Raw genomic sequence first — 57671 nt, 5'->3', positions numbered from 1 at the left:
CGACGCAGCGCCCTCGGGACGCTCGCCGCCGCCGAGTGGAGCCGCGCGAACGCCCGGTCCATCGAGTCGCCGGCCCGGCGCAGCAGCCCGTCGGTGTACAGCAGAACCGTCTCGCCGGGCGCGGGGGTGATGTCCACACTGGGCGCCTCCCAGCAGGACAGCATGCCCAGCGGGGCGGACAGGGCGGTCTCGACGTACGAGGTGCGGCGCTCGCCGACGATCAGCGGCGGCGTGTGCCCGGCCCCGGCCAGCAGGATCTTGCGGCGGGCCGGTTCGCAGTACGCGAAGAGCGCGGTCGCCGAACGGGCGGGCTCGGTCATCCGCAGCAGCAGTTCGAGGTCGGAGAGCACGGCGACGGGGTCCTCGCCCTCCATCACCGCGTAGGCGCGCAGTCCGGCGCGCAGCCGCCCCATGGCGGCCAGCGCGCTGGGCCCGGAGCCCCCCACCGAGCCGACGGCGAGACCGAGCGCGTCCTCCGGCAGGGCCAGCGCGTCGTACCAGTCGTTGCCGCCCTGCGGGGCGACCTGGTGGCGTACGGCCAGCTGGACGCCGGGAATCCGGGGCAGCCGGGTGGGCAGGAGTTCCTCGGTCACGGTGGCGACGTCCGTCCTGGCCCGTTCCAGTTCCAGCAGGCGGGCCAGGTGCTCGGAGGCGTATCCGGCGTACAGGCCGGCGAGGTGGCGCTGGCGCTCCAGCGGTTCGGCGGGTTCGTCGTAGAGCCAGACGGCGGCGCCGAGCCGTCCGGCCGTCCCGGTGGCCAGGGGCAGCACGTAGCTGGCGGCGTAGCCGAGCCGGGCGGCGACCTCGCGCCTGCGGGGGTCCAGGCCGGGGTCGCCGAGCAGATCGGGGGTGGTCAGCGGGCCTTCGGGGTTCGGCAGGCCCTCCAGGATGCGGCCGTAGGAGGTGGCGCTGCGCGGCACGGTCTCGATCTGGCCGAGTTCTGCGTGGGCCAGTCCGAGCCCGATGGTGCTGACGGGGCCGCGGCGGTCGGACGGTTCGAAGGCGATGAGTCCCCGGCGGGCGCCGACCAGGGCGGCTCCGGCTTCGAGGAACTCGTGCAGTGCGTCGTCGAGGGTGTTGGTTCTGGCCAGTCGCTCGGTGAGTTCGTGGAGAGTGGTGAGGTCGGAGACCCAGCCGGCCAGGCGGTCCTGGATGAAGGCGCCGGGGGCTGCGGAGACCTCGTCGATTGGCCCGGCAGTGTGCGCCGAAACCGGAACTGTGGGGCCGATTCCAGCCACTTTTGGCAGGTGCGGAGCGCTCATGGTCGTCGGCTTTCCGAGCGGTGTGTTCCGTCGAATAGCATCGCAAACCCCCATGTCATTCTGCGCCGCTACCAGTGCATCCACATGTACACGCACAAGTAAGGCGATGTCCAGCATTGTCCCCCTGGGAAACGCGGTGTTCCCGCGTTAACCAACTTGGCCAAAAACCGCACCCCGCAGTGGCTATTCGGGGTCGACTGGGTCTGCCCGACGGGGGTGTACCTCTGGATGAAGTCCCAGGGGGGGCGTCATTCCGGGCATGCTGGGTACGTAAGTCTTTGGATGGCCAGGGGTGGTCCCACCCGCCCTCGGAACCTGGCAGCAGGCCCGGACGTCCTCCCTTGTGACGGCCGCGCCCCACCCCCGAGTGGTGAGGCCGTACGCACGGACGGCAGGCGCGCCACGCGCCCTGCACCTCGCCACGATGTCGACTGCAAGCAGCTCGATCCGGCTCAGCACAGCTCACGCTCGGTACCGACGAACGGCCCGTACCGCAGGCTCGACGAGCATGTACACCCAGTGAAGATCCGTAAGCACGGTGCGACCGCGCGCGGTGTGAGGCGGACCCTCGGCGTTCAACGGAAAGGAACGAGCGCTCATGCGCGAGATCCTCGGAAAGCGACGCAGGCTCGGACGCAGGGGCGGCTCCGCCCGCCTCGACGCGGCCCTGTCCTGTGCCACGGCCTGGCAGTGGCCCGTGCTCCCCGGAGCGGGGCTGCGGGCGGCCGGTAGCCGCGGTGACCGTGGGCGCGGCTGCGCCTGCCCCGACCCCGAGTGCGCCGTGCCCGGCGCGCACCCCTTCGATCCCGGGCTTCTCGCGGCGACCACGGACGCCCGGATGGTGCGCTGGTGGTGGACGAACCGGCCCACCGCGCCGGTGCTGCTCGCCACGGGCGGGCAGGCGCCGTGCGCCTTGAGCCTGCCCGCCGTGGCCGGTGCCCGCGCCTTGGCCGAACTGGACCGGGTGGGCGTGCGGCTGGGCCCCGTCGTGGCGACGCCGACCCGATGGACGCTGCTGGTCGCCCCGTACACGCTCGAACGGCTCGGCGAGCTGCTGTACGCGCAGGACTGGGTGCCCAGCTCGCTGCGGTTCCACGGTGAGGGCGGCTACGTCGTCCTGCCGCCCTCGGAGATCGGTACGGGACAGGTGCGCTGGGAGCGCGCGCCGGAGCGGGTTTCCGGGCCGCGCGCCCGGGCGGCGGCCGCAGCGAAGGCCGTATCGCCGTGGCTGCCGGACGTGGGGACGGTGCTGGACGCGCTGGTCGAGGCGAGCACGAGCGCACCGGACGGCGGAAGCAGACTCACGCACTGAGCGTTCGGTGGCCGGGTTGGCCCGTTTCCGGTGCACGTGTGTTCTTTCGGAACGCATTCATTACGGAGTTCTGTCAGTTCTCTGTCGGTTCCCTGCCCGGTCTCTGTCCGGTCTCCGGTGAATCCCTTCCGTTCTTCCCCACTCCCTCCTCCCTCTCTTACGATTGATTCACGTTTCACATTCTCTGCGTAAGCCGTCGACCCGCTTGGACCGATCTGTTTCCGCAGACCCGTTTGTGCCGACTGTTTGCGTCGGCCCGCCCGTTTGCGTCGGCCCGTCCGTTTGGCTCGACCCGTCCGTTTGCGTCGGCCTGCTTGTGCCGGTGCGTTTGGTCTGTCGCGGTGCGCCCGTGGCAAAGCCCGGCGGGGGCGGGGCTCCTGATGGCGCCTCGGATGCTGGTCCGGGCGGGTCCGGGCGGGTCCGGGCGGATACGGCTCCAACCGGCGCCCCTGGCCGCCGGACTGATGCCGGGCCATCGGGAGGGGGAGAACGGGAGTGTGGGCGCTGCGGCGGATCTGTACGCGGCCTGTGCGGGGGCCCGGACGCGGCCTGTGCGCCGCGGGGCGCGCCCTGCGACGCCGTACCCGGAAATGAGGATGCCCGATCGCTGGCGACGGGGGATGCACCAGCGACCGGGCTTCTAGAACGGTAACAAGAGATCTGCCGTTCGCAAATTCGATCTCGCGTATTCGGACAGCGATTTACCTACCAGTACGGCGAGTTGTGACGCGGGTCACCGCTCGGACCGCTCGGTGGTCACTGTCAGCTGAGCGTCACCTGGCGGTTGGTGAGCCCGCCGCGCGCCCGCCGCTCCTCGGCGGTGAGCGGCGCGTCCGACGCGAGCGCCGTCGCGAGCCGTTCCGCGAACGCGGCGGCCGGCTTCTCGCACTCCTCTGCGCCCATCCCGCTCGGCAGGTCCCAGACCGGGACCATCAGCCCGTGCGCCCGGAACGAGCCGACCAGGCGGGTGCCCTCGCCGAGCGACGAGTCGCCCGCGGCGTGCAGCCGGGCGAGTGCGTCGAGCAGCTGCTCCTCGGCGTGCGGCATGACCCAGCGCAGGTGGTTCTTCTCCGGCGTCTCGCACCAGTAGGCGGCGTCCACCCCGGAGAGCAGCACGGTCGGGATCGCCGCGTCGTTCGCACGCTCCAGCGAGGCGGTCACCTCGGCCGTGGCGTTCTCCGCGTCCGGCACCCAGAACTCGAAGCCGGAGTGGATGACCGGTGCGAAGGGCGCGTCGGCGTCCAGCAGGTCCTGGAGCCGGGGGCCGTCGGCCGGTACGCGGCGGGCGGCCACCGGCGAACCGGGCTCCGCCTCCAGCGCACGCTGCAGGGTGTCCGCGAGGTCCCGGCTCAGGTCACCGGAGGAGGTGTCGTTCTGCAGGGCGAGCAGGACGGAACCGTCCTCTCGGCGCAGCGCCGGCCAGGCCATCGGGAGAACCGTCGCGAGCGTCACCGACGGCACACCCTCGGGCAGGCCGCCCTTGAGCGTCAGCTCGGCCGTGGCGGCCGGGACCAGCTCGCGCAGCGCGACCCAGTCGCACTCCCCGGTCAGGCCCTCGAACGGGCGCTGGACCAGTTCGGTCACGGCCTGGGCCGCGGCCCGGCCGTGACAGGCCTTGTAGCGGCGGCCCGAACCGCACGGGCAGGGCTCACGAGCCCCGACCACCGGGATCTCGCCGTCCTTGAGCTGCTGCTTCCCGGCCTTGGTCTGAGGGCGCTTCTTCGCCATGGTGGGCTTTCTCCCGATTGCGACAGTGCGGTCTGGCCCGCGAGCCTAGCCGTCCCGCCGCCGTCCGGAGCACAGCCGCCCTCGCCCCCGTTCCCGGACCAGGTCCCGCGACCCCGCCCTCAGCCCCTGTCCTCAGCCCCCGCCCTCAGCCCACGTCATCGAACGCGTCGTTGAACGCGCTGGAGAAATCCAGCCCTTCGAGCCCCGGGACGACGGTGGCCTTCGGAGCGCTCGGCAGTCCGGTCACGCCGACCGTCCGCCCGTTGCCCCGACCGCCCGGCCGTTCGCCGGGGCGCCCGTGGGAACCGTGGGCCCCATGCCCGCCGTCGACGAGCACCCAGACGGTGACCTCGCCGGGGGCGTCGTCACGTACGCCCCACTCCTGGGCCAGCGCGCTGATGATGTTGAGCCCGCGGCCGCCGCGAGCGGTCACCGAGGGAGTGGCCGGAACCGGCCGAGTCGGGCCGCCACCGTCCGTCACCTCGACGGTCAGCCCGCCCGCCCGGTCGACACGCCACGCGGCGCGTACGTCACCGTCCCCCCTCTCGGTGTGCCGGCCCAGCGGCCTGCCGTGCCGGCAGGCATTGCTGAGCAGCTCGGAAAGAATCAACACCGCATCGTCGACGACCGAATCCGACACCCCGTGGCTGCGCAACTGCTCACGCATCCGGTGCCGCGCCTGTCCCACGCCCGCAGGGCCATGGGGCACGGCCATGCTCGACGACGTGGGCACCTCCTGTGCCACCACCAACGCCACCCCCGAGACCTCCTTTGTCCCCACGCCACGGTGTGGATGCCCTCCAGGGCTGTGCCGGAAACCGGCCAGTGGTCTGTCAGTGACGCACTCGTCACGATCGGGCACAGTCCGAGTGCGCCGGTGTACTCCCTGTAGTTGATCTGCTTGATGCGCTTCTCTGCTGATGCACTGATGTATTGATGCGATCTACGGACGCGATCTACTGAGGTGATCTACCGACGCGCCGACGTCATGAGCGTCCCAGTTGAGCGAGGACCTGCTTGGGCCGGTTGGTGATGATGGCCTCGACGCCGAGCCGGACGCACAGATCGACGTCCTCGGGCTCGTTGACCGTCCAGACATGGGCCTGGTGCCCGGCCCTGTGGAGCCGTTCGATGTAGCCGGGGTGGCTGCGCACGATCCGCATGCCGGGGCCGGCGATCCGGGCCCCGGCCGGCAGCCGCCCGTCGCGCAGCCGGGGGGAGACGAACTGCATGAGATAGACGGTGGGCAGATGGGGTACGGCGTCCCGGACGCGGTGCAGCGAGCGGGCCGAGAAGCTCATGACGCGTACCGGTGAGGGGCTGCCGACGGGCGGGGGCGCGTCGAGCTCGAAGCGTTTCAGCAGGTGCAGGAGCCGTTCCTCGACCTGGCCCGCCCAGCGGGTGGGGTGCTTGGTCTCGATGGCCAACTGGAGCGGCCGCCCGGACGCGCGCGTCTCGACGAGGAGTTCGAGGAGCCGTTCCAGGGTGAGTACGGAGGTGAGCTCGCCCGGCACCGGGTCCCAGTCCGGTGACTCGGTCTCGTCGCGGTCCTTCCAGGAGCCGAAGTCCAGGGAGGCGAGTGCGTTCAGCTCCAGGGCGGAGACCGCGCCGCGCCCGTTGGACGTACGGTTCACCCGGCGGTCGTGTACGCATACGAGGTGGCCGTCGGCCGTGAGCCGTACGTCGCACTCCAGGGCGTCGGCACCGTCCTCGATCGCTTTCCGGTATGCGGCGAGGGTGTGCTCGGGGGCGTCGTCGGACGCGCCCCGGTGTGCGATGACCTGGATGGGATGCTGCCTGGGGCGCTGCTGCCGTGCTTGGGTCACCCGGGTCATGGTGTCACCGGGAGACCATGGGTGTGCGCACCTTGCGACGCGAGACCGTTTTGTCCGTTGTAAGGACCCGTGCACAGATGCACAGGTCCTGCTTACAGTGGCCTGACGTGTTGTGGGAAAGGCTGATCCCAGACACGTACACAGCGGATCTCTTGCCGAATGATGATGTGGAACCGAGGAGTAAAGAGCTGTGAGCACAGAGAACGAGGGCAACGAGGGCACAGCGGCCGAGGCCGCCCCGTCCGTTCCGTCCGCACCTCCCGTGCCGGCCGACGCTCCCCAGGCGCACCCCGAGGACACGCCTCCCGCCGCCTCCCATCCCGACGCGACGGCCACGCAGCAGCAGCCGGTCTCTCCCGCGCAGGAGCCGGAGACCGCCCGGATGGCCGCGGCCCCGGCGACCCCGCAGTACGCACCTCCGGCCCCGCCGCACTCCGCGGCCGACGCCGGCTGGCCCCCGCCTCCGCCAGCCGTTCCCGCGTACGCCCACGGGGCGCACGGTGGGGGCGGACCCGTGTGGGGCCCGCCCGGCGTGCCGCACACGCCCGAAGCGCCGCGCAAGCGGGGCGCGGGCGGTCTCGTGGCCGCGGTGGCCGTGGCGGCGCTCGTGGCGGGCGGCATCGGTGGCGCCCTCGGCTACTGGGCGGCGGACAGCAACGACGGCTCCGGTTCGACCACGGTCTCGGCCTCCGCGAACCCCCAGGACCTCAAGCGCGATCCGGGCACGGTCGCCGGGGTCGCCGCCAAGGCGCTCCCCAGTGTGGTCACGATCGACGCGCAGGGCGGCGACGGCGAGGGCGGCACGGGCACGGGCTTCGTGTACGACAGGGAAGGCCACATCCTCACGAACAACCACGTGGTGGCCTCCGCGGCGGACAGCGGTCAGCTCACGGCGACGTTCTCCAACGGCAAGAAGTACGACGCCGAGGTGGTCGGCCGGGCCCAGGGCTACGACGTGGCCGTCCTGAAGCTGAAGAACCCGCCGAAGTCCCTGAACCCGCTGCCCCTGGGCAACTCGGACCAGGTCGCGGTCGGCGACTCGACCATCGCGATCGGCGCCCCGTTCGGCCTGTCCAACACGGTCACCACGGGCATCATCAGCGCGAAGAACCGCCCGGTCGCCTCCGGCGACGGCAACGGCGGCAGCAACTCGTACATGAGCGCCCTGCAGACCGACGCCTCGATCAACCCGGGCAACTCCGGCGGCCCGCTGCTGAGCTCGGGCGGCGCGGTCATCGGGATCAACTCGGCGATCCAGTCGACCGGCAGCTCCGGCCAGAGCCAGGCCGGCTCCATCGGCCTCGGCTTCGCGATCCCGATCAACCAGGCGAGGACCGTCGCCGAGCAGCTGATCAAGACGGGCCAGCCCGTCTACCCGGTCATCGGCGCCACGGTGACGATGGACGACCAGGGCGGCGGCGCGGTGATCTCGGACCAGGGCGCCGGCGGCACGGAAGCGGTCAGCAAGGACGGCCCGGCGGCCAAGGCGGGCCTGCGCGCGGGCGACGTCATCACGAAGTTCAACGACACCGTCGTCGACAGCGGCCCCACCCTGATCGGCGAGATCTGGACCCACAAGCCGGGGGACCACGTCACCCTGACGTACAAGCGCGACGGCAAGACGGCAACCGCCGAAGTGACCCTGGGGGAGCGCAAGGGCGACAGCTGACCGGCTAGGCTGTTCCCCGCGCCGGACACGTCCACACGGACCGCGGCCGGCGCGGGGTGGGTTGCCCGAGCGGCCTAAGGGAACGGTCTTGAAAACCGTCGTGGCGCGAGTCACCGTGGGTTCAAATCCCACACCCACCGCAGCAGGTCAGTGAATGTGCTGATCACAAGGGGTGTCCCGACCAGGGGCACCCCTTCATCGTGAGTTCCTGTCTCACCCTGACCCGCCCGTGTGCCGCATTGGATCAAGGTGTGTGGACCAGGCGTGGACCACGGCCCGGCCTGGGCCGACCGCCACTTTCGCTGGCCGGATGCTCGCTGCCGTACTCGTAGAGCAGTACTACGTTGCGTCCGAATGAAGTGTCCGCATCAAGACGAGCGTCGCTGCTCATAATTTCGGATCTCTATGCGCTGATCGGGTCACTCAATGTAGTATCAGTGCGCCCAGGCCCTCGTACTGGCCTGCGACTGCACCGGTACTACATGATCAGGGGCATGGGCGTTTCCGCGAGCAACCAAATCCAGGACCTACCGCTGCAGTGGCGCTCTGCCCCTCGCCGGTGGGGCCATCCACTGCACAGCCTGTGCAGCTATTTCGCCATGTTTCCGCCGCAGTTGGCGCATTTCTTCATTGACTGGCTCACGCAGCCAGGCGAGTCCGTCTACGACCCGTTCTCTGGCCGCGGCACGGTGCCACTCGAAGCTGTTCTTCAGGGCCGACGCGGATATGGCAGCGACGCCAACCCGCTGGCGGTAGTCCTCTCGCATGCTAAGACCCGCGTACCGAGCAAGCGCACTCTACTCAAGCGTCTCGCCGATCTTGAGGACAGCTACTCGCCGCGTTCCGTGTCGATCGCCAACGAGCCGGCCAACATCGCCATGCTCTACAGCGATGAGACGCTGCGGCAGCTGGTTTGGCTCAAGGAGCGACTGGACCGGACGAACGACACCGACTGCTTCTGGGTCGCCACGATTCTGGGGATGCTCCACGCCAACCACAACAAGACCGGTCCGCGGGGTTTCTCGATCAGCATGCCGAACACGTTCGCGATGGCTCCTGGCTACGTGGCGAAGTACATCAAGGAACACGGTCTCGTGAAGCCTGAAGTCGACGTCTTTGCCATGTTGAGGACCCGACTGGAACGCTTGGAGCTGCCGACCGCCAAGCTTGAGGGTGGCAAGACCTGGGTTCACGACGCAACGGCCCCGTCACCCTCATGGCTCGTCCAACGTCGTCCGAAACTGATCTTCACGTCGCCCCCGTACCTGCAGGTGATCAAGTACGGGAAGTACAACTGGGTCCGACTTTGGTTCCTGGACGAGACATCCTCCGATGTCGACAAGCGGCTTATGGCCTCGGCCTCCCTCACTCGCTACCTGGAGTTTATGAAGTCGGTCGCCGCGAACCTGAAGCACACTGTCGCTGAAGACGGTTACGTGTGCTTCGTGATAGGGGACGTCCGCCGCGGTGACGATGACCTCAACCTCGCTCAGGCCGTCTGGGACGAAGTCCTGCAAGGCCAGGGCTGGCACCTACACGGGATCATTGCCGACGAGATCCCCCAGGATCGCAAGGTGAGCCGCATCTGGAAGAACAACAGCGGCCGGGCCACCAAGGTTGACCGGCTTCTGCTGCTCAGTCCCACACCTCAGAAACTCCCGGACGTCGTCCCGCCGTCCTGGGCACAGAAGCTGTCATTCGCGAACGCGCGCAGCTAGGACCTCTCAAGAGGGGGAACCGCACCATGACTATGCTTGAGGAGCTCAAGCAGCTCGCCAGCGTCGATCTTTTCGCAGAGAGCCGCAAGGAAGACGCTTTCGTCGGCCGGCCTTTCTACCTTGACTTCGACCGTCTGCGCCTGATGAGCAACGACAAGTGGAAGCAGAGCGTCGGCGGTGTTCCGGCCGGTGCCTTCCTCCTTGCGCTCTACAAAGGCGAAGCCGGCATCGACGAGGCCATCCTGCTGCGAGTGTTGCGCCCCACCAAGCTGCCGACCGACGACGACATGGTGATGGCCATGGTCGATCACTACAAGGAAGCCCCAAGGGATGACAGCGGCACCCCGCTCGACTCCTACACCCGGGCTGAGTTCCAGTTTTCTGGCCTCGAATGCCGCGTGATCGGCACCTTCTACCGGGACGAGACCCGCACCACGCGCTTCGCCGGTGACCTGGACAACTTCTATGCCCCGCACAACTACCGCGTCGTCAAGCCCCGCGGCAACGTTCTCGAGTACATCGTCAACTTCCGCGAGCAGGGCATCCCCGGCGGCAAGGGCGACGAGCGGATCGGACGGGTCCGGTACAGCTCCAGTCTTCGGCACCACACCGGCGACGAGGTGCCGGTCTATGTCTCCGCCCTGGACTTCCTCGGCAAGCGGACCGCCCTGTTCGGCATGACCCGCACCGGTAAGTCCAACTCCGTCAAGAAGATCATCCAGGCTACCGTCGGGATCTCCGGGTCCGGCGTGAAGATCAAGGACGAGGAGATCCTTCCCGTCGGCCAGATCATCTTCGACATCAACGGCGAGTATGCCAACGCCAACCAGCAGGACGACGGCACCGCCATCTTCCAGCAGTACCCCGACGACGTCACCCGCTACAGCGTCCTTGAGAAGCCCGGCTTCAAGGTCATGAAGCTGAACTTCCACCGTTCGATCGCGGAGGGCCACTCGCTGCTGGCTGGACTGCTCGATGACGACACGAGCACGTACACCCGTGCGTTCTGCTCGATCGACTGGACCGACCCCGACCCGGAGGACCGCGCCGCCACCACTCGCTACGGAGTCAAGAAGGCCGCTTACCAAGCGTGCCTGAAGGCCGCGGGCTACGGTAACGGCGGCGCTCAGATCAAGTTCCAGTCGAACGCCGTGATCATGGGTAGCGGCATCCCCGGGCTCGACGGTGTCGACCCGAGACAGGGGATCTCGCTTGATGATGCCATCGCGTGGTTCACCGCCGCGTGGGAGAACTACGACGCTCCCCAGGGCCCTTTCCAGGCCCTGAAGCAGCAGAAGAAGGGTCGCGACTGGGCCGACGAGGACACCCAGACCCTCATGCGCTTCCTGACCCGTAAGGCCAAGCCCGGCGCCAACGCCACCGAGGCGGGTTTCCGCAAGCTCATGAAGCACAGGACTCTCCACACCGACACCGTCGCTATCCCGTTCGACGATGAGATCGTGAGCCTGCTGCGGGACGGCAAGATTGTGATCCTGGACCTGTCCCAGGGCAACCCTGAAATCCAGCGCACCTACTCCGACCGCGTCTCGCGCAAGATCTTCAACGAGGCGATGAACCGGTTCATTGCGAACCAGCAGACGAACTTCATCCAGATGTATTTCGAGGAGGCCCACAACCTCTTCCCCCGCAAGGACGACAAGGACCTCACCCAGATCTACAACCGCGTTGCTAAGGAGGGCCAGAAGCTCCGGCTCGGCCTGTGCTACGCGACGCAGGAAGTCAGCTCGATCTCCGGGAGCATCCTCAAGAACACCCAGAACTGGTTCGTCTCGCACCTGAACAACCGTGACGAGCTGCGCGAGCTGGACAAGTTCTACGACTTTGAGGATTTTACGGAGAGCCTGCGGCGTACCACCGACAAGGGCTTCATCCGGCTTAAGACCGACTCGAACACGTTCATCGTGCCGATCCAGGTCGACCCGTTCAAGGTCGCGGGGGTCTGAACATGGCCTACTCCAGCCTGCACGGCCGCAAGCCCATGGAACGGGCCAGCAAGATCTCGCACACCAACATCATTGCCTCGCAGGAGGTCAAGGACCTCCTCGCTGAGTGCACCATCCCACGGCCTGCTGACACGGAGACGGTTCGGGATCTTCTCGCCCGGGTGCCCATGCCGGTAGGCCAGAGCATCAAGCACGTCATCGCAGTGGACGGTAGCTTTCGCGAGGCACTGGTCCGCGACGGGTTTCCGTCGGCCACCGTCACCTTCTTCGCGTTCGGTCCGCTGATCTTCAAACTCGACGACCTGCGGCAGCTTGATCGTGAAACGTTCATCGCGCCCGAGGACCTCGCCAAGCTCAAGAAGATCCAGCGCTTCCAGCTCGCGCTCCCCACACGCAACATCTCCCGCAACGGGCTCGGGCTCCAGGACTCGATCCGCCTGACGCTCCACGAGTTCCTCGCCCGTCCGGTCGATGACGGCAAGTCTCTCTACGACACCCTGCGCTGGTTGCTGTTTCGTCGCTGGACCAACATCCTGGATGCCAGCCGCACGCTCCGTCATTGTCCGAACGAGAGCGTCAATGGGTGCGACCGGGAAGAGATCGTGCTCACCCCCGACACCCCCTACCGCTCCGAGTGCACGAACTGCGGCGGCCCGATCTATCTGGGTGACGTCCTGCGCCTGCACGAACTTGTCGACGACGAGCAGGGTGCCAGCCGCATCACCTCCTACCTGCTCTCCGCACTGGAAACTCTCGCCCTGGTTCATGTGATCCACGCCCTGTGGGAGATGAAGCCGATCCTGCTGCGGGAGTTCCTGTTCATCAAGGACGGGCCGCTCGCTCTCTTCGGCCAGGTCTTCACACTGGCCGACCCATTGCGCGAGTTGGCGACTTTCCTTGCCGAGTATCGGGACCCGTCAGACCGGAGCAAGGTTTTGCCACTTCTCAATGTGGTGGGCCTTGAGAAGAGCGGCTCCTTTGTGGAGCACGCGGTACACATAGAAAAGAGCCTCGACAAAGCCCTTGCGGAGGCCAAAGCCGACGGGGGCTTCGCCGGCGTCGTTCTACCTCTCTCCAACGAGTACATCTACAAGTACGTTGTTCCTGGTGACCCCGGCGGCACGATCACGTACGGGCAGAACACGTACTGGGGCGGCAAGATGATCTTCAAGGCGAAGGATGGGAGCACCTACGTGGCAACCGTCCCGACCTTCGGTGGACACAAGGCCGATCCCAAGATCGACGACTACATCAACCTCACCGACGTGCTTGCTGCCGTCTCGGAGCTTCGGTGCTCGATGTACGACAACGCGCTGATCCCGGTGGCGCTGGCGAACCGGCTCGTGTCCCTCTCCGAGGTCCCGAGCAGCCGCATCCTGGAGTCTTTCGCGCGCGGCACGATCCGCAGATAGTCAGGGAGTCCTACCGAATAGGTAAGGCTGGCCGAGAGCTGAGTTCGAGATCTCGGCCAGCCTTCGTCGAAACTGACGGTTGCACCTCTTGGCATTGGTGACCTCACCCGGGGTGACACGACCGCAGAGGCCGGCGTCTCGCGGATCGGAGATCTTGGGCTGCGAGGCAGTTACCCGTCTTCGGACGCTTCGAGGGCCCGTTCGATCTGCTGGTTGGCGTGGTGCTGGTTGCGGCGGATGGCCTTGGCGTAGAAGCGGAACAGCACGGCGATGCTATGGCCGGCGCGACGGGCGACCTCGGCCGGGGAGACGCCGGACTCCAGCCAGAGGGAGACGCAGGCGGCTCGGAGTCCGTAAGGGACCTCGGCCAGAGGCGTCTTGATCTCGTGGGGGGTGAGGACGGCTTCGCGGGCGGCCTTCCAGATGTCTCCGTACTCCTTGCTGAGCAAGCCGCCGCTGCGGACAGCTCGGAAGAGTCGTCCGTCCTCGGCCGTACCAAACTCCTTGATGTGGTCACGGATCATGCGGACGAGGACCGGGGGAATGGGCACCTCGCGGGTAGCCCGACGTGCTCGCTTCTTGAGGCCGCGGGAGTCGTACGACTCGCCGGAATCGGTCCACCCGGAGCCGACACGCGCCGAGCTAGATGACAGGACGACTTGGCCCCAGCCCGCCTCGGGCAGGGTGAAGTCGGACTCCCGGAGCGTTACGGCCTCGCCGGGGCGGGTTGCCGCGTAGTAGATGCACCCGAAGAACGCCTTGAGGTGCCGTCCACGATCACCTTGTGCTTCTACGGCATCGATCAGCTTCCTGGCGCGAGCTGGGCCGGGCACGTATCGAAAGTCGATCTCGTCGTCAGTCTCGGGCGGTGTCCAGTCCACCTTGACCAGGGGCAGCGAAGGCAGGCGTTCCAACTCGACGGCATAGCGGAGGCAGTTACTGAACACGGGCACCTTGCGGTTCACCGTGTTGTCTGCCGCAGCGGTGCCGTCCATCTTGCGTGCCAGTGCATCCAAGGCGGACCGGACGACGGCCGGTGTGTTCAAGGCCGAGATGTCCACGGACTTGCGTCCGATCCAGTCGAGGGCCGCCACGATGGGTTCCGGTGCTTCCTCGGCGTCGACGCGGGCCACGATCTCGCCGTCCTGGTCGAGGACGAGGCGGAAGGCCCAGGAGTAGAGCGCGGCACGGAGTACTCGGGGTGCGGGTGCCCCGCGGTTGTCCTTGACCAGGCGCGGGCTGACCGTGGCCAAGGCGTCCGCGATGCTCGCACGGTGCTTGGCAGAGGCGTTCGGCCACTTCATCACCACGTACTCCCGAGCATGGGCGAACCACGTCGGGGACTGGGCCGCCAGCACTTCCGAGGCTGGCAGGCCAGTCTCGGTGTCGAACTGCTCGCGGTTGCGCAGCGCGGTGAGCAGTTCGGAACGTCGGCCATCCGCCTGGGCCTTGAGCTTGTAGCTCTTGGAGAACGGCTGAGCACCGACCCGCCAGCGCAGCTGGTAGGCGGCAGCGCGGTCGGGGCGCTTACGGATGCTCCAGATCTTCACGTCGTACGTCAGCACGCGGGCACCTCGCAGCCCTTGAACCAGGCGTCGAGGTCGGCCCGGCGGATGCGGAGCTGACCGTTGGGGAGCTTGAGGCAGCGGGGCGCGCTTCCACGTGCGCGGAGCCGGTAGAAGGCGGCCCGGGACATGCGCAGCTCTGCCAGGGCCTCTCCCAGGGTCAGCATGCGGGTGGTCGGTGCGGCGGTCACTGCCAGACCTCCCCTTCGGTCTTGGCCCGTTCCTTGTCGTCGCGGGCCTGGTTGATGTTGTGGCGGGTCTGGTTGGCGAGGAGTTCTTCGCCGGGGCGGTAGCCGGAGGCGAGGTAGGCCCAGGAGGACTCGGTGATGAGCACGGTGTCCGGGGCGGGTACGGAGTGGCCGGCGCGGGCGCGGGCGGCGTCGGCCTGGGCGAGGCGCCAGGCGCGGCGTACGTCGCGGAGGGCGCCGAGGGTGGTGGAGTAGGTGCGGGACTTGGTGGAGAAGTGGCCGCGGAAGCCGAGCATGTGGGCCCACTTGCAGAGCTTGAGGTCCACGAATTCAGGCAGGCCACCGAGGGCCCAGGAGGTGCGGATCATCTGCCGGACGTGTGCTTGCACGCGGAGGTCTTCGAAGGGCTCGGCGTGGCCGGTCCCCTCGCATTCGGGGCATTCAGCGAGGACATCACCGGGAACGTGGCCACGGCCGGAGCAGGCCACGCAAATCAGCGAGCGGTCGACCGTGCCGCAGTCCTCGGCGCTCTTGGTGGCGTACTTGGCGACGTACCCGGCTACCGCGGCGTCGGTGAGCTCGCCGTCTCCCAGCGCGGTGATCTCCTGTACGTCGAGCATGGAGCCCCAGCGGATCTCGTGGTCTCCCACGGTGTCGGAGGTAACCGTGAGGGCGGTGCGGCGGACAGCGGCGCGGATGGCGTAGGTGAGGTCGTCCACGCTTGCCCAGGCTGGCGGGGCACTGGTGTGGCCGTCGGGGCCGTCGATGCGGACGACGGCGTGGAAGTGGACCAGGCCGCGCTTCTGGTACTCGGCGACCTTGGCGAAGGAGACGCGCAGGAGCTGCTTCATGTCCTTCTGGGTGATGTGGAAGTGGGCGGCCAGGGCACGGCGGAGGTTGAGGGTGAAGCGTGCCCACAGGGCTCCGGCATGGGCGTTCCAGAGCACGGCGCCGGTGTAGTCGTACGTCCTAGGGGCCAGGGGCGTGCCGAGTTCGGGGGCGTCCTCCGGGTGGTGGTCGCCGCAGCGGCAGGCGTGGGGCTTGCCGTCCTTGGTGGCGGGGCGGTTGTGGACGGGGCCGAAGGAGGGGGCGGTGAGGGTGAGGAAGACGCGGGGGTGGGTGCGGACGGTCTCGGCGACGTCCTTGCCGCCGCAGAGTCCAGCGCGGACGAGGTGGTAGGTGTCGGCGGCGTAGGTGCGGGAGCAGGCGGCGCAGCGGGAGGCGCGGCGGTTGCCGCAGGTGGTCAGGAGCCGTCCGGCGGGCTCGTCGCTGGTGGAGTATGAGCGGATCGTTTCGTCGGTGGCGGCGTTGCGGGTGTGGGTGTGGCCGATGAGGTTGACGGGGCGGGTGCAGCCGCGCAGGCGGGTGATCTGGTCGCGGGCGCGGTCGAAGTTGTCGAGGTTGGCCAGCTCGATCAGGTCCCGGACAGCGGGGCTGATCACGTGCCGCAGGTCGAGGTTGCGGGGCATCGGCAGGAGGATCCTTTCCGCTGATGAGGAAGGCCCCGGGCAGCACCGGGCGAGGGATGGTGGTGCTGCCCGAGGACATGACGGGTCAGGCCCAGAGGGCCAGGGGTGGGGAAGGTGCCGGGAGGCCGGCGGGAGGGTCAGGCCGACAGGGCCGCGTGCGCGGCGGTGGCGAGCGGCAGGGCGATGCCGAGATGGGTGCGGAGCTGCATCGCAGTGATGGGTTCGCCGTGTGCGGCCAGGTGGGACGCGGCGATGGTCCGGGCCGCGTCCATCAGCGGCTCCGGCACCACTGGGGCCGGTGTGGCAGTGGTGATCGGAGCCGGGACGGCGAGGGTCGCCGCAGGTTCGGCGACGGGCTCCATCACGGCCAGGGCCGGTTCTGTGTCCGGCTCAGGAGCCGGTGCCGTGACCGGTTCGGACACCGGTACTGGCGCGGGACCGGGGGCGGTGGGGGCGATGGCGTGGAAGTGCCGGAGCAGGGCGGGGCCTACCGAGCCCCAGCCGAGCAGGAGCAGCGGGGCCACGCTGTCGAGGGCGGCCCGCCCGTAGTATCCGGCCAGAAGCGGGTGCGCGGTGTTGAGAGCGAGGGTTAACAGGCCGGACAGGTGCATGAGCCGATTCGCCGAGCGCAGGTCACCGGCGGGGACTCCACGCAGAGACAGGGAGCGCAGCGCGACCAGGAGTCCGACCACTGACAGGTCCACCATGGGCGCGATCAGTGGAGCGATCGGGGCCGGGACTCCGAGCCGCAGGGCCAGGGCCCAGACGTTCCCGAAGGAGAACACGAACGCCAGGGCGGCGATCAGGATCATCACAACGGTGATGGTGCGCTGCGTCGTCCGGTCTTCCGTCAAGGTAATTCACCTCCTTTCCGGGGGAGTTGGGTGCGTCTATGGGGTTGGTCGTTCAGGCTGCGGCGGGAGCGTCGTCCTCCGGAGGCTCAGCCTTGCGCAGGCTGGGCGCGGTCAGGCTGGCCAGCAGCACCGTCGGGTCCTGGGTGAAGTGGGCGGTGGCGAGGGCGACGGTCGCGGCACTGGCGGGGTCGAGGTAGGGGGTGCGGACGCGGACGAAGCCGGGGCGCCCTTCGGCGGCCATGGACGCGACACCTACGTACTGGGAGCCCTGGAGGTTGATCGGGTCCATGTCCGGCCAGTTGCGGATGTCATCCCCGAGCGCGGCGACGGACGCTTCGGTGGTGCGCTGGTAGAAGGACAGGGCAGCGCTGCACACGTCCCGGATCGAGGTGGGGATGGCGTCGCCGGTCGCCTTCTGGGTGGCCGGCACCGTGAAGATCCCGGCCGACCGGCCGCCCTTGACGAGCAGACCCGTCAGGCGGACGTTCTCCGCCGCGAGGGCGGAGAGCGCGCGGGTCTCCTTGTCACTGCCCTTGTGGTCGTGGAAGAAGGTGTGGGACTCGTCGATGATGGCGATCACCAGCGGCCACTGTTCACTGGGGCCGACGTTCCACATGTTCGCCGTGCCCAGCACCTTCCGCGCCGCCGTGGCACGGTCGTGGAGCAGCTTGACCAGTCGCCGCAGCAGCGCGTTGGCCTCATGCAGGTCGTGGCCGGCGTGCGCGAACACACGGGGCAGCACGTCCGCGTAGTCACCGTGGGCAGCGTCGGACACCTTGCCGTCGATCACCGCGAACTGCACGGCCGGGGACGGCCCGAAGTAGGTGATCAGCGCGGTGAGCTGGTTGGACTTGCCGCCGCCGACACCGCCCGCGACCACCGCCCCCGACTTGTTCTTGAGCTCGATGTGGACCGGGGCCCCGTACTCGTCCCGGCCGACCGGCCACACCGTCAAGTCGGTGGGCGGCCCCCCGGTCGGCACGTACTGGGTGTGGCCGGTCAGCGGGTCGTGGCGGATCGCCCGCAGGGTCGCGTGGCCCGGCTTGCCCGCCTCGACGGCGACGCGGACGCAGCCCCAGGCATCGGCCAGGAACCGGGCCTTGTCCTGGAGTTCCTTGATCCCGACCTTCGGCAGCAGCTTGATGTGAACGATCACCCCGTACCGGTCCGGCTGCGTCTTGATCACCGGTACCAGTTCACGCGGCTTGGGCTCCGGAGCGCCCTTGCTCGTGTTGAGGGAGGACAGCCAGGGCGGGGTGCGGTCGGTGACCGACAGCCCGGCCATCTTCGCCAGCCGCGCCCACGTCATCCGGATCTTCACGGCCTGCCGGATGCTCCGGCGCATCTCCTTGTCCGCCCGCACGTAGCGGACCGACTTGACCACGACCCACACCGCCAGCAGCGCGGTGCAGGCCACCAGCACCACCGGCGCCCAGCCGATGATCTCTTCCGGAGTCATCGTGCCCTCCCCTTCCGTTGCTCGGTCATGTCCTCGATGGACGCCTTGATGTCCGCGCAGATCCCGTAGCCGTAGACCGACATCCGAGCCTCATGAACCGCGCGGGAGACGTGCCCCTGGGCGATCCAGTCCAGTTCGATCCCGTGGGCGGTGAACGCAGCCAGCACGTCAGCGGAGAGGGACGAAGCCCCCTTGCCGCCGCCGGGCGGAGTGACGGAACCCCGCCCGGCAGTGGCGCCCATTACGCGGCCTTCTTGACCGCAGCGGCCGACTCGGAGACCGTCTCGGCCGGAGCGGCCATGCCCGGAATCTGGACCAGCTCCAGGCGCGTGACCCGGTAAGCGACGCCGTCGGAGAGGCTGCCGTTGAAGATGCGGGCCCACGGGGTGGCGATCAGGTCCACCGGACGGACCATGACGCCCGGCGCCAGCCCTGCCGGGAGACCGGACTCCGGCACAGTGATCTTGAGGATCTCGGCGCGACCCTCCGACATCTGCATCACCGTGACTGTGTAGAGGGTCTCCCCCGTGTCGCGGTCGGTCGCGATCTCCCCCGTCTCCGGGTTCTTGATTTTCGGGGCGCCGCCGGTGCCGGTGATGTAGGTGTCGGTCGGCTTGACGAGGACGGGGATACGAGCCATGCGTTCACTCCTGCGATTCGGGGCCCCTGGTGGACCCGACAGGAGGAAGCTACCTCGCCCAGCTAGCTGGGTCAACAGGGAAGAGGTGAGCGACTTAGCGGTGCTGGGCTAGGCGGGTTGGCTGAACTCGGGATAGCTGGGCTAGGGGCCGCTAGTCTGGGAGCATGACGAAACGGCCCTCCAGCGACACGCGACCGCCCTACCGGCGGATGGCGGACGTGCTGCGCGACGAGATTGAGCGGGGTGTTCTACGGCCCGGCCAACAGCTGCCCTCCCACCGCGAGCTGCAAGAGCGTTTCGAAGTCGCCAACATGACCGCCCGCAGCGCACTGCGCGTCCTGCGGGACGAGGGCCTGATCCACACCGTGCAGGGCCGGGGCAGCTTCGTCCTCTCACCCCAGGACGAAGGGGCCGGCGACGCCGAGCACCCGGGCCAGCGCAGCGGCGACTACACCCCGCCGGCCTGGTACACGACGCAGGTCGGCCGCAAAGAGTTGTGGACCGGCCCTGGGGCCCCGGCCTCACTGCGCGAGCTACTCAAGCGCGAGCCCAAGCCCGAGCCGGGGACGCTGACCCGGCCGGACGCCAGCCCGGAGTTCAACGCCCTGGCCCAGCAGGTGGAGACCCTCACGCAGCAGGTCGACCAGCTCACACAGCTTTTCCAGCAGGTTCTTGAGGAAGTGCGGAAGCCGGACGCTTCATAGCCCCCAGCGTGCTCGCCACCTCTTCCGCCAGCTGGCCCAACCGCTCAACCTGCTCGCCCAGCTGAGCCACGTACCCGGCCAGTACCTGCTGTTCCTGCTCGGTCATGCTCACCCCGTTCTTGCTGCGTGCGTGCGGTATCTCCTGCCAGACATCGCCCGGCGGTAGCGTCTGCGGCCCGCCCGGCCGGGCCAACCCTGAGGCATCCCCGCGGATTGCTCGACCCCCCGACCCGCGAACTCCCGCCCCGCGGGATGGCATTTCCGCAGTGCCCGCCTCGCGAGCCCCCGATCCGGCATCGCGTTCCGCCGGGCGGACAGGGCGGACCCCCTCCAGCGCTCGCGCCCGTTCCGCCATGACCGTCTCCTTTCGTGCACTCGGACCGGTCCGGCCCTCTCGCTTGCTACAGGTGGGGAAGACAGCCCCGGTGTGACGCTCCGCCCATGTGGTGCGCATCACAATCAACTCCCTTCGCGGGCCTGGCTTCCTGGTCCGTGCCGACAAGGGTCCAGAGAATCCCCGGTTTGGCTAACCGGCGATCGTTGGCTATGTTCACCGGCCCGCAATCGCGGATCACGTATAGAGGTGCGAGAGGTGCCCCGCGTGTGACCTCGCGCGAGGTGACCTGGATCACGCGTCCTGTATCCGCACGAAACGGGCCTCTTCCCCTGGCGTGGCCAGCGCGGTCGACGAAATGGATAACTCTCCCAAACGGGCATCTCGTGGCCCTTGCCTGTGGATAACTCGACCAGACGAGCCAACCACCGTTCACCTGTGGATAGATTTCGTCGACTCCGAGAACGAAACCAGGCAATAGCGGTTGAATAGGCGATTCAGCCAATAAATCGTGTGATCCATGACAAAGTAGCCCGCCCCCACCGGCCGACGCGGCCGAAGGGGTGAGCTGTCCAAAGTTTCTTTACTGGATCAAGGCGGCCCGCTGGCGCGGGCCGCGCGGCGCGGCGGCCCCAGGCCGCCGCTGGCTCCATGTCTCCGCCACCGCCCGCGACGGCCCCCGCCCGCTCGCGCCGCAAAAGCCCGAGGAACGGGCAGCCGGACCGTGAAGAACCCCGACAGCCGCCCCACGGCGAGCACGGCCAGCAAGAGCGGGATGCATGCCAAGTCCGCACCGGTCACCGCGGATTGCCGTTCAACCAGCCGTGACCCGGGCAGCCGGCCTCCCGCCCGTTCGTCAGGCGAGGCCGACGGCAGCGCTCAGGCCGCAACGTGGCCGCTGGCCGTGACGCACCGGGAAGCGTGGCTGGGGCCGGTGGGTGGTTGCTGGAGGCACACGTGGCGGGTGCTCGGTCGGCGCGCCCGCCGTCGTGGCTGACTTTCTGTGGCTGAGGTCGCCAACGGCACGGGTCAGCTGACCAGAGAAGGCGGCGCGATCGTTCGTGCGCGGTCGTAGAGGTCCCGCGCAGTGGTGTTCTTCAGATGCGGCCGGAGAAGGCCGAACATGTTTCTCATCCGGTCGTCGGCTCGGCCGGACTGCACCATGGGGTAGTCGTCGAGCGCCTGGTGCCAGGTGTCGCAGGCCGCTTCCAGGTGGCCGAACTCCAGTTGCCGTTCGGCCAGCATGGCGCGGTGTCGGACACGGGCACGGCGATAGACGCTGTAGCGCACCTTGTCGGACTGCTGCATGGCTTCGATGGCGCCGGAGACGTCGCCGAGTTCGTAACGAACCTGGCTGATGTGGTAGTTGAGTGACGCCGGGTCGTACGAGCCGAACGCCTTGCCGCGCGACTCGGCACGGTCCATGGCGGTCTCGGCCTCCCGGATGTACCGCAGCGCCCGAGTCCGGTCGCCGGTCTGCGCGGCGGCGTGTGCTTGCTGGCCGGCAAGGAACGCCAGCATGCGAGGCCCGGCCTTCGGGGAGGCGGCTGCCGCCGCGTCGGCCAGTTCCATGGCCTTTCCCCCGTGGCGAAGGTCGATCGCCTGGACGCTCATGCCGCGCAGCGTGGTGCAGTAGGTCAGGTGGTCCTCGGCAGCGCCCGCGAGCTCCAGCGCCTTGACGTAGTAGCGCTGCGCGAGGCCGTGCAGCCCCTCGTCCACGGCCATGTAGCCCGTCAGGTACAGCAGGTCCGAAGCCGCGGACAACATCGCTTTCCGCACGTCGTCGGGGGCGTCGGCGCGCAGGTAGGACGCCACGGTGTTCACCATGAACGAGGCGGCCATGGGGCGTGCGTGGCGACCGCCGAACTGGTCGTCCAGTTCTGAGACGCGCTCGGTCATGGCGATGACCATGTCCACTTCGTTCATGCCGATCCGGCGGGCGCGGCCGGACTGGACCGCTTCGGCACGGCCGATGACATCCGGCCACCCGGGAATCGTGAGTGCGACGGAGAACAGGCCGGCCCCCAGGACACTGCGGCGCGATGGGTCCATGTCCTGCCTCCCGAGGTCGATCAGCCCCTCCACGGTATCCGCGGCTGTCGGGGAGTGATCGCGGGGAACGGGCAGACCGGCCTCAGTGTGCGTTACGGGCCGCCCCAGACGCCGTGAGAGGGCTTCCAGGACGCACACCCGCACGGCTCCGCGAGGCACGGTGCCACCCAGCCAGTGGCTCACTGCCGACTCGTCGTATCGCAGGGGCGTGCCCATCTCGGTGCCCACGCGGTTCACCGCCCGCGCGAACTGGCGATAAGTCCAGCGGCTCTCGGCGAGCAGGCGCCCGAGCGCCCCGTTCGGTTCACGCGTGGCCATGCCCTCAACTCCCCGTGCCCTTGCGAACTTTCAAGGCTTTCAAGTCCCGGCGCTGCTGCAACGGTACCGCTGTGCGTGGCCACGCGGTTGCGTAGAGGCAGCAGGGAACGGCGAGACCTCGCCGCAGCCATCGTCTGAGGGGCTGAGGGATGAAAAGCGAAGCGCGGGCCCGACTGGCCCAGTTGACCGAAGAGCGGGGCGTGGACGGGGTGCTGAGGATCGACACCTACGAGGGCGCGGACCCGCCGCCGGGCTCGAACCTGTTCCCGCCGTGTGAGTGCCCGCAGCACAGCCGTCCCGAGCCTCAGGACGCCGCGGCCGAGATGAGCGCCGCCGTGCGCAGGGCGAACGAGCACAGCCGCGGCGAGCGGCTGTGAGGCGGTTAGCCGCAGTCGTCTGCCGCTACGTCGGAGCGCTGCTGATCATCACCATCTCCGCATCGGTCGGCTTCGTCCTGGGCGTGGCCGCCGCCTCCACCCCCACCTGACTTCTCCCTGCCACATCCAACCCCACGTGTGGCGAGGGAGGGCCCACCGCCGGAAGTGGTGGGTGCCCGTCCGGCCGCCTTCTTCGTAAGGGCCGGCAGCCGGACGGGATCAACTCCGCAGCATCAGCTGCGGGGTCCGTTTCAACCGTAAGAGGAGAACGCGATGAACGTGGACGAGCTGTTCACCGGCGACCTGATCACCGGCGTCCCGGCTGTCGAGGCCACGCTGCTCGACAAGATGCCCGGCGGTGGCGACAACAACGGCGACCACTGCTCCAAGTGATCCAGGGCTGACGCCAGGTGGGGCGGGGTCGTTCGCGGCCCCGCCCCGCCGCATGACTTCGGAAAGGGACGACATGCTGTCGATGCGTCTGCGCCTGGCCGATCTCCAGGAGCCCCGATGGAGGCCGGAAGGAGGTCGCTGGGTCAACGGCGAAAGCTGGATCGAGCCTGCGAACGTGTCCACGCTGGTCATGGAGGTCCGCGACGACCAGGCGCCATGTGTGCGGATGAGGGTGAAGGAGTGCAAGCGGGGCGACGCCGACTTCGTCGAGGTCGTCATGACGGCCGGGGAAGCCCGACTCACGGCGGGTGTCTTCGGCACGGCCCCGCTGTACCTGCTGGAGAAGGCCGGCGAGCTGCACGCGTCATGGGACGTGGCAGCACTGGCGCCTCATCTGTCGACTGACCGCCTGGTGCCGCGTGTCGTGGCGCGGACGCTGACCAGGCAGCATCGCTACACGTCCGAGACGTTGTTCAAGGGTGTCTACCGCCTCACTGAACGGGCGTCGGCCACGTTCACCGCTGCCGGACTCGGCATCTACTACCCGGAGCCCGCCGAACACGTCCTGGAGCCGCGCACGCTGCGGCCCGGTGTCGATCCACTCGCCATGCTCGACGAGTTGCTGACCGACGTGATCAGCGAAGCGCCGAGCGCTACGGGGTGCGTGGGCGTCGAACTGTCTGGCGGCGCAGACTCCGGGAACGTCGCCCTGGCCGTCAAAGCGGCGCGCTTTCCGCAGGTACACAGCTTCGGCTTACTGGTCGGGGGAAGCACCGGCAGGCAGCAGAGTGAGCGCCGTCAGGCGTACGCGGATCACTGCGGCTTCCGAGACGTGGCCATTCCCGCCATGCAGCACCCGCCGTTCTGCCCCGGTGGCGTGCGCGCTCTGCGCCGGCCGCATGATCCGGCTGGGGCGTTCTACCAGGAAGCCTTCGACGTCGTACGTGCCCAGGCAGCCGCCCAGCGGTGCGAGGTCATGTTCACCGGCAGTGGAGGGGACGAGGTCAACGCCCACCACTCCAGGACGGATGCGGAACTGCCGACGCCGGAAGCCGTTCCGTGGCTCGGGCCGAAGGCGGTTCGGGCCCTGGGCGAGGTGAACGAGCACCTGGCGCCCATCCCCGTCCTGCCGGTGCCGACCCTGATGGCGTTCGGGATGCACAATCCCGGCTTCCTGCGGGCTGGCGTCTGGCCGGTGAGTCCCCTCGTACACCCGCGGATCGTCCGGTTCATGGAGCAACTGCCGCATGAGTACAAGCGAGGCAAGGCGCTGTCCCGCGAGCGGATCAGGCGGGCGGGACTGCCGGACTCGGTGGCGGCGCCGGCCGAACCGGAGAACTTCCTGGCCGTCCTGGAGAAAGGGCTGCGCTCCTACGGCCTGCCCATCCTGGACGACATGCTGAAGGAATCCGTCCTGGTCGATCTCGGCTACGTTGACGGCAAGGCACTCGCTCAGGCCCGCAAGGATGCCGACGCCGCCCCGACCGTCCCCGATCTGCTGTGCGATGTCCTCGCGCTTGAGGTCGGACTGCGGAGCCTGATGTGACCGGCTACGACACGGAAGCGGAACCAGTGGAAGCGACGAACCTCCTCTACCGGGACCCGGCCCTGTACGACGTGATCCAGTCCGACAGCACCGGTGCCGGGATGTGTCAGACCCTGATCGAGACGCACCAGCCGGACGCCCGGACGCTGGTCGACTTCGGATGCGGCACCGGAAGGGATCTGGAGATCCTGGCCGAGCGCTTCGAGTGCATCGGCTTGGACCTCCAGCCCGGCATGGTCGACTACGCCCGCCAGGCCCGGCCGGAGCTGGACATCCGGATCGGAGACATGCGCACCGCACGACTCCGGCGGTACATGGACGTGGTGACCTGCATGGGCAACAGCCTCGCCTACGTCCACGACAACAACGAGATCACCCAGGTCTTCGCCACCTTCGCGGCCCACGCCCACAGGGGCAGCCTGCTCATCCTGTGCTCCCCCGTCGCACCCATCACGAGTACGGAACCGATGACCGCCACGGTCGACACCCCGAGCGGCCCGGCGACCGTCACGATCCGCCACGAGTGGGACCTGCGGACCCAGATCAGCACCATGCACCGGCACTGGGCACTCCCCTCAGGGGACGAGGCCCAGGACGAGATCCGCAGACGCGTCCTCTTCCCGCGCGAGCTCGAACAGTACGCGGGTCGCGTCGGCTTCGAGATCCTGGACATGAGTGACGGCTCTGATGCCGGACTCACCGGGCCGACGGCGTACACGGTCGCCACGTACACATGATGGTCAGCGCAGGGTAGGAAGTGCCTTCTGAAGCTCCTATGTACAGTTCTCGTCGAACCACTCCTGCATCTCGGTACTGATAACTTCACCCGTATAGCACCTTCTTGAGTAGTCGTACTTCAGAAGTCCTTGATTATGCTCGTTCAAGTTGCTGTGGAAGACTTCTGAAGTCACCAAGGTGGGAACGTTCCAATTGCTGTTCCCGTAGTTCGCGAGTTTTGCGGCTTCGTTGACAACGTCCCCCATGTAGACGACGTCGTTGATTTTGCTTCCATTGTATCCGGCTTTGATCATCAAGGCTCGCCCGTAAGACATTCCGATTCCGATCTTGATCGGATGTTCATAGGAAGCCTTTTTCATTTCATGGTTGAGGACCTTCGCCATGGAGTTCGCGGTGTACCCGAGGGAAAAGACGGAGTCGATGTCGCGGGTGAAGGGGGTGTTGATCACGGCCCATGCGGCATCCCCGGCGATGTTGATCTCGCGAGCGTTGGGGTCTCCGTTGAAGATGGCGACTAGTTCTGAGAGGTACGCTCGATAGATTCGGGCGAGCCTTGGGCGCTTGTAGTGATTGGGGAGTTTCGAGGAATCTCGGATATCTACGAAGATCGCTGAACAGTAGGCGTAGAATCCGTTTGAAAAAGTGAGCTTCTCTCTGTCGGGCAATGTGCCTACCTCTTCGAATGATTGAGTTGTTCCGGTCAGGTACTCCTTGATCCTTCGGGTGCTGTCAACGTGGTTGTAGGCCCGGTAATTGCTGTCCAACGGTCCTCCAGAATTAGTCGATGACGCGGAGACTGGCAGTTACGGAGAGAGTGGCGAGCGCGAGTAGGAGTAGGTAAATTGCCGCGCCGCCCCACATGTACTTCTTGTGGGCAACTTTGGCGTTAGCCCACCCCTGTTTGGCGATCTCGGTAACGAGTGACTCGGCGTCCTGGGTTAGGTTGACCAGCGAGGTGGCGTAGCTGTTGCTGGCTGTGTGCCCGCGAGCGATGTGGTGGAAGTACAAGGGACTCGTTGGCTCTTCCTTCATGTTCAGGCGAGGCCGCAGCACGAGGCTGGCGCACACCCCGGCCGCCACAACTGAGAGCGCGCAGAGCATCGAACTTGCGATCAACCAAGGGGAAGGGCTGCTCACGTCCTTCACGAGGTTGTAGAGAACACCGCCGGTGACACCTGCAACAGTAAGGGTGGCGGCCGCCTTGGTTTCGGCGTGCTTGATCCAATCTATGACGAGGCCCAGCGCCTTCCAGGCGTGGTCCGCATTAGGAGGTAGAGCGGGTCCGGGAGTCGAGGGTGTGTCCGTCACGCGTTCATCATCCAACGCGGTACTGACATTGCGCCCTGAGTTTTGAACTCTGCGCCGGGTGGGTCTGGTTGACCATCTGGTTAGGGACGGCAACGACGGCACACTGCGGGCCGTGATTGCGATCATGAACGAACAGTCAGGGAGGCCGTCGGAACCCCGCGAGGCTGTGCCCGATCCTACGGATCAAGACGTCAGGTGTCGGGCCCGAGTGGCAAGCAGGGGGCTGAGCCGGCCGAATGGACCAGGTGTGGACCACCAGCGATGGCGCGGGGCCCTGACCGTACAGAACGGCCAGGTCAGCCACGTACGCCAGGCTTCCCGTAGCACTCTCTTGAAAACCGTCGTGGCGCGAGTCACCGTGGGTTCAAATCCCACACCCACCGCATGAGGACGGCCCTCGACCAGGTGCACCAGGTGCATCGGTCGGGGGCGTTCGTCTGTGTGCGCGTGCTCCTAGGGTGGCGGGCGGGGGCGGAGTCGTAGCGCAGAGGTCGTCGCGCGCGGTCTCCAAAACTGCGAGGACGCCGGTTCGAATCCGGCCGGGTCCGCCCCTGTCCTCCTCTGTGCGCCGCCCTCTGGCCCCGCGAGGCCGAGTCCGAGGGGATGATTCGTACGCCTCCAGGAGGTTTGATTTCCCTTCCTCACGCTTGCGGGGGAATCGGGTGGCGTGGGCGGTTCGCCGGTACGGCGCTGGGCAGCTTTGGTTCGCGACGTCGTGATCATCACCGGGCGGTCGGCCGCCGGCCCGGTTCAGCCTCAGCCCTACTTTCGGTTCCTGGAGGAACAGACATGGCAAGCATCCGTACCGCTCGTGTCCTCGCCGTTGTCGCCGCGCTGCCTCTTGCCGCCGTTCTCTTCGGCGGGGTGGCCCAGGCGGACAACGGATCGTTCGCGAGCAACGGATCGAACGCGGGCGTGGCCACGATCAGCGGCAGCGGGGTCGGCAGGGACAGCGCGGGCAACTCGTCCACCTCGCAACAGCAGGCCACCGGGTCCGGGGCGTCGAACCAGAGCAACTCCGCGCAGGTGAACGGGTCCGGGTTCACCGACATCGACCAGTCCACGCACAACCTGGCGGTGAACTTCACCAACCTCTGGTGAGCGCGGAGCCCGGCGCGGCCCGGTCGGGGGGCCGGACCGCGCCGGACGAGCGTCGACGGCCCGCGCGTACGCCACTTCGGCGCCCGTGCGGGCCGTTCTGCGTGTGGGGCGCACGTGCGAAGGGCGTGCAGGGGCGGGGAGCGCAAGTGTGACGTGTGTGCAGGGGCGGGGAGCGCAAGTGTGACGTGCGTGCACGGGCGGCGGTGTCGGGTGCCTTGACAGCGGTATCGAATCTGACGGACAGTCAGAAATGCGTGGCGGCGGGCTCGGAGTATCCGGCCCGTCGGCCCTCGTGCCGTTCTTGTCGTTCCCGGGAGGCGTCGACGTGCATCTGGCCCCGACCGAGCGCCAGCACCGCCTGCGCGCCGAACTCCGTGCCTACTTCCGCGAGGTGATGCCGGCGCCCGGCCACACCGTCCGGGACCCGGACCAGCAGCGGAGGCTGCTGCGGCGGATCGGCGCCGACGGGATGCTCGGGCTCGGCTGGCCCGTCGCGTACGGAGGGCAGGGGCGGGGCGCGGACGAGCAGTTCGTGTTCTTCGACGAGGCCTATCGGGCCGGCGCCCCCGTCTCCATGGTCACGCTCAACACGGTCGGCCCCACTCTGATGAAGTACGGGACGGAGGCGCAGAAGGAGTACTTCCTGCCCCGCATCCTCGGCGGCGACACGGTCTTCGCCATCGGCTACAGCGAACCGGAGGCCGGCACCGACCTCGCCGCACTGCGCACCCGGGCGGTCCGGCGCGGCGAGGAGTGGGTCATCGACGGGCAGAAGATCTTCACCAGCAACGCGCACCAGGCGGACTGGATCTGGCTCGCCTGCCGCACCGACCCGGACGCGCCCAAGCACCGCGGTATCTCGATCCTGCTCGTGCCGACGGACGCGCCCGGCTTCTCCTGGACACCCATCGAAACGGTGGGCGGCCTGACCACCACCGCCACGTACTACGACGGCGTACGCGTGCCCGCCACCGCCCTCGTCGGGGCGGAGAACGCCGGCTGGGGGCTCATCACCAACCAGCTCAACCACGAACGGGTGGCGCTCGCTGCGATCGGCATGCAGGCCGAGGACTTCTACGAGGCGGCGCTCGCCTTCGCCCGCACCCCCGACCCGGTGACGGGCCGGCGCCCGGCCGACGAGCCGTGGGTCCGTTCCCGGCTGGCGGAGGCTTATGCGCGACTGGCGGCGACGCGCCTGCTCAACTGGCGCCTGGTGGGGGACGTGGGCGCGGGCGCACTGGCACCCGGCGACGCGAGCGGCGTGAAGTTCGCCGGGACCGAGAGCGCCGTGGAGGTCTACCGGATGTGCCAGGAGGTGACGGGCGACGCCGGACTGATCCGGGGCGGCTCCCCCGGCGCGTTCGGCGACGGCGAGCTGGAGCGGATGAACCGGGCGGCCCAGATCAACACGTTCGGGGGCGGGGTGAGCGAGGTGCAGCGGGAGATCGTCGCCATGATGCGGCTCGGCATGAAGGGGGCCAAACGGTGACGGCCGGACACGCGGGTGCATACGAGGACGTGAACGAGGGCGTGAACGAGGGCGCGGACGAGGACGTGAACGAGGGCGCGGACGAGCTGTACGGGCGGCTCCGGGCGTACGAGGGCCGGCCCGCCGCCACCGCAGGCACCGGCAAGGACCTCGTCAACGAGCCGATGATCAGGCACTGGTGCGAGGCGATGGGCGACACCAACCCCGCCTACACGGGACCGGACGCCATCGCTCCGCCGACGATGCTCCAGGCCTGGACCATGGGCGGCCTGTCCGGGCACACGGATCGCAGCGGGCCCTACGACGAACTGTTCGCCCTGCTCGACGGGGCCGGGTACACGGCCGTCGTCGCGACCGACTGCGAGCAGGAGTATCTGCGCCCCCTGCGGCCCGGGGACCGGATCACCTTCGACGCGGTGATCGAGACCGTATCCGCACGCAAGACGACGAAACTCGGCACCGGCTACTTCGTCACCACGCGCATGGACGTCCGCGCCCAGGGCGCACCGGTCGGGACGCACCGCTTCCGCATCCTCAAGTACCGCCCGAAGTACCGCCCGGCGAAGGAGAAGGGGAACGCGAAGAGGCCGAATCGCGCCGCGCGGCCCGATCCCGTCGTCAACCGGGACAACGCCGGCTTCTGGGAAGGCGTGGCGGCCGGCCGGCTGCTCATCCAGCGCTGCGGGGCATGCGCCGACCTGCGCTTTCCCTGGTTGCCCGGCTGCAACACCTGCGGATCGCCCGAGTGGGAGACGGTCGAGGCATCGGGCGAGGGCACGGTCTTCAGCTACGTCGTCATGCACCACCCCCCGTTCCCCGCCTTCAGCGAGTCCGGCGAGGGCGGCCCGTACGCGGTGGCACTCATCGAGCTCGCGGAGGGCGTGCGGATGGTCAGCAACGTGGTCGGAGTGCCGTACGACAAGGTGCGGGTGGGCATGCCGGTGCGGCTGGAGTTCCTGCGTACCGGTCCCGAAGCGCAGCTTCCCGTCTTCCGCTCCTCCGCGGGCGGTGAGGGCTGACATGGACTTCACTGCCAGCGAGGAGCAGCGCGCGGCGCAGGGGCTGGCCGCCCGGATCTTCGCGGACCTGTCGACGCACGACCGCCTGGTCGCGGCCGGCACCGGCTCGGACGCGGAGCTGTGGAAGGAGTTGTGCGCGGCCGGCCTGCCCGGTGCGGTCGAGGAGACCGGGCTGCTCGGGCTGGTCCTGATGCTGGAGGAGCAGGGCCGGACGACCGCGCAGGTGCCGTTCGCGGCGAGCTGTGTGTACGGGCTGCTGGCCGTCGCCGGTCACGGCACGGACGAGCAGCGCGCGCGGCTGCTGCCGCCGTTGCGCGACGGGACGGGGGTGGCGACGGGTGCGTTCCCCGCCTGCGGGGCCGTACACGTGGAGGCCGGGACGCGTGTGAGTGGTGGTGTGCCGCTGGTGCCGTGGCTGAGGGACGCAACCCACGTCCTGGTCGCCGCCTCGGACCGGACCCTGTGGCTCGTACGGACGGGGGAGCGCGGGGTGCGCACCGAGCCCGTCGAGACCACGGCCCCGTGGTCGGCCGGCCGCCTGGAGCTGAGCGGGGCGCGCGCCGAACGGCTCGGGGATGCGGGGGCGTACGAGGACGTGCTCGCCGGCGCGCGCACGGCGTTCGCCGGAGTGCAGGCGGGCGTGTGCGCCGGTTCGGTGGCGCGCGCAGTGGAACACACCGGCGCGCGCCAGCAGTTCGGGCGCCCCCTGTCGACCAAGCAGGCGGTGCTGCTGCGCGCCGCCGACGCGCACATGGACACCGAGGCGATCCGTGTCACGGCGTACGAGGCGGCATGGCGCCGCGACGAGGGATTGTCGTACGAGGCGCAGGCGCTGACCGCCGCATGGTGGGCGTCCGAGGCGGGAAAGCGCGTCGTCCACACCGGCCAGCATCTGCACGGCGGCACGGGGGCGGACCTCGACCACCCCGTCCACCGGCACTTCCTTTGGGGGCGCCAGCTCGACGCCTACCTCGGCAGCGGCGGTGGCGTACTCCAGGAACTCGGCACACTGCTGACGGAAGAGGAGCCGGAGGGATGACGCGACCGAAACTCGGCGGGCCGGAGCCTGGCGGAGGACCGGGAATCGGCGGACCGAGACCTGGCGGAGGACCGGGGCTCGGCGGGCCGGAGCCTGGCGGGCCGGAGCCTGGCGGGCGACCGGGGCTCGGCGGGCCGGAGCCTGGCGGACGGTCGGGGCTCGGCATACCGAGGCTCGGCATACCGAGGCTCGGCATACCGAAGTTCGGCATACCGGACCTCGGCGAGGAGCTGGCGCCGTTGGAGATCGAGGTGACCCGGACCCTGATCGTGGCGGGCGCCGTCGCCTCCCGCGACTACCAGGACGTGCACCACGACGCGGATGCGGCACGGGAGAAGGGCTCCCCGGACGTCTTCATGAACATCCTGACCACCAACGGCCTGGTCGGGCGGTACGTCACCGACTACTTCGGACCCTCGGCGGTGCTCAGGCGCGTCGCCATCAGGCTGGGCGCCCCCAACTATCCCGGCGACACCATGGTCCTGAGCGGCACGGTCACCGCACTTGGCGAGGACGGGACGGTGGAGGTGTCCGTCGTCGGTGCCAACAGGCTCGGCCGACACGTCACCGGCACGGTGACCGTCAGCGTCGGCGTCAGCGCCGACGTCACCGTTCCGGAGGGTTCCGCATGAGCCTGCGCATGGCCGACTCGCTCGGCGGGAAGGCGGCGGTGGCCGGGATCGGCGCCACCGAGTTCTCCAAGGACTCCGGGCGCAGCGAACTCAGACTCGCCGTCGAGGCGGTGCACGCGGCGCTCGACGACGCGGGCCTCACCCCCGCCGACGTCGACGGCCTGGTCACCTTCACGATGGACACCAGCCCCGAGATCACCGTCGCCCAGGCCGTCGGCATCGGCGAACTGTCCTTCTTCTCGCGCGTCCACTACGGCGGCGGCGCGGCCTGTGCGACGGTCCAGCAGGCGGCCCTCGCCGTCGCCTGCGGGGTCGCCGACGTCGTCGTCTGCTACCGCGCGTTCAACGAGCGGTCGGGGCGGCGCTTCGGCTCCGGCGTGCAGCGGCGCGAGCCCACCGCCGAAGGCGCGGCGCTCGGCTGGAACCTGCCCTTCGGGCTGCTCACGCCCGCCTCCTGGGTGGCCATGGCGGCGCAGCGCTACCTGCACACGTACGGGCTGACGCCGGAGGCGTTCGGCCATGTCGCGGTTACCGACCGGCGGCATGCCGCCCGCAATCCGGCGGCGTACTTCCACGGCAAGCCGATCACGCTCGCCGACCACGCCGCCTCCCGCTGGATCGTGGAGCCGCTGCGGCTGCTGGACTGCTGCCAGGAGACGGACGGCGGTCAGGCGATCGTCGTCACCAGCGCTGAACGGGCCCGTGACCTGCGGCAACCGCCCGCGCTGATCGTCGCGGCGGCCCAGGGCGCGGGGCGGGCGCAGGAGCAGATGACCAGCTTCTACCGCGACGACCTGACGGGCCTGCCGGAGATGGGTGTCGTCGCCCGGCAGCTGTGGCGCACTTCGGGCCGGGCGCCCGCCGATGTCGATGTGGCGATCCTGTACGACCACTTCACCCCGTTCGTTTTGATGCAGCTGGAGGAGTTCGGCTTCTGCGCTCCGGGGGAAGCCGCGGATTTCGTGGCGGCGGACGCGCTGCCCCTGAACACCCACGGGGGCCAGCTCGGGGAGGCGTACCTGCACGGGATGAACGGCATCGCGGAGGCGGTCCGGCAGATCCGGGGCACATCGGTGAACCAGGTACCGGGCGCGGCCACCTCCCTGGTCACCGCCGGCACGGGCGTCCCGACCTCGGGTCTGCTGCTGGGCCGGGCGGGCTGACAGGGACGCGTCCGGCGGCGTACGTATCGGGGGCGACCCGGAGTCCCGCAGGGTGGGCCCTCCACCTACAGGAGGTGGAGGGGCGCCCGGACCTACACCCTGAGGCGGACGCGGTTTCGGGACCTGGGGGCGATCCCCGGAGCGGGCCCCGCTCCTAGCGTGGAGCCATGACCACGCCAGTCCGCACGGGCACCTCCAGGGGAGCCGCACCGGCATGCACGTCGGCAGCGGCACGTACTTTCGCACCGGCGGTGCGCACGTCCGCGCCGGTGCGCACGTCCGCGCCGGTGCGCACGTCCGCGCCGGTGCGCACGTCCGCGCCGGTGCGCACGTCCGCGCCGGTGCGTCCGTCCGCGTCGGCGCGCACCTCGTACGGTGTGCGCGCGTCGTCGGCGGCGCCGTACGTCCCGTACCCCTCGTTCACGTCGTTCGTGAAGGCGCGTGGCCCGGTGCTGCTGCGGGCCGCCCGCTCGCTCACCGCGAACCCGAGCGACGCCGAGGACCTGCTGCAGACCGCGCTCACCAAGACGTACGTCGCCTGGGACCGGATCGAGGACCACCGGGCGCTCGACGGCTATGTCCGCCGGGCCCTGCTGAACACCAGGACCTCGCAGTGGCGCAAGCGCAAGGTCGACGAGTTCGCCTGCGACGAGCTGCCCGAGCCGGAGACGGCCCCCGGCCCCGACCCCGCCGAGCAGCAGTCGCTGCACGACGCGATGTGGCGGGCGGTGCTGAAGCTGCCGCCCCGCCAGCGGGCCATGGTCGTCCTGCGCTACTACGAGGACCTGAGCGAGGCCCAGACCGCCGAGGTGCTCGGCGTGTCCGTCGGCACGGTCAAGAGCGCCGTCTCCCGGGCGCTCGGCAAACTGCGCCAGGACCCGGAGCTGGCCCCGGTCCGCTGAAGGACCCGGAGCCGACCCCGGCCCCGGTCCTGGCCTCGGTCCGCTGAGGTGCCCGACAAGCGGAGGGGAGTCGTCCGTCACCGCCCCCGGGCGGTGTGAAATTGCCGGACGACACCGATTCGTACCCTCGGGAGTAGTGACATACCACTTGGTATGTGCGCAGAATCAGCGGAACCCTACTGCCGCGTAGCGCCCACCGGGAGGACGCCGTGCTCAGCACCATGCAGGACGTACCGCTGACTGTCACCCGCATCCTGAACCACGGGATGACCATTCACGGGAAGTCGCAGGTCACGACCTGGACCGGAGAGCCCGAGCCGCACCGGCGCAGCTTCGCCGAGATCGGCCGGCGGGCCACACAGCTCGCCAACGCCCTGCGCGACGAACTCGGCATCGACGCTGATCAGCGCGTCGCCACGCTCATGTGGAACAACGCCGAGCACGTGGAGGCGTACCTCGCCATCCCGTCCATGGGCGCCGTGCTCCACACGCTGAACCTCCGCCTCCCCGCCGAGCAGCTGATCTGGGTCGTCAAGCACGCGGACGACAAGGTCGTCATCGTCAACGGCTCCCTGCTGCCGCTCCTCGCGCCGCTCCTTCCCCAGCTGACATCCCTCGAACACGTGGTCGTGTCCGGTCCGGGTGACCGCTCCGCGCTGGACGGTGCGACGGTGCGGGTGCACGAGTACGAGGAGCTGATCGCCGGCCGCCCCACCAGCTACGACTGGCCCGAGCTCGACGAGCGCCAGGCCGCCGCCATGTGCTACACCTCCGGCACGACGGGGGACCCGAAGGGCGTCGTCTACTCGCACCGTTCGATCTACCTGCACTCCATGCAGGTCAACATGTGCGAGTCGATGGGACTGACCGACAAGGACACCACCCTTGTCGTGGTGCCCCAGTTCCACGTCAACGCGTGGGGGCTGCCGCACGCGACGTTCATGTCCGGCGTCAACATGCTGATGCCGGACCGTTTCCTCCAGCCCGCCCCGCTCGCCGACATGATCGAGCGCGAGCGTCCGACGCACGCCGCGGCCGTCCCCACCATCTGGCAGGGCCTGCTCGCCGAGGTCACCGCCAACCCGCGCGACCTCACCTCGATGGCCAACGTCACGATCGGCGGCGCCGCCTGCCCGCCCTCCCTGATGGAGGCGTACGACAAGCTCGGCGTCCGCCTCTGTCACGCCTGGGGCATGACGGAGACCTCCCCGCTCGGCACCATGGCCAACCCGCCCGCCGGGCTGACCGAGGAGCAGGAGTGGCCCTACCGCGTCACCCAGGGCCGCTTCCCGGCCGGCGTGGAGGCGCGGCTGGTCGGCCCGGGCGGCGAGCACCTGCCGTGGGACGGCGAGTCGGCCGGGGAGCTGGAGGTGCGCGGGTCCTGGATCGCGGGCGCGTACTACGGTGGCGCGGACGGAGAGGCGCTGCGGCCCGAGGACAAGTTCAGCGAGGACGGCTGGCTGAAGACCGGCGACGTCGGTGTGATCAGCGAGGACGGCTTCCTCACGCTCACCGACCGCGCCAAGGACGTCATCAAGTCCGGTGGCGAATGGATCTCCAGCGTCGAGCTGGAGAACGCGCTGATGGCGCACCCGGACGTCGCGGAGGCCGCCGTCGTGGCCGTCCCGGACGACAAGTGGGGCGAACGTCCGCTCGCCACGGTCGTCCTCAAGGAGGGCGCCACCGCCGACTACGAGGCCCTGAAGGCGTTCCTCGCCGAGTCGGGCATCGCGAAGTGGCAGCTGCCGGAGCGGTGGTCGGTCATCCCGTCCGTGCCGAAGACGAGCGTCGGAAAGTTCGACAAGAAGGTCATCCGCAAGCAGTACGCGCAGGGCGAGCTGGACATCACGCAGCTCTGAACCGAGCCGCACATACGACGAGGGCGGTACGGGGTCTTCCCGCACCGCCCTCGTCGTATGCGTCTGAGCGGCCGTCGGACCGCGGTTGTACGGCGGTCAGTTCGTGCCGATCTTCGCGAGCAGGTCGACGATGCGGGACTGCACCTCGTCGCTCGTCGAGCGCTCCGCCAGGAACAGCACGGTCTCGCCGGAGGCGAGCTTCGGCAGCTCCGACTGGTCGATGCCGGCCGAGGTGTAGACGACCAGCGGGGTGCGGTTCAGCTGACCGTTGGCGCGCAGCCAGTCGACGATGCCGGCCCGGCGGCGGCGTACCTGCATCAGGTCCATCACCACCAGGTTCGGCCGCATACGGGTGGCCAGCGACACGGCCTCGCTGTCCGTCGCCGCGCACGCCACCTGCATGCCCCGCCGCTCCAGCGTCTGTGTCAGCGCGACCGCGATGTCCTCGTGCTCCTCGATCAGCAGGACGCGCGGCGGGTGCTGCTCGCTGTCACGCGGAGCGAGCGCCTTCAGCAGTACGGCGGGGTCGGCGCCGTACGCCGCCTCCCGCGAGGCCTGCCCCAGACCGGCCGTCACCAGGACGGGCACCTCCGCGGCCACCGCCGCCTGGCGCAGGGACTGCAACGCCTTTCGGGTGATCGGCCCGGTCAACGGGTCTACGAAGAGCGCGGCGGGGAACGCGGCGATCTGCGCGTCCACCTCCTCGCGCGAGTGCACGATCACCGGCCGGTAACCGCGGTCGCTCAGCGCCTGCTGGGTCGAGACGTCGGGCGCGGGCCAGACGAGCAGCCGGCGCGGGTTGTCCAGCGGCTCGGGGGGCAGCTCGTCGTCAACGGGCTGCGGGGAGGGGCGGTTGGCGACCTCGACCGCGCCACCGGGACCGTCCAACGGCTCCGGGCCCTCGGCCGCGCCCTCGTCGGGCGCCCCTATGGCGTACGCGCGCCCTTCGGCCGCCGGAGCGGCGAGCAACTGCCCCGCCCCCTGCCCCTGGGCCGTGGTGCCGGGGGCGGGCTGGGGGACGGCGGTGGGCTGCGGGGCGGGGAGCGCGGCGCGCTCTTCGTGCGCGGGCTCGGGCTCGGGCGGCGCGGCGAGCTTGCGCCGCCGGCCGACGCTGCTGGTGCCGCCCAGGGTCTGGTTCTGCTGGTGGGCGATGTGCTGCGCGAACGGCACGCCCTGCCCGAGCGTACGCACGCTGAACGCCCGCCCCTGCGTCGAGTCCGGCGACCCCGGCATGGGCGCCTCGGCTGGCAACGGCTGCCGCCGCGCGTCGGGCGCGGGGGCCAGGGGGCGGGGGCGGGCCGCGAGGTGGGGGAGCCCTTCGGGGACGGCGCCCGTGTCGGTGACCGGGTCGTTGACGGGGGCTTCGCCGGGGGCGGCTGCGGTGCCGGTGACGTGGGCGGTGGGGGCGACGGGGGCGGCGCCCGGGAGCTCAGGCTCGGGGGTGGGGGGTGCGGCGGGCGCGGTCGGTGCGGCAGGTGCGACGGGCCCCTGGCCGGACGCGTCGCCCTGGCCCCAGGCGCCGGGCTGGGCGGGCGGCGCGGGGGGCGCGAAGGGTTCGGGGTGCGGGGCGGGGGCGGGCTGGGCTGCCTGTACGGGCGCCTGCGCGGCGGGAGCGAGGGGCGCGTCCGGCGTGACAGGGGCACCCGGAATCGGGCCGTCCACGACAGGCGTACCGGGCTGCGCTCCGAGCACGGGCTGCGCACCGGCGTGCGCCGGCAGCGCGAAGGGCGCGGGCTGCCCCTCCTGCGGGCTGCTGTCCCCGCGACGGGCGCGGCGCCGGCCGGTCGGGGCGGGAAGGGCCTGAGCCGCCTCGGGCGGGACCTGAGCGTTCTGCGGCGGGGCGGGCTGGGCCTGAGCGTTCTGCGGTGGTACGGGGGCGTGCTCCGGCGCACCGGAGAGGGCGTCGAGCCCCCCGGCCATACCACCGAGCGCCCCGGCACCACCCTGGGACGCACCGGCGCCGCCACCCTCGGGCGCACCGGCTCCACCCCCCGGCGCACCGGACACCGCACCAGCCCCCTGCGGCGCGGCAGCCACACCACCGAGCCCCGCAGGCAGCGAACCGTCCACCTCACCACCGGCCGGAACCACCCGGTCCGCATCGGCGGGCGGCAACGCGAAGGGGACACGCGGCCCGGCCTGCTCGGCAGCGGCGGCCCGCTCCTGGGCGACGGCCAGCGCACGGCGGGCCCTCCGGCCGGTCGGCTGCGGCGCCGGTGCGGGCGGCTCCGACGCGGGGGCCACCGCACCGGGAGCCGTGTGGCCCGCGTCGTCCAGGTTCGAGAACGCGGCGGGGGCCGTGGACTCGACGGCGTCCACGGCAGCGGGAAGCGCCAGCCGGTTCTCCTCGCCCGGGCGCCCCCGATGACCCCGGCGGCCGCCGGACGCGACCGGGACCTGCGCCTCGGCCGGGACGCCCTGCGGCGGCACGGTCTGCCCGCGCTGCGGCCGGCCACCGGCACCCTGCGCACCCTCGGCGGCGGTCACCACGGACCCCTCCGAGGGGACGGCCGAAGCGGCAGGGGCGGCCGAGGGCAGCGCGAGGGCCTGCCCCGGCGCCTGGGCGACTGCCTGGGCCCCCGTCTCCGCAGGGCTGGGCCGCCCGCGTCGGCGGCCGGAGCCTTCGGCCTGCTGGGCGGGAATGAGTTCGTTCGGGGCCACCTCGGGCGCCGGGGCGGCACGGCGCGCACGCCGGCGCCCGGTCGGCTCGGCCGCGCCGGTGTCTCCGGGCGCGGCTTCGAGCTCGCCGGTGCCGTCGGACCCGCCCACGGGGCTCTCCAGGAAGGCATCGGTGGAGGAACGACGCGCCCGGCGCCGCCCCGGCCCGGCCTCGGGAACCTCGGGCGCCGAGGGCACAGACGGAGCAGCCGGCACAGACGGAGCCACCGGCACAGACGGAGCAGCCGGCACCGAGGTCACATGCCCCGCATGACCGGCATCCGCAACGGGAACAGCCGCAGGCCCGGCAACAGCCACAGACTCAGCCCCAGGCACATCAGCAAGCGGCACATCAGCAAGCGGCACATCAGCCCCAGGAGCAGGCGCCACGGTGGGAGGCACGACAGTCCCCGAACCCGCCCCGATCGGCACCTCAAGCACGTACGCACTGCCGCTCATGCCCGGCATCTCGTGCGTCTGGAGGACACCGCCGTGTGCGCGCACGATGCCGCTGACGATCGGCACGTGCACCGGGTCGCCTCCGGTGTACGGACCGCGTACTTCGATGCGTACGACGTCACCGCGCTGGGCGGCGGCGACCACGATGGTCGAGTCGACGTAGCCGCCGCCGGGCATGAGCCGGGCCTTGCCGGTCGAATCGACGCCGGCGACGTCCGCGACGAGGTGGGCGAGGGCGGTCACCAGGCGTCCGGCGTCGACCTCCGCCTCGATCGGCGGGGCGTGCACCGCGAACTGGGCGCGGCCGGGCCCGATCAGCTCGACCGAGGCGTCGACGCCGGCTGTGACGACACTGTCGAGCAGCACCCTGGTCTTGACGAGGGCTTCCGCGCCGCCGTCGAGGCGCTGGTAGCTCAGCACGTTGTCGATGAGCGTCGTCATACGCGCGTAGCCCGCGGCGAGGTGGTGCAGGATCTGGTTGGCCTCGGGCCACAGCTGGCCGGCCGGGTCGGCGGCGAGCGTGGACAGTTCGCCGCGCAGCTCCTCCAGGGGGCCGCGCAGGGACTCACCGAGCACGGCGGTGAGCTGGGCGTGCCGGGCGGTGAGGTCGGTCAGCCGCTCGGTCTGCTTCTCCAGCTCGGAGGCGTAGCGCTCGGTGCGGTCGGCCAGTTCGGCGGCGTGCGCCTCGGTCAGGGCGGCGATCTCGGCGGCGTGCCGTTCGGCGAGTTCGGTGACCTCGGCGGTGTGGCTCGCGGTCAGCTCGGCGACCTCGGCCTTGCGCTGGGCCTCCAGCTCCTCGTACGGCCGGCGGTCGGTGAACGTCATGACGGCGCCGACGAGCTGGTCGCCGTCGCGGACGGGGGCGGTGGTCAGGTCGACCGGCACCTGTTCCCCGCTCTTGGACCACAGAACCTGCCCGCGCACGCGGTGCTTGCGCCCGGACTTCAGGGTGTCGGCGAGCGGGGACTCCTCGTACGGGAACGGCTCGCCCTCCGCACGCGAGTGCAGGATCAGCGGATGCAGCTCCTGACCGCCGAGGTCGCTGGCGCGGAAGCCCAGGATCTGCGCGGCGGCGGGGTTGACCAGGACGACCCGGCCGTCCGTGTCCGTACCGACGACGCCTTCGGCCGCGGCGCGCAGGATCATCTCGGTCTGGCGCTGCGAGCGGGCGAGTTCGGCCTCGGTGTCGACGGTGCCGGAGAGGTCGCGCACGACGAGCATCAGCAGCTCGTCACCCGTATAGCCGCCGTACGAGCCCTGGACGTCGTTGTACGCCGCCTGCCCGTCCTCCAGGCTGGCGCTCGTCACCTCGACGGGGTACTCGTTGCCGTCGGTACGCCGCGCGGTCATCCGCGTGGGCTTCGTACGGCCCCGCTCGTCCGCAGCCTCCGGCCGACGCATCGACCCCGGGATCAGCTTGGAGTCGAACTCCGGCAGCAGATCGAGCAGTCCGCGACCGACGAGCGCGGTGCCCGGGGTCTCGAACATTTCGAGGGCGATGGTGTTGGCGTTGACGACCGTACCGTTGCAGTTGACGAGCAGAAGCCCGTCCGGAAGGGCGTCGAGTATGGCTGCGAGGCGAGCAGCGCCTCGAGATGGCCTGCTGCTCACGACGACGCTTCCTCCCTGATTACTGCACCTTGCCCGACAGCGGCCCCATCTTGCCCCTCGGGCCTCAGGCTGTCACTGAAGGAGTCTAAAGGCAGGGGAGGGGCACGAGGCTGCGGATGAGGGGGAGCTCTCACCAAGGTTTGGTGCATACGGTGTACGACTCCGACCCTCGCCGCGCCCCGCGGAGGCCCCGACACCAGGGCTCGGGGCAGCTCACCGCACGTTCGGCAGCACCGGTCGCAGCCCCTCCCAGCGCGCGATCTCGCATCCGTTGGTCCGCTTGAACGAGGCGTTGACGTCCCGCCCGTGCCAGGTCCCGGTGACCCGGGCGGTGGCCGGCCCGCCGTACTGCATCGTGCACATCGCGTCCCCGGGCACCGGGGCGAACGGGTCCGCCCCCTCCCCCTCCAGCTGCCCCAGCCGCTCACAGGCCTGCCCCGCGACCGGGTGGCTACCCCTGGCCGGGCCGCACTCCAGCTCGTACGTCCCGTCCGCCTCCGGGTTGCCCGACCCGGCGACGACCACGGTGAGCCGGGTGCCCGCGTCGTCGTTCTGGAGGAGGGGCAGCGAGAGGGGGAGCGGAAGGGGCCCGGCCGCGGCGGTGGCGGCGGGCGCGGCCGCGGTCAGCGTGGCGAGGGACGCGACAGCGGTGAGGGCGAGACGGCGCATCATGCGGACTCCTGTGACCGGTGAACCTGCGGAGGGCGGCGCCCTCGCCATGCCTAACGCTCCGCACGCCACGGCGTTGCGCAACCGAACCGCTTTGCCCTCTTGGCCGACTGCCTAGTACCGTAGGCCGCGATTGGTGGCGCAGCGTGCAGCTGTGTCATCATCTGCACGCACCACCCGCGCTCGCGCGGGGTGTGCTGGAGGCGTCGCCTAGTCCGGTCTATGGCGCCGCACTGCTAATGCGGTTTGGGGTTTACCCCCCATCGAGGGTTCAAATCCCTCCGCCTCCGCCCCACCACCGAAGCCCCGAGCCACTGGCCCGGGGCTTCGGTCGTTCCCGGGCGCGTTCAGGGCGCCTTCCTGGTGTTCGCGCAGGTCAGGCGAGGTGTGGCTAATGGATTTCGCGTCCCGGCGCAGGTCATGTAATGTTGTTCTCGCAACGCGGACGGGGCAGAAAAGCCCAGGAAGCACAAGCACTCGTAGCTTAACGGATAGAGCATCTGACTACGGATCAGAAGGTTGCAGGTTCGAATCCTGCCGAGTGCACAGCAGGCCAGAGGCCCCCTGGACATCGTCCAGGGGGCCTCTGACATCAGCGGGTGACATCAACGCGCCCGGAGAGGCGCTCTCAGTCGCCCGACGCGTCCTCCTCCGACCCGCCGTCAAGGTCATCGAGATTCAGCGCGTCGTCCATGCGCTCCGCAGCCGCTCGCAGCGTCGTGTCCATCACGTGCGCGTAGGTGTCGAGCGTCATGGTGATGGTGCTGTGGCCGAGCGTCTCCATGATCGTGCGGGCGTCCACCCCTCGTGAGAGCAGGAGCGAGGCGCAGGTGTGCCTCGGGTCGTGGACCCTGACGCGCCGTACGTTCGCGTTCCTGCACAGGATCGTCAGCATCCGGTTGAGGCTGCGCGGGTCGATGACCCTCCCGGTCAGGACCTAACCACGGCCGGTGACTACATCGAGATGACGTCCCGGTTGACCGAACCGGTCCTACTCGGTCTCGCCGCCCTCGCCATCCGAGGACGCGTCAAACGTGGCAATTAATGCACGCGGTGCCCGCCTACTGTGGCGGTCTCCGCTGGCGGCTACGCCCGTGTCGTGTGGCTGAAGCCGAGGGAGGTCAATCCTTCGGCCTGGCACAGCCGGTCAGAGGGGCCGCCGACCTCGGTCTGGAGGAGTTGGTAGGTAGCGCCGTGGGACTGGCCCCAGTGCATCGCCGCCCGCCACAGGATGCGCCCCAGGCCCTGGCCTCGGGCCTCGGGCAGGACGGCGAAGTACTGGGGCATGAGCTGGGGGCAGCCGATCGCGTCGGGGCGTACTTCCATGGGGCCGATCGCGCCCACGATGCGGTCTTCGATGGCGGCGGCGAGGACCGGGCCGCACCGGTCGGCCTGCATCTGGGTGCGGAGGAAGGCCAGGCCGTCGCCCGCCATGGCCTCGGCAAACGGCGCGAAGGTCTCCTGCACGGCGGCCGACCAGGTGGTGACGGGGCGGACCGGGCCGTCCGGGGCGGGGTAGGGGTCGGCGGTGAAGTCCTTCAGCTGGATGCGGGTGCCGCGCGGGTGTGCGGTCTCGGGACCGAGGGGGCGTACGACCCGGGCGTTGACCATGTCGTGCCTGGCGGCGAGCTTGGCGGCCAGCTCGGCGGCTTCCTCCACGACACTGTCGCGGAGCCCGTAGGCGAAGACCTTCACAGTGCCGCGTCCGCGCCGGGTCAGGGTGGGGATGAGGGGTGCTCGGGCTGGTGGACCACGTCCTCGCGGAGGACTTTCTCGTCCTTCTCGCCACCCCAGCGCCGGTCCTGGTCATAGGGCAGGAAGTCCCCGGTGCCGGCCGCTCGCAGGACGTCCTCGAACATGCTGACGGTCAGGGCGGTGGGGTGGATGGGACCGAGAGTGGGCACGATCGGCGCGGTCAGTTGGTGCCGGAGCCAGTCCCAGCGGAAGAACATGAGCGGCACCCTAGCGGTGGGACGGGCAGGGCTCAGGCCCCGACGCGAGTACGCCGGGGCCTGAACGGAGTTGACCGGATCGTGTCGGTCAGTGGGGGTTGTCGTCCCCGGCGTCGCAGGAGCACTCCGCGCTCTCCACGATCACGTCGAGGTCCTGGACGGCGGTGATCGACGCGGTCGCGACGGGCGGGGCCGCGCGGCGGGCCGAGGCTGGCGGGCCGGTGAGGATGGTCACCGGTACGGGCGGGGTCATGAGGCGTTCTCCTTGTCTCCGTGCTGGCAGTAGCTGTGCAGCGGCGCCTTTGCCTCCTGGTAGTGCTTGGCCAGGGGGCGGCAGACCCGGCAGGTGCCGGACAGGGCGCAGCCCTCGCACCCACCGGTGCGAAGCATGAGGCGGTCGGCGATGGCACCGAGCCGGGTGAGGCCGTCGATGCCTTCGGCCATGAGGTCGATCTGGTCGTCGCGGCCGACCTTGCAGATCGAGACCTTGGCGTGCGGGTCGGCGTGGAAGAAGGTGTGTCCCGCGTTGCAGCCGGCGAACGGCTTGCGCTGCCGCAGGTGGTCGGCGGACTGGGCGAGCAGCGGTTCTCCGCCGCCGTAGATCGTGGGCGTCATGTTCGTGTACGCGTGGTTCTCGACGTTCCACTCGTCGGCCAGGGCGGCCATCTCGTCGGCTTCGGATGCGTTGTCCTCGGTCACCACGACGTTGATGCGCAGCGGCAGGCCAGCCTCACGGGCGGCGTCCATGCCGCGCCGGAACGCCTTCCACGCCCCGCGGCGCTGGGTGAGCGTGTCGAAGGACTCCTCGCTCGCCCCGTACATGCTGACCACCAGCCGGTACGGCGGGCAGTCGCGGAAGAGCTTGAGGAGGTCCGGCCGCCAGAGCAGCGAGCCGTTGGTGGAGATGGTGAGCATCATCCCGGCCTGCCAGGCGTACCGGTAGGCGCCCTGGAAGTGAGGGTCCATGGTGGGCTCACCGCCGGTGATCTGGAGCCAGAGGACACCGGCCTTGCGCATGATGTCCAGCAGTCGCACCTTGTCCTCCCAGCCGAGGCCGGAGAACGGGCGCTCGGCGAGGTAGCAGTGCTTGCAGCCGAAGTTGCAGCCGAGGTTGATCTCCCAGGAGGCCCGGCAGTAGCCGTACGGGGACGGCTGGCGTACCAGTACGGTGTCCTGCGCGGGGCGGGCGCCCAAGTCCAGGTCCCACAGGTCGGCGGCGGTCTGCACCGCCCAGGCGGTAAGCGACTCACCGTCGGTGGCGGCCTGGCGCAGGCCCTCGTAATGGTCGGCGGAGATTCGGGCGCCGGCCCTTGCTCCCGGCTTGAGGAGAAGGTGCCCGTCGAGGAACGGGGAGGCGATCAGAGCGTGGGCTCGGTGGCCCTCCTTCCGGATCACGGAGCGGGGCAGCACAGGGGACTCCTGGCGGCCGGCGCGGCAGTGGATCTCGCCCAAGCCGTTGCAGGTGCCGCAGGTCGTGCCAGACGAGTTGGCGCCGCTGCCACCGCAGTCCCCGCACTGTTCGTTGCGAGGCGAGCGAGGACGCCGGGTCTTGTGCGGGCTCGCGATCAGCTGGTGCACGAGACCTCCTCCAGGGCGTCTTCCCAGGTGTGCTGCTCGGCGTGGTCGGCGAACAGACAGCAGCCCTCACTGTCGGGCCCCGGGGCGGCCACCGGGCAGTCCGGCAGCACGACGAGTTCCGCCTCGTCCGTCCCGTGCCAGCGGAGCCACAGCGCGGTCCCGTATGCGCCGGCGTCGGTGAGGAGACCGAAGTGCTCACCCTCGCCGTGCGCGGATAGCTGGCACTGGACGGCCCGGTCGATGTACGGGGCGGTCGACTTCTCCCGCGCTTCCCTTGCCAGGTCGAGGGGCACCCGTCGCCAGTGTGCGCAGCGCATCACGACACCGTCCGGAAGGACGCGATGGCGTTCCGGGCCTGCTGCGAGCACTGGGGGCAGACGCACGGCGGGTAGCGGCCCGGGTTCTCCGGAACCACCGGGTTCTCGCCCACGCGTACCTCTGTGCGAGGCCCCCACGTCTGGCCGGAGTCGCGGGAGACCCGCAACGTCATCCGTACGTCGTCCTGTCCGTTCGCCATGGCCAGGAGCATCGCGATCCGCAGCCCCGGCCAGAAAGGCCAAGCGGATTACCCAACTTGGATAACATCACCCTCGGTTGACCAAGTGCAGCGAGCCGTAACCCTCATGCCGGAGCGTGCCCGATGCCTGAGCCATCTCGCTCGAAGGAACTCCCGGTCAGCCTGCTCACGGACCCAGTGATGATCGAGGCATGCCAGGCCAGAGACTTCGGCCGCATTTTTCAGCTGGTCAAGGCACGCGCAGGCATCTATCCGTCGATGATCGCGCGCCGCTGCGACCTGACCCCGAGCCGCGTGGGCGAGGTGATCGCCGGACGGCGGCAGTTGCTGCACATGGACGTGATCGAACGGATCTCGGACGGACTACGCATCCCCGGACACATGCTCGGCCTTGCCCGACGCTCCTGGGAGACGCCGCCCAGCCTGACAGCCACGCACCGCGAACCGGCCGAGGTACCGGCCCCCTCAGCCGTCGAACCACTGGCCGCCGGACTACCGGGGGCGGACGTCGACAGCATCCTCGCCCTGGCGGCCGAGCGGGATCTCAGCGCCTCGACGCTGGACGCGCTGCATTCGTCGATCGCGGACTACTGGCGCCGGGACGACGAGCACGGCGGCGAGACCTTACGGCCGGCGGTCGTCGGCCAGCTCCGCTATGTCGTCGATCTCCTCAAGGAGCAGCGTCCGGCTCCTCTGCGGGACGGCCTGCACAGCATCGCGGCCGAGCTGGCCCGGCTCACCGGATGGACGTACTTCGACGCCCGCCAGTACAACCAGGCACGCGCTTACTTCACCGAATCCCTCGGCCTGGCCAAGGCCATCGACGACCGCCAGTTCATGGCCAACGTCCTCGCCTGCATGAGCCTCCAGGCCACCTACCAGGACAAGCCCGGCGACGCCCTCGCACTCGTCACGGCCGCCCAGGACCAAGCCCGAGCGGCCGCGGGGACGACACCGCGCGTGCTGGCCATGCTCGCGATGCGCGAAGCCTTCGCCCACGCCACCCTCGGCCACCACGGCGCGACCCACACCGCGATCTCGGAAGCCCACACCCACTTCGGACGGATCAGCACCGGTGATCCGGACCCGGCCTGGGTCGCCTACTTCGATGAGCCGAAGCTGATCGTGGACACCGGCATCGCGCACGGTCGCCTGGGCGAAGCCGCCCTCGCCGAACCCCTCATCGCGGACGCCCTCCGCCGAGAGCACCAGACGAACCACCGGGGCCGCGCCTTCCACGCCTTCTGGCTCGCCCGCACCCAGCTTCAGCGCGGCGAACTCGACGAGGCGTGCCACACGGCCATGGACGCCCTGGCCCCGGCGGCGGCCGTCAGCTCTCAACGAGTCGCCGGCCACCTCCGGGAGTTTTACGAACAGCTGGAGCCCTTCCGCCGCGAACCGGCCGCGGTGGCGTTCGAGTCCCGGCTCCGGGAAGTGCTGCCCGTCAGGTCAGCGGATCGCCTCGTCCATGAGCACATACAGCAGTCCGACCAGGGAGCCACTGCTGACGATCTCACGACGGTCGATCATGCCCCGCACATCGGCCAGCGGGATCCACTCGATCCGGTCCGACTCGTTCTTCTCAGTCGGCGGGCCCTCATACATCGCCCCATCGGCCCGGAAGACGTGGTGCTGGGAGTCGGTGATGCCGTTCGCAGGCTCGGCGTAGATCAGCGGCTTGATCGGGCCGGGCCGCCAGCCGGTCTCTTCCAGCACCTCACGGGCCGCCGCCGCGGCCGGCGTCTCGCCCTCCTCCACCAGACCCATGGGAAGCTCCCACGCCCAGGCGTCCGTGATGAAGCGGTGCCGCCACATCATCAGCACCTCGCGCCGCTCGTTGACCGCGGCGGCCACGGCCAGGTGCCGGAGCTTGACGACGTGGTGCTCCCAGCGGTTTCCGTCCGGCGTCTCGACGTCGGTGAGCCACAGGTTCACCCAGCTGTTCTCGTAGATCGGACGTTCACCGTGGATCTTCCACTGCATCGCTGCGGCCCCTCTCGATCGACCTCCAGCATCGCAGAACGAACCTCGAAAGCAGCAGAGTTCGGCGACTTAGCGTCAGTCTGACGCATAGGGGCGGCGTCCGTCCCCCGCAACGCTCGGTGGCACAGGTTCGTCGTGTGCTGATCGTTCCTGTATGGCTTCGGCGACCTTGGCTTTGATCACCTCACCGGGAGGGGTGTCCGATGAATGACACTTCCTCCCGGTTACGGTTCAATCTCAGGTCGCGCGCCGTCGCTACCCCCGCGCTGACGGGAATGCGGCGACTCGATGAGATCCTCCAACTCGAACAGAGTGGGCTCCCGCGTCCTTCTAACAAGGCCGGACGGAACGGGCGTACTCAGTCCGGCCACCAACAGGTGACGAACTGAGATCACGCCGGCGCAGCGACTCAGGGTGGTGCGCCCGGATGCAGGCCGGGGTCTTCCCTTTATGCGTGGGTCACAGGCCCATGGGTGCTCTCCCACAGAAGAGGCGCGGCAAACTCCTGGGCCGTCACCGGACAACCCAGAACGGGCCCAACTGGGCCCCACCTCCAGCACCCTCGTGGGTGCCCACTGCCACCGGGCTGCCGCCCGGCAGCCAGCACTCCAGCGCCAACTCGCGCTCCGTAAAGGCGAGTCATCTGTTTGGGTGGTGCCTCAGGACACCTGCGTCTTTGCGGCGTGACGGCAGCGGTGACGGCAACGTCGACACACGGTGCGGGTGGCCGCTACCGTGAGCGGCAAAGACTGGAGACGCCCGGGGCCTCCCCTCGTGAGGTGCCCGATCCTTCGGATCAGGAGGTTGCAGGTTCGAATCCTGCCGAGTGCACAGCAGGCGAGAGGCCCGGACGAAAGTCCGGGCCTCTCGTGTTTGTCGTGTGCGCAGCGGTACGCGGAAGCTTTCGTACAGTGTCCTCGCCCCGAACGAGGGTTCAGTTCAAACAGCTTTGCGGTGTGCGTGCCAGGTGGTGGCGGCGGTTGCGAGGCGCAGGGTCCACGGGGCGGGGTCGGCGGTGCTGATTTCGGACCAAACGTTGGCGTTGGCGGCGGCGAAGGCGGTAATGCCTTCGGCGGGGGCGGTGTGCCAGGAGGGGATCTCGGTGGCCCAACGTTCGGCCGATGCGGGGGTGTGACCGGCGGCGATGAGCCAGATGACCCAGTAGCCGGCGTCGAGCCAGGCCGCTCCACGGGTCGCCCAGGCCCAGTCGACCAGGCGCACTCGATCGCCCTGCGGGGCGTGGTCGTCCACGAGGACGTTGGCGTTGTTGAGGTCGGTGTGGAGGAGGTGCGCCCCGGCGAAGAAGCGGAGGTCGTCGGGATGGGCGACGTAGCGTTCCAGGCGCTGTTCAGCGTGGCGCAGTTCGATGCCGGGACAAGGGGTTTCGCCCAGGCGGCGCAGGAGGGCAGCGACTTCGGGGAGGTCGGGGGAGCGGGGGGCGTAGTTGGCCTGGTGTCCTTCGAGGGCTTCGAAGGAGAGAAGATCCCAACCGGCGGTCTCGACGCGCCAGCGGAGTGCGGGGCCCTGACTCGTGAGGAAGGGAGCGACGGCGGCTTCCCGGCGCTGTGTCCAGGCGCGGGGATGGTCGGTGCGCAAGCCCTTGACGTGTCAGGTGCCCGTGGCGGAAGTGACGCGGGCCGCGATCTCGCTGTTGAAGCCCTCGGCTGTCTCCTCGATCGAGAGGAGGGGGCCGGTGCGTTCTTCGATGGCGGCGCGTGCGGCGTGCGGCAGCCGTGCGAGATCGATGCGGGTGGTCACCATGGGGCTTCACTCTTCCACGGGTGTGGGTGAATGGGGCTTATTAGCAGCAGACTTCGGTGAATTGGGCTCTTCTTCCGGCTCCCCTCCAGGCCAGCCCCTCGGGCGTAGCGTGGCTGCGTGGCTAACGAAGACCTGGGACGGACTCTGCGTCGCTTGCGACGTCTGGCCTCCCTGACGCAGGAAGAGCTGGCCGAACGGGCCGCTGTGTCCGTTGATGTGATCCGGCAGCTTGAACAGGGGCGGAAGCATTCGGCACGCCTTCCCACGCTGCACGCGTTGGCGAACGGCCTTGGTGTGGAGCTCACTACGCTTCTTGGCGATCCGCCCGCTGTGTCCTCCTCCGGGGAGAACGACGGGCCGCGCTTCGTGGCTGTGCGGCGGGCCATCATGCCCGCGCTCGGGGGGCCGGTGCCGGAGCCGCCCGGGGCCGGGTTCTCGTTGGATCAGTTGCGCGAAAAGATCGCGGCGGGATGGACGCAGTACCACTCCGCTGAGTTCGACACGGTGATGCAGGCGCTGCCGGATCTCATCGCGGATGCGCGTACGGCCACTGCTTCGGCCGATGGAGAGGTGCGGCGCGCCGGGTTCGGTGCCTTGGGCAAGGCCCTTCAGCTCGCCGGGCATGTTGCCGTGCGGATGGGGAAGACCGACCTCGCGCTGATCAGCCTGGAGCGGGCAATAGACGCTGCGGGAAAGTCCGGAGATCCCTTGCTCGTGCCGATGATCGTCAACTCGACTGCGTGGACATACCAGCGGCAGGGGAGGCTGGACGACGCGTTGGGTATCGCGCTTCGCCATGCCGAAGGCTTGGTGGGCGCGGGCCGGCTCGACGCCGCCGACGGACTGAAGGTGTGGGGCGCGCTGACCATGAGCGCCGCCACGTCCGCCGCGCGGAGCGGGGACTACGAGCGTGCGGCGGCGATGATGGAGGCGGCGGAGAAGGAAGCGGCGCGCGTGGTGAAGCTGCCGCACGGTGGTGACAACCGGATGGTGAGTGTCTTCAGTCCGTCTTCCGTTCGCATCGAGCGTGTTCGACTTGCCGTTCAGTACGGACACCCGCAGGACGCCCTGTCCCTGGCCAAGGGGATGCGGTTGAGCAAGGACACACCGCCGTCCTGGCGTACGTGGCTGCTCCTGGACGTGGCACGCGCTCACACGGACCTCGGCGACGCGGTCGGCGCCGTAAAGGCCCTGGAGTCCCTGCGTCGTGTGGCTCCCACGTGGATGCAGCACCACACGTTGGCCGTGGCCATCGTCCGGGACCTTTGGACACTGCCCAACCATCCAGCTGGACTGCGGTCGTTGGCGGAGTTTCTGGGGATCTGCGAATAGCGTGGTGAAAGTGGGACGTGGCGTCCCTGTCACCACTTCTCGCATGTCGCTTACATGAGCGGACAGCGCCCCGGCGGCCGTGCGACCGGCCCCGGGGCTTGCCGATGTGAAAGAGCGGACCGACATGCCGCAACCTAAAACGCCGCGCCTCACTGACGCCGCCCTTTCCTGCTGGGGCTTGGAGGAGTTGGCCGACGACGGCGCCTTGATCGTGACCGAGCTGGTCGCCAATGCCGTGCAGCATGCCCGACAGGATTCCATCCGGGTGGTGGTGGAGCGCACCGCGGCGCGGAAGGTGCGTGTGGCTGTCACGGACTTCTCCCGGGCGCGGCCCGTGGAGCGTCGGGCGGGTGACGAGGGCGGGCGCGGCCTGTTACTGGTGGCGGCTCTGGCGGTTGACTGGGGCACGGACGAGCGCTGCTGGGGCAAGGTCGTGTGGGCGGAACTGGAGGGGCACGAGTGACCACCGGAGGGAGCCCCGTCCGTAGCCACGCCCGAGCCCACCTGTCGCAGTTGATCGACATGTTCGGCACGGATGGTTGCCTGCGGGTCACCGTGATTCGTGAACCCGCGCCAGACGTCGAGGGTGAGGCGGAGGAAGACGAGCAGGCCTGAGTGGCGCGGGGAGCGGTGAAGCCCCGGCCGGTGAATTCACCGGGCCGGGGCTTTCCCTTCGTCCGTGGTCCTCCTACGCGATCCGCTCCCGGACCAGTTCGATCACCTGCATCGCATGGTCGTTCAGGTAGAAGTGGCCGCCCGGGTAGCTGTGGAAGGTGCAGGCCGCTGTGGTGTGGGTGGTCCAGGCGGCTGCTTCGGTCTCCGTTACCTCGGGGTCCTCCGTGCCGTTCAGGACCTCGATGGGGCAGGTCAGGGGTGGGCCCGCCTGGTAGCGGTACGTTTCTGCGGCTCTGTAGTCGGCGCGGATGGCCGGGAGGATGGAGCGGAGTAGTTCCTCGTCGGCCAGGACCGCCGGGTCGGTGCCGCTCATGCGGCGGATGGTGGTCAGGAGTTGGGCGTCGGGGGAGGCGTGGACGTGTTCGTTCTCGCGGTGGCGGGAAGGGGCTCGGCGGCCGGAGGCGAACAGGGTGACGGGGGTCGTGCCGGCCGCCTCCAGGCGGAGGGCCACCTCGAAGCCCAGGGTCGCGCCCAGGCTGTGGCCGAAGAGGGCCACCGGGCGGTCGCACCACGGGAGCATTTCGGCGGTGATCAGGTCGGCCAGGCGGCGTACGTCGTCCACGCAGGGTTCGGTGCGGCGGTCCTGGCGGCCCGGGTACTGGACCGCCACCACGTCGGCGGCCGGGGTCAGGGCGCGGGAGACCGGGAAGTAGTAGCTCGCCGAGCCGCCCGCGTGGGGGAGGCAGAAGAGGCGTACCGGGGCGTGTTCGGAGGGGTGGAAGCGGCGTAGCCAGGTTGTCGCGGGGCGCGTTGAGGTGGTCATTCCGGGGTCTTTTCCTTACGCAGTCGGGTCACGTCGCGGTCCAGGTGCCTGGTGGGCGCCAGCCGCGGGCCGGGCCCCACGTGGCCCGGGGCGGGGAGCTCTCAGCCATCGGTTCCTGGGTGCTCCTCGCCGCGAGCAGGACCAGGAGGACGGCGGCCAGTTCTGTCGTGCTCGGGGTGCCGCGCTCTACGCGGAGGTGGGGGTCGGCGGCCATGTCAGAACGGGGGGTTGCCGTGCTTGCGTTCGGGCAGGGGCACGTGTTTGGCGCGTAGGACGTCGAGGGCGTCGGCCAGCACCTGGCGGGTGGTGGAGGGGTCGATGACGTCGTCGACCAGGCCGCGTTCGGCGGCGTAGTACGGGTGCATCAGCTCCTGGCGGTACTGCTTGACGCGCTGGGCGCGGGCCGCTTCCGGGTCGTCGGCGGCGGCGATCTCGCGGCGGAAGACGACGTTGGCGGCGCCCTCCGCGCCCATGACGGCGATCTCGTTGGTGGGCCAGGCGAAGGACAGGTCGCAGCCGATGGAGCGGGAGTCCATGACGATGTACGCGCCGCCGTACGCCTTGCGCAGGATGACCTGGACGCGGGGGACGGTGGCGTTGCAGTACGCGTACAGGAGTTTCGCGCCGTGGCGGATGACCCCGTTGTGCTCCTGGTCGCTGCCGGGCAGGAAGCCGGGGACGTCGACCAGGGTGACGAGCGGGATGCTGAACGCGTCGCAGGTCTGCACGAAGCGCGCGGCCTTCTCCGAGGCGTGGATGTCGAGTACGCCGGCGAGGGAGGCGGGCTGGTTGGCGACGATGCCGACCACGTGGCCGTCGAGGCGGGCCAGGCCGCAGATGATGTTGGTCGCCCAGTGGGCGTGGACCTCGAAGAGGTCGCCGTCGTCCACGATCTCCTCGATCACCGCCCGCATGTCGTAGGAGAGGTTGGGGTCGGCGGGGACCAGGCGGGACAGGGTGTCGCCGGGGCGGTCCACCGGGTCCTCGCAGGCCGAGGAGGGCGGGAGTTCGCGGTTGTTGGCGGGGAGGAGGGAGAGGAGGTGGCGTACTTCCTCCAGGCATTCCTCCTCGGTGTCGTACAGGAACGCGCTCGCACCCGAGACCGTGGAGTGCACCTGCGCGCCGCCGAGGTCGTTGTGCGTGATCTTCTCGCCGGTGACGGCCTGCACCACGTCGGGGCCCGTGATGTACATCTGCGAGATGTCGCGGACCATGAACACGTAGTCCGTGAGCGCCGGGGAGTACGTCGCTCCGCCCGCGCACGGGCCGAGCATCACGCTGATCTGCGGGATCACCCCGGACGCGGCCACGTTGCGGCGGAAGATGCCGCCGTACCCGGCGAGTGCGGTGACGCCCTCCTGGATACGGGCGCCCGCGCCGTCGCTGAGCGACACCAGCGGGGCGCCCGCCGCCAGGGCGAGGTCCATCACCTTGTGGATCTTCTGCGCGTGCGCCTCACCGAGGGAGCCGCCGAAGATCCGGAAGTCGTGTGCGTACACGAACACCTTCCGGCCGTCGACCTGGCCCCAGCCGGTCACGACGCCGTCGGTGTGCGGCCTGCGGTCCTCCAGGCCGAACCCCGACGCGCGGTGGCGGCGCAGCTGTTCGATCTCGCGGAAGGTTCCCGGATCGAACAGCAGGTTCAGCCGCTCACGCACGGTCAGCTTGCCCCGCGCGTGCTGCGCCTCGGTGGCGCTCGGCGAAGGGCCCAGCTCCACGGCCTCCTTGATCGCTCCTCGTTCGGCCACTCGGACACTGACATCGGCAACGGTCATGCTCCACCCGTCTCTCGGCCATCGGGCCCGCCGTTGGCGGCGCCCTGGGCAGTGCGTGCCATTGAAGGGGCCGGGGGCGTGCGCGGAGAACACCGACCACCCCCCTGACCGCGCCCCGACCCGCCGGGACCCCGGCCCAGCAGGCATCTCGTCGGCCACAACCCCTGCCACCGGCGGTTTCGCGGGGGCGTGGACGGGCGGCGTGCAGGGTCAACACCTGGGGGGATAGGGGTGTCGCCGCCCTTCGGGGCCGACCTAGCGTGCGGACACCCCGTGGCTGGAATGACGCGGGGCATTCGATACGAGCTGGGAGCGTGCAGATGTCCGCGGGCTTCGATCCTGTCGCTGATGACATGTCCGGCGCGGAGGTCCGTCCGGGGGGCCGCTCGGAGGTCCGTCCGGGGGAGAACCCCGCGGCCACCCTGGCCGGCCGGCTGGCCGGGCTCCCCGGGAGCGAGCAGACCAGGCTCCTGGCCGACCTGGTCTGCGAGCAGACCGCCGAGTGCCTGCGCAAGGTCCGGCCCGACACCGAACCGGTGGTCGTCGCACAAACCTCCTTCCGGGAACTGGGGCTGGATTCCATCGCCCTGGTCGACCTGCACGCGCGGATCAACGCGGCGACCGGGCTCGCCCTGCCCGTGACCGCCGCGTTCGACCACCCGAGCCCCGAACTGCTCGCCGCACGCGTCCGTACCGAACTGCTCGGCGCGCCCGCCGGGCGGGCCGTCGCCGACCAGGTCGTGGAGCCGGCGCCGGCCTTCGACGGGGAGCCCATCGCGGTCGTCGGCATCAGCGGGCGCTTCCCGGGCGGCATCCGCTCGGCCGAGGACCTGTGGGACCTGGTCGACGGCGGCGGGAGCGCCGTCGGGCCGTTCCCGGACAACCGGGGCTGGGACCTGGACGCCCTGTTCGACGACGATCCGACCGTCCCCGGCACCTGCTACACCCGGACCGGCGGGTTCCTGCACGACGCCGCCGAGTTCGACGCCGAGTTCTTCGGGATCAGCCCGCGCGAGGCGCTGGCCATGGACCCGCAGCAGCGGCTGCTCCTGGAGACGGCCTGGGAGGCGCTGGAGCGTACGGGGGTCGACCCGACCTCGCTGCGCGGCAGCCGTACCGGTGTGTTCATCGGCGCCGGGCCCTCCGAGTACGGGCCCCGCGTGCAGGACGCCCCCGAGAACCTGACCGGGTACCTCGTCACCGGTGGCGCGCTCAGCGTCACCTCCGGGCGGGTGGCGTACGCGCTCGGCCTGGAGGGCCCGGCGCTCACCGTCGACACCGCCTGCTCCGGGTCGCTGGTCTCGCTCCACCTCGCCGTCCAGTCGCTGCGCCGGGGCGAGTGCTCGATGGCGCTGGCGGGCGGGGTCACCGTCCTCAGCACCCCCGGTCTGTTCACGGAGTTCAGCCGGCAGCGCGGCCTCGCCCCGGACGGGCAGATCAAGGCGTTCGCGGACGGCGCCGACGGGACCTCCTTCGCGGAGGGCGTCGGGCTGCTGGTGGTGGAACGGCTCTCCGACGCGCGGCGCAACGGACACCAGGTCCTCGCCGTCGTCCGGGGCTCGGCCATCAACCAGGACGGCGCGAGCAACGGGCTCACCGCCCCGAGCGGCACCGCCCAGCAGCGCGTCATCACCCAGGCACTCGCCGACGCCGGGCTGACCGGCGACGAGGTCGACGCGGTCGAGGCGCACGGCACCGGCACCACCCTCGGCGACCCGATCGAGGCGAGCGCCCTCATCGCCACGTACGGCAAGGGCCGCCCCGGGGACCGGCCGCTGTGGCTCGGCTCGGTGAAGTCCAACCTCGGGCACACCCAGGCCGCCGCCGGTGTCGCCGGGCTGATGAAGATGATCATGGCGATGCGGAACGGGGTCCTTCCCCGCACCCTGCACGTCGACACCCCCAGCGCCAACGTCGACTGGTCGGCGGGCACCGTACAGCTGCTCACCGAGCCCGTTCCGTGGCCGCGGACGGATGACCGGCCCCGCCGGGCGGGTGTCTCCGGCTTCGGTATCAGCGGCACCAACGCCCATGTGATCGTGGAGGAGCCGCCGGAGGAGGACGAGGCCGAGGGCTACGAGGAGCCCTGCGACGGCCCCGTGCTCGTGCCCGTCGGGGCCCGGTCCGACGAAGGGCTGCGCGCCCAGGCCGGCCGGCTCGCGGACTTCCTGGACGAGCGGCCCGACCTCACCGCCGCCGACCTCGGACACGCCCTCGGCACCGGCCGTGCCGCGCTCGAACACCGGGCCGCCGTCGTCGCGGACGGCCGCGACGAACTCCTCGCCCAGCTGCGCGCCCTCGCCGCCGGAACCGCAGCCGACACCACCCGCACGGGCGCGCTGCCCGCCGGGCGGCTAGCGTTCCTCTTCACCGGCCAGGGCAGCCAGCGCCTCGCCATGGGCCGCCGGCTGTACGACACCTACCCGGTCTTCGCGGACGCCCTCGCCGACGCCATCGGCTGGCTCGACCTCCAGCTCGACCTTTCGCTGTGGGATGTGCTGTTTGCCGGGGAGGGCTCCGGGGAAGCGGCTCTGCTCGATCAGACCCGTTACGCGCAGACCGCGCTGTTCGCCGTCGAGGTGGCCCTCTTCCGCCTCGTCGAGTCCTGGGGCATCCGCCCCGACTTCCTGGCCGGCCACTCCATCGGGGAGATCGCGGCCGCCCATGTCGCCGGGGTGCTGAACCTGGAGGACGCGGCGATCCTCGTCGCCGCCCGGGGCCGGCTGATGCAGGAACTCCCGGCCGGCGGCGCCATGATCGCCGTCCAGGCCACCGAGGAGGAGGTGCTTCCGTTCCTCGGGGAGCGGGTCGCCGTGGCCGCGCTCAACGCGCCCGGCTCCCTGGTGCTCTCCGGCGAGGAGGACGCCACCGTCGGGCTCGCCGAACGGTTCGCCGCCCAGGGGCGCAAGACCAAACGGCTCCAGGTCAGCCACGCCTTCCACTCGCCGCTCATGGCACCGATGCTGGAGGAGTTCCGCCGGATCGCCGGCGTCCTGACCTACTCCGCGCCCACCATCCCGGTCGTCTCCACGGTCACCGGCCGGCTCGCGACCTCCGAGGAGCTGTGCTCGCCGGACTACTGGACCGGCCACGTCCGCAGCGCCGTCCGCTTCGCGGACGCCATGGACTGGCTCGTCGCCCAGGGCGGCGCCCGCACCTTCCTGGAACTCGGCCCGGACGGTGTGCTCAGCGCCCTCGGCCAGAACTGCCTGGCCGAGGAGCGCGAGGCCGACACCGTCTTCGCCCCGCTGCTGCGCGCCGGAAAGGACGAGGTCCGCGAAGCCATCGGTGCCGCCGCCCTCGCCCACGTCCGGGGCGCGCGGCTCGACTGGCAGGCGCTCTACGCGGGTCGCCCCACCCGCCGCGTCGAGCTGCCCACGTACGCCTTCCGCACCCGCCGCTACTGGCTGGCCCCCGAGTCGTCCGCCGGTACCGGGCTCGGCCGGCTCGCCTCCCAGCACCCCGTCCTCAGCTCGGCCGGCGACCTCGCGGGGACCGGCACGACCGTCCTCACGGGACGCGTGTCGCCGCGCACCCACCCGTGGACCGCCGACCACACGATCGCCGGGGTGACCCTGCTGCCGGGCACGGCCCTGGTCGAACTCGCCCTGCGCGCCGGTACGGAGACCGGCTGCGGGCTGGTCGAGGAGCTGACCCTCCAGTCCCCGCTGGTGCTGCCCGAGACCGGGGGCGTCGACCTCCAGGTCGTGGTGGCCCCCGCCGACGCGTCGGGCCGCCGCACCGTCGAGTGCTTCTCCCGCCCGGACGGTGAGGAGGGCGCCGAGGACGCCTGGACCCGCCACGCCACCGGCGTCCTGGCCCCGGCAGCCCCGGAGCCGGACACCGCCGCCCTGTCCGGGGCCTGGCCGCCGGCCGGTGCCGTCCCCCT

Annotated in this window: 46 protein-coding genes, 4 tRNA genes and 3 pseudogenes (2 of these 53 only partly in view); 25 read left to right on the top strand and 28 right to left on the bottom strand. The window is 69.9% G+C overall.

Going from position 1 to position 57671, the window contains the following annotated elements:
• Positions 1 to 1262, bottom strand: the 5' portion of a protein-coding gene (locus E6P78_RS04355; RefSeq protein ID WP_240799047.1) for a PP2C family protein-serine/threonine phosphatase. Its footprint begins 109 nt before the window's first position; the window shows 1262 of its 1371 coding nt (coding positions 1-1262); its start codon is at positions 1260 to 1262; its stop codon lies beyond the left edge, outside the window.
• A 598-nt stretch (positions 1263 to 1860) separates the two neighbouring features.
• On the opposite strand from E6P78_RS04355, the gene E6P78_RS04350 reads away from it, so the two are divergent.
• Positions 1861 to 2574, top strand: coding sequence for a bifunctional DNA primase/polymerase (locus tag E6P78_RS04350; RefSeq protein ID WP_136202143.1), 714 nt, complete (start codon positions 1861 to 1863; stop codon positions 2572 to 2574).
• Between the two features lie 762 nt (positions 2575 to 3336).
• Here the strand turns inward: E6P78_RS04350 and E6P78_RS04345 are convergent.
• From E6P78_RS04345 to E6P78_RS04330, 3 genes are all read right to left on the bottom strand, one after another.
• A complete protein-coding gene (locus E6P78_RS04345) occupies positions 3337 to 4302 on the bottom strand; it encodes a DUF5926 family protein (protein ID WP_136202142.1) in 966 nt (321 codons plus the stop codon).
• A 145-nt stretch (positions 4303 to 4447) separates the two neighbouring features.
• Entirely contained in the window at positions 4448 to 4942 is a 495-nt protein-coding gene (locus tag E6P78_RS04340) for an ATP-binding protein (RefSeq protein WP_240799071.1), read from the bottom strand.
• A gap of 346 nt (positions 4943 to 5288) precedes the next feature.
• Positions 5289 to 6137 carry a glycerophosphodiester phosphodiesterase family protein gene (locus tag E6P78_RS04330; protein ID WP_136202140.1) on the bottom strand — a complete coding sequence of 283 codons (849 nt, stop codon included), beginning with the start codon at positions 6135 to 6137 and terminating at the stop codon, positions 5289 to 5291.
• Between the two features lie 190 nt (positions 6138 to 6327).
• On the opposite strand from E6P78_RS04330, the gene E6P78_RS04325 reads away from it, so the two are divergent.
• From E6P78_RS04325 to E6P78_RS04305, 5 genes are all read left to right on the top strand, one after another.
• Positions 6328 to 7806, top strand: coding sequence for a trypsin-like peptidase domain-containing protein (locus E6P78_RS04325; RefSeq protein WP_136202139.1), 1479 nt, complete (start codon positions 6328 to 6330; stop codon positions 7804 to 7806).
• A gap of 55 nt (positions 7807 to 7861) precedes the next feature.
• Positions 7862 to 7946, top strand: a tRNA-Ser gene (locus E6P78_RS04320).
• A gap of 354 nt (positions 7947 to 8300) precedes the next feature.
• Entirely contained in the window at positions 8301 to 9524 is a 1224-nt protein-coding gene (locus tag E6P78_RS04315) for a DNA methyltransferase (RefSeq protein ID WP_168712559.1), read from the top strand.
• A 26-nt stretch (positions 9525 to 9550) separates the two neighbouring features.
• Positions 9551 to 11488 carry a DUF87 domain-containing protein gene (locus tag E6P78_RS04310; RefSeq protein WP_206307715.1) on the top strand — a complete coding sequence of 646 codons (1938 nt, stop codon included), beginning with the start codon at positions 9551 to 9553 and terminating at the stop codon, positions 11486 to 11488.
• 2 nt (positions 11489 to 11490) lie between these two features.
• Positions 11491 to 12900, top strand: a complete 1410-nt coding sequence (locus tag E6P78_RS04305; RefSeq protein WP_136202137.1) for a DNA double-strand break repair nuclease NurA — start codon at positions 11491 to 11493, stop codon at positions 12898 to 12900.
• Between the two features lie 170 nt (positions 12901 to 13070).
• Here E6P78_RS04305 and E6P78_RS04300 read toward each other — a convergent pair whose 3' ends face one another.
• The 7 genes from E6P78_RS04300 to E6P78_RS04270 all read right to left on the bottom strand — a co-directional run bounded on the left by E6P78_RS04300 (position 13071) and on the right by E6P78_RS04270 (position 19075).
• On the bottom strand, positions 13071 to 14465 hold the full coding sequence (locus E6P78_RS04300) for a site-specific integrase (RefSeq protein ID WP_136202136.1): 1395 nt from the start codon (positions 14463 to 14465) through the stop codon (positions 13071 to 13073).
• Entirely contained in the window at positions 14459 to 14632 is a 174-nt protein-coding gene (locus E6P78_RS04295; RefSeq protein ID WP_075268430.1) for a helix-turn-helix domain-containing protein, read from the bottom strand. The genes E6P78_RS04300 and E6P78_RS04295 overlap by 7 nt, the downstream gene beginning before the upstream one ends.
• Positions 14633 to 14652: 20 nt before the next feature.
• Entirely contained in the window at positions 14653 to 16122 is a 1470-nt protein-coding gene (locus tag E6P78_RS04290) for a replication initiator (protein ID WP_136202135.1), read from the bottom strand.
• A 137-nt stretch (positions 16123 to 16259) separates the two neighbouring features.
• The gene (locus E6P78_RS04285) at positions 16260 to 16976 is read right to left on the bottom strand and encodes a DUF2637 domain-containing protein (protein ID WP_136202134.1); all 717 of its coding nucleotides are present in this window, start codon (positions 16974 to 16976) and stop codon (positions 16260 to 16262) included.
• A gap of 52 nt (positions 16977 to 17028) precedes the next feature.
• Complete coding sequence (locus E6P78_RS04280) at positions 17029 to 18435, bottom strand: FtsK/SpoIIIE domain-containing protein (protein WP_136202133.1); 1407 nt, start codon at positions 18433 to 18435, stop codon at positions 17029 to 17031.
• Positions 18432 to 18677, bottom strand: a complete 246-nt coding sequence (locus E6P78_RS04275; protein ID WP_136202132.1) for a hypothetical protein — start codon at positions 18675 to 18677, stop codon at positions 18432 to 18434. Before E6P78_RS04275 ends, E6P78_RS04280 begins: the two co-directional genes overlap by 4 nt.
• Positions 18677 to 19075: a hypothetical protein gene (locus tag E6P78_RS04270; protein ID WP_240799046.1), complete on the bottom strand. Its 399-nt coding sequence runs from the start codon at positions 19073 to 19075 to the stop codon at positions 18677 to 18679. The genes E6P78_RS04275 and E6P78_RS04270 overlap by 1 nt, the downstream gene beginning before the upstream one ends.
• 164 nt (positions 19076 to 19239) lie before the next feature.
• On the opposite strand from E6P78_RS04270, the gene E6P78_RS04265 reads away from it, so the two are divergent.
• Entirely contained in the window at positions 19240 to 19779 is a 540-nt protein-coding gene (locus E6P78_RS04265) for a GntR family transcriptional regulator (RefSeq protein WP_136202131.1), read from the top strand.
• 1363 nt (positions 19780 to 21142) lie between these two features.
• On the opposite strand, the gene E6P78_RS04260 is transcribed toward E6P78_RS04265, so the two are convergent.
• A complete protein-coding gene (locus tag E6P78_RS04260; RefSeq protein WP_240799045.1) occupies positions 21143 to 22483 on the bottom strand; it encodes a tetratricopeptide repeat protein in 1341 nt (446 codons plus the stop codon).
• Between the two features lie 149 nt (positions 22484 to 22632).
• On the opposite strand from E6P78_RS04260, the gene E6P78_RS04255 reads away from it, so the two are divergent.
• The 3 genes from E6P78_RS04255 to E6P78_RS04245 all read left to right on the top strand — a co-directional run bounded on the left by E6P78_RS04255 (position 22633) and on the right by E6P78_RS04245 (position 25536).
• The gene (locus E6P78_RS04255; protein WP_079181489.1) at positions 22633 to 22860 is read left to right on the top strand and encodes a hypothetical protein; all 228 of its coding nucleotides are present in this window, start codon (positions 22633 to 22635) and stop codon (positions 22858 to 22860) included.
• Between the two features lie 583 nt (positions 22861 to 23443).
• A complete protein-coding gene (locus tag E6P78_RS04250; protein ID WP_240799044.1) occupies positions 23444 to 24799 on the top strand; it encodes an asparagine synthase-related protein in 1356 nt (451 codons plus the stop codon).
• Positions 24796 to 25536 (top strand): class I SAM-dependent methyltransferase, encoded by a 741-nt coding sequence (locus E6P78_RS04245; protein ID WP_240799043.1) that lies wholly within the window; start codon positions 24796 to 24798, stop codon positions 25534 to 25536. The genes E6P78_RS04250 and E6P78_RS04245 overlap by 4 nt, the downstream gene beginning before the upstream one ends.
• Before the next feature lie 36 nt (positions 25537 to 25572).
• Here the strand turns inward: E6P78_RS04245 and E6P78_RS04240 are convergent, their stop codons facing one another.
• Together E6P78_RS04240 and E6P78_RS04235 are read right to left on the bottom strand one after the other, a co-directional pair.
• Positions 25573 to 26301 carry an adenylate/guanylate cyclase domain-containing protein gene (locus E6P78_RS04240; protein ID WP_136202130.1) on the bottom strand — a complete coding sequence of 243 codons (729 nt, stop codon included), beginning with the start codon at positions 26299 to 26301 and terminating at the stop codon, positions 25573 to 25575.
• 13 nt (positions 26302 to 26314) lie between these two features.
• Positions 26315 to 26845, bottom strand: a complete 531-nt coding sequence (locus E6P78_RS04235) for a Pycsar system effector family protein (RefSeq protein WP_136202129.1) — start codon at positions 26843 to 26845, stop codon at positions 26315 to 26317.
• A gap of 473 nt (positions 26846 to 27318) precedes the next feature.
• On the opposite strand from E6P78_RS04235, the gene E6P78_RS04230 reads away from it, so the two are divergent.
• From E6P78_RS04230 to E6P78_RS04200, 7 genes are all read left to right on the top strand, one after another.
• Positions 27319 to 27393 (top strand) — tRNA-Trp (locus E6P78_RS04230).
• Positions 27394 to 27634: 241 nt separating this feature from the next.
• Complete coding sequence (locus E6P78_RS04225) at positions 27635 to 27946, top strand: hypothetical protein (RefSeq protein WP_136202128.1); 312 nt, start codon at positions 27635 to 27637, stop codon at positions 27944 to 27946.
• 325 nt (positions 27947 to 28271) lie between these two features.
• Positions 28272 to 29435 carry an acyl-CoA dehydrogenase family protein gene (locus tag E6P78_RS04220; RefSeq protein ID WP_136202127.1) on the top strand — a complete coding sequence of 388 codons (1164 nt, stop codon included), beginning with the start codon at positions 28272 to 28274 and terminating at the stop codon, positions 29433 to 29435.
• A gap of 41 nt (positions 29436 to 29476) precedes the next feature.
• Positions 29477 to 30454, top strand: coding sequence for a bifunctional MaoC family dehydratase N-terminal/OB-fold nucleic acid binding domain-containing protein (locus E6P78_RS04215; RefSeq protein ID WP_240799070.1), 978 nt, complete (start codon positions 29477 to 29479; stop codon positions 30452 to 30454).
• A gap of 1 nt (position 30455) precedes the next feature.
• Positions 30456 to 31493, top strand: coding sequence for an acyl-CoA dehydrogenase family protein (locus E6P78_RS04210; protein ID WP_136202126.1), 1038 nt, complete (start codon positions 30456 to 30458; stop codon positions 31491 to 31493).
• Between the two features lie 239 nt (positions 31494 to 31732).
• On the top strand, positions 31733 to 32125 hold the full coding sequence (locus tag E6P78_RS04205) for a MaoC family dehydratase (RefSeq protein ID WP_276607203.1): 393 nt from the start codon (positions 31733 to 31735) through the stop codon (positions 32123 to 32125).
• Positions 32122 to 33288, top strand: coding sequence for a lipid-transfer protein (locus E6P78_RS04200; RefSeq protein WP_136202125.1), 1167 nt, complete (start codon positions 32122 to 32124; stop codon positions 33286 to 33288). The genes E6P78_RS04205 and E6P78_RS04200 overlap by 4 nt, the downstream gene beginning before the upstream one ends.
• 154 nt (positions 33289 to 33442) lie before the next feature.
• Here E6P78_RS04200 and E6P78_RS33205 read toward each other — a convergent pair whose 3' ends face one another.
• Entirely contained in the window at positions 33443 to 33712 is a 270-nt protein-coding gene (locus tag E6P78_RS33205; RefSeq protein WP_240799076.1) for a hypothetical protein, read from the bottom strand.
• Here E6P78_RS33205 and E6P78_RS04195 point away from each other — a divergent pair.
• Positions 33630 to 34190 carry a SigE family RNA polymerase sigma factor gene (locus tag E6P78_RS04195; RefSeq protein WP_240799068.1) on the top strand — a complete coding sequence of 187 codons (561 nt, stop codon included), beginning with the start codon at positions 33630 to 33632 and terminating at the stop codon, positions 34188 to 34190. The genes E6P78_RS33205 and E6P78_RS04195 overlap by 83 nt on opposite strands.
• Positions 34191 to 34399: 209 nt before the next feature.
• Positions 34400 to 36049, top strand: a complete 1650-nt coding sequence (locus tag E6P78_RS04190; RefSeq protein WP_136202124.1) for a long-chain fatty acid--CoA ligase — start codon at positions 34400 to 34402, stop codon at positions 36047 to 36049.
• A 96-nt stretch (positions 36050 to 36145) separates the two neighbouring features.
• On the opposite strand, the gene E6P78_RS04185 is transcribed toward E6P78_RS04190, so the two are convergent.
• Both E6P78_RS04185 and E6P78_RS04180 read right to left on the bottom strand, forming a co-directional pair.
• Positions 36146 to 40777, bottom strand: coding sequence for a PAS domain-containing protein (locus E6P78_RS04185; protein ID WP_136202123.1), 4632 nt, complete (start codon positions 40775 to 40777; stop codon positions 36146 to 36148).
• A gap of 213 nt (positions 40778 to 40990) precedes the next feature.
• The gene (locus E6P78_RS04180) at positions 40991 to 41449 is read right to left on the bottom strand and encodes an SSI family serine proteinase inhibitor (protein WP_136202122.1); all 459 of its coding nucleotides are present in this window, start codon (positions 41447 to 41449) and stop codon (positions 40991 to 40993) included.
• A 196-nt stretch (positions 41450 to 41645) separates the two neighbouring features.
• Here E6P78_RS04180 and E6P78_RS04175 point away from each other — a divergent pair.
• Both E6P78_RS04175 and E6P78_RS04170 read left to right on the top strand, forming a co-directional pair.
• Positions 41646 to 41736: transfer RNA gene (locus E6P78_RS04175), tRNA-Ser, on the top strand.
• Positions 41737 to 41919: 183 nt separating this feature from the next.
• Positions 41920 to 41992, top strand: a tRNA-Arg gene (locus tag E6P78_RS04170).
• Between the two features lie 82 nt (positions 41993 to 42074).
• On the opposite strand, the gene E6P78_RS04165 is transcribed toward E6P78_RS04170, so the two are convergent.
• The 6 genes and pseudogenes from E6P78_RS04165 to E6P78_RS04140 form a co-directional block, all read right to left on the bottom strand.
• Positions 42075 to 42341 carry a tyrosine-type recombinase/integrase gene (locus E6P78_RS04165; protein ID WP_240799042.1) on the bottom strand — a complete coding sequence of 89 codons (267 nt, stop codon included), beginning with the start codon at positions 42339 to 42341 and terminating at the stop codon, positions 42075 to 42077.
• A 191-nt stretch (positions 42342 to 42532) separates the two neighbouring features.
• A pseudogene (locus E6P78_RS04155) lies at positions 42533 to 43398 on the bottom strand (GNAT family N-acetyltransferase).
• A gap of 88 nt (positions 43399 to 43486) precedes the next feature.
• Positions 43487 to 43651, bottom strand: coding sequence for a hypothetical protein (locus E6P78_RS32660; protein WP_168712558.1), 165 nt, complete (start codon positions 43649 to 43651; stop codon positions 43487 to 43489).
• Positions 43648 to 44790, bottom strand: a complete 1143-nt coding sequence (locus tag E6P78_RS04150) for a radical SAM protein (RefSeq protein WP_136202296.1) — start codon at positions 44788 to 44790, stop codon at positions 43648 to 43650. The genes E6P78_RS32660 and E6P78_RS04150 overlap by 4 nt, the downstream gene beginning before the upstream one ends.
• 173 nt (positions 44791 to 44963) lie before the next feature.
• On the bottom strand, positions 44964 to 45293 hold the full coding sequence (locus tag E6P78_RS04145; RefSeq protein ID WP_136202120.1) for a hypothetical protein: 330 nt from the start codon (positions 45291 to 45293) through the stop codon (positions 44964 to 44966).
• On the bottom strand, positions 45293 to 45493 hold the full coding sequence (locus tag E6P78_RS04140; protein ID WP_240799041.1) for a hypothetical protein: 201 nt from the start codon (positions 45491 to 45493) through the stop codon (positions 45293 to 45295). Before E6P78_RS04140 ends, E6P78_RS04145 begins: the two co-directional genes overlap by 1 nt.
• Before the next feature lie 123 nt (positions 45494 to 45616).
• Between E6P78_RS04140 and E6P78_RS04135 the strand changes: the two are divergent.
• A pseudogene (locus E6P78_RS04135) lies at positions 45617 to 46965 on the top strand (hypothetical protein).
• On the opposite strand, the gene E6P78_RS04130 reads toward E6P78_RS04135, so the two are convergent.
• Together E6P78_RS04130 and E6P78_RS04125 are read right to left on the bottom strand one after the other, a co-directional pair.
• Positions 46943 to 47476 (bottom strand): NUDIX hydrolase, encoded by a 534-nt coding sequence (locus E6P78_RS04130; RefSeq protein ID WP_136202295.1) that lies wholly within the window; start codon positions 47474 to 47476, stop codon positions 46943 to 46945. The pseudogene E6P78_RS04135 and the gene E6P78_RS04130 overlap by 23 nt on opposite strands.
• 939 nt (positions 47477 to 48415) lie before the next feature.
• Positions 48416 to 49237: pseudogene (locus tag E6P78_RS04125) on the bottom strand (aminoglycoside phosphotransferase).
• Between the two features lie 117 nt (positions 49238 to 49354).
• Between E6P78_RS04125 and E6P78_RS04120 the strand changes: the two are divergent.
• Both E6P78_RS04120 and E6P78_RS04115 read left to right on the top strand, forming a co-directional pair.
• The gene (locus tag E6P78_RS04120; RefSeq protein ID WP_136202118.1) at positions 49355 to 50569 is read left to right on the top strand and encodes a helix-turn-helix domain-containing protein; all 1215 of its coding nucleotides are present in this window, start codon (positions 49355 to 49357) and stop codon (positions 50567 to 50569) included.
• Positions 50570 to 50693: 124 nt separating this feature from the next.
• The gene (locus E6P78_RS04115) at positions 50694 to 51032 is read left to right on the top strand and encodes an ATP-binding protein (RefSeq protein WP_136202117.1); all 339 of its coding nucleotides are present in this window, start codon (positions 50694 to 50696) and stop codon (positions 51030 to 51032) included.
• A 225-nt stretch (positions 51033 to 51257) separates the two neighbouring features.
• On the opposite strand, the gene E6P78_RS04110 is transcribed toward E6P78_RS04115, so the two are convergent.
• From E6P78_RS04110 to E6P78_RS04100, 3 genes are read right to left on the bottom strand one after another with little or no spacing between them, the layout of a single operon-like run.
• Complete coding sequence (locus E6P78_RS04110) at positions 51258 to 52007, bottom strand: alpha/beta fold hydrolase (protein WP_136202116.1); 750 nt, start codon at positions 52005 to 52007, stop codon at positions 51258 to 51260.
• A 28-nt stretch (positions 52008 to 52035) separates the two neighbouring features.
• Complete coding sequence (locus E6P78_RS04105; RefSeq protein ID WP_136202115.1) at positions 52036 to 52221, bottom strand: acyl-CoA carboxylase epsilon subunit; 186 nt, start codon at positions 52219 to 52221, stop codon at positions 52036 to 52038.
• Between the two features lies 1 nt (position 52222).
• Positions 52223 to 53782 (bottom strand): acyl-CoA carboxylase subunit beta, encoded by a 1560-nt coding sequence (locus tag E6P78_RS04100; RefSeq protein WP_136202114.1) that lies wholly within the window; start codon positions 53780 to 53782, stop codon positions 52223 to 52225.
• A gap of 353 nt (positions 53783 to 54135) precedes the next feature.
• Here E6P78_RS04100 and E6P78_RS04095 point away from each other — a divergent pair, with 353 nt between their 5' ends.
• Positions 54136 to 57671: the beginning of a type I polyketide synthase gene (locus E6P78_RS04095; RefSeq protein ID WP_136202113.1), read on the top strand. It continues 12673 nt past the right edge of the window; only the first 3536 of its 16209 coding nucleotides appear in the window; its start codon is at positions 54136 to 54138; the stop codon falls past the right edge of the window.

Source organism: Streptomyces sp. A0958, from assembly GCF_004795035.1.
Taxonomy (GTDB): domain Bacteria; phylum Actinomycetota; class Actinomycetes; order Streptomycetales; family Streptomycetaceae; genus Streptomyces.
The sequence above is the reverse complement of the archived record's forward strand: the minus strand, read 5'-3'. Positions and strand labels throughout refer to the sequence as shown.

Excerpts from the sequence above, each read along its gene's own strand:
- E6P78_RS04350 (WP_136202143.1), top strand. The coding sequence starts at position 1,861 with ATGCGCGAGATCCTCGGAAAGCGACGCAGGCTCGGACGCAGGGGCGGC.
- E6P78_RS04345 (WP_136202142.1), bottom strand. The coding sequence starts at position 4,302 with ATGGCGAAGAAGCGCCCTCAGACCAAGGCCGGGAAGCAGCAGCTCAAG.
- E6P78_RS04330 (WP_136202140.1), bottom strand. The coding sequence starts at position 6,137 with ATGACCCGGGTGACCCAAGCACGGCAGCAGCGCCCCAGGCAGCATCCC.
- E6P78_RS04315 (WP_168712559.1), top strand. The coding sequence starts at position 8,301 with ATGGGCGTTTCCGCGAGCAACCAAATCCAGGACCTACCGCTGCAGTGG.
- E6P78_RS04310 (WP_206307715.1), top strand. The coding sequence starts at position 9,551 with ATGACTATGCTTGAGGAGCTCAAGCAGCTCGCCAGCGTCGATCTTTTC.
- E6P78_RS04305 (WP_136202137.1), top strand. The coding sequence starts at position 11,491 with ATGGCCTACTCCAGCCTGCACGGCCGCAAGCCCATGGAACGGGCCAGC.
- E6P78_RS04295 (WP_075268430.1), bottom strand. The coding sequence starts at position 14,632 with ATGCTGACCCTGGGAGAGGCCCTGGCAGAGCTGCGCATGTCCCGGGCC.
- E6P78_RS04290 (WP_136202135.1), bottom strand. The coding sequence starts at position 16,122 with ATGCCCCGCAACCTCGACCTGCGGCACGTGATCAGCCCCGCTGTCCGG.
- E6P78_RS04280 (WP_136202133.1), bottom strand. The coding sequence starts at position 18,435 with ATGACTCCGGAAGAGATCATCGGCTGGGCGCCGGTGGTGCTGGTGGCC.
- E6P78_RS04275 (WP_136202132.1), bottom strand. The coding sequence starts at position 18,677 with ATGGGCGCCACTGCCGGGCGGGGTTCCGTCACTCCGCCCGGCGGCGGC.
- E6P78_RS04270 (WP_240799046.1), bottom strand. The coding sequence starts at position 19,075 with ATGGCTCGTATCCCCGTCCTCGTCAAGCCGACCGACACCTACATCACC.
- E6P78_RS04265 (WP_136202131.1), top strand. The coding sequence starts at position 19,240 with ATGACGAAACGGCCCTCCAGCGACACGCGACCGCCCTACCGGCGGATG.
- E6P78_RS04260 (WP_240799045.1), bottom strand. The coding sequence starts at position 22,483 with ATGGCCACGCGTGAACCGAACGGGGCGCTCGGGCGCCTGCTCGCCGAG.
- E6P78_RS04255 (WP_079181489.1), top strand. The coding sequence starts at position 22,633 with ATGAAAAGCGAAGCGCGGGCCCGACTGGCCCAGTTGACCGAAGAGCGG.
- E6P78_RS04250 (WP_240799044.1), top strand. The coding sequence starts at position 23,444 with ATGGAGGTCCGCGACGACCAGGCGCCATGTGTGCGGATGAGGGTGAAG.
- E6P78_RS04225 (WP_136202128.1), top strand. The coding sequence starts at position 27,635 with ATGGCAAGCATCCGTACCGCTCGTGTCCTCGCCGTTGTCGCCGCGCTG.
- E6P78_RS04210 (WP_136202126.1), top strand. The coding sequence starts at position 30,456 with ATGGACTTCACTGCCAGCGAGGAGCAGCGCGCGGCGCAGGGGCTGGCC.
- E6P78_RS04200 (WP_136202125.1), top strand. The coding sequence starts at position 32,122 with ATGAGCCTGCGCATGGCCGACTCGCTCGGCGGGAAGGCGGCGGTGGCC.
- E6P78_RS04180 (WP_136202122.1), bottom strand. The coding sequence starts at position 41,449 with ATGATGCGCCGTCTCGCCCTCACCGCTGTCGCGTCCCTCGCCACGCTG.
- E6P78_RS04165 (WP_240799042.1), bottom strand. The coding sequence starts at position 42,341 with ATGCTGACGATCCTGTGCAGGAACGCGAACGTACGGCGCGTCAGGGTC.
- E6P78_RS32660 (WP_168712558.1), bottom strand. The coding sequence starts at position 43,651 with ATGACCCCGCCCGTACCGGTGACCATCCTCACCGGCCCGCCAGCCTCG.
- E6P78_RS04145 (WP_136202120.1), bottom strand. The coding sequence starts at position 45,293 with ATGCGCTGCGCACACTGGCGACGGGTGCCCCTCGACCTGGCAAGGGAA.
- E6P78_RS04140 (WP_240799041.1), bottom strand. The coding sequence starts at position 45,493 with ATGGCGAACGGACAGGACGACGTACGGATGACGTTGCGGGTCTCCCGC.
- E6P78_RS04130 (WP_136202295.1), bottom strand. The coding sequence starts at position 47,476 with ATGCAGTGGAAGATCCACGGTGAACGTCCGATCTACGAGAACAGCTGG.
- E6P78_RS04115 (WP_136202117.1), top strand. The coding sequence starts at position 50,694 with ATGCCGCAACCTAAAACGCCGCGCCTCACTGACGCCGCCCTTTCCTGC.
- E6P78_RS04110 (WP_136202116.1), bottom strand. The coding sequence starts at position 52,007 with ATGACCACCTCAACGCGCCCCGCGACAACCTGGCTACGCCGCTTCCAC.
- E6P78_RS04105 (WP_136202115.1), bottom strand. The coding sequence starts at position 52,221 with ATGGCCGCCGACCCCCACCTCCGCGTAGAGCGCGGCACCCCGAGCACG.
- E6P78_RS04100 (WP_136202114.1), bottom strand. The coding sequence starts at position 53,782 with ATGACCGTTGCCGATGTCAGTGTCCGAGTGGCCGAACGAGGAGCGATC.